The sequence below is a fragment of the Streptomyces sp. NPDC050534 genome, assembly GCF_044457745.1.
Taxonomy (GTDB): Bacteria; Actinomycetota; Actinomycetes; order Streptomycetales; family Streptomycetaceae; genus Streptomyces.
On sequence record NZ_JBITHF010000001.1, the window covers coordinates 1 to 56630 of the forward strand.

50 protein-coding genes, 1 rRNA gene, 2 pseudogenes and 1 riboswitch (1 of these 54 running past the window's edge) are annotated in these 56630 nt (G+C 70.4%); of the genes and pseudogenes, 34 read left to right on the forward strand and 19 right to left on the reverse strand.

Translation table 11 applies throughout. The annotated features are described in order from the left end of the window. The first annotated feature begins 124 nt into the window (after positions 1–124). The 11 genes and pseudogenes from rrf to ACIBN2_RS00055 all read left to right on the forward strand — a co-directional run bounded on the left by rrf (position 125) and on the right by ACIBN2_RS00055 (position 10594). A 5S ribosomal RNA gene (gene rrf, locus ACIBN2_RS00005) occupies positions 125–241 on the forward strand. Positions 242–350: 109 nt separating this feature from the next. Next, positions 351–983, forward strand: a complete 633-nt coding sequence (locus tag ACIBN2_RS00010) for a CDP-alcohol phosphatidyltransferase family protein (protein WP_399131705.1) — start codon at positions 351–353, stop codon at positions 981–983. Between the two features lie 91 nt (positions 984–1074). Then, positions 1075–3570 carry a sugar phosphate nucleotidyltransferase gene (locus ACIBN2_RS00015; RefSeq protein ID WP_399131706.1) on the forward strand — a complete coding sequence of 832 codons (2496 nt, stop codon included), beginning with the start codon at positions 1075–1077 and terminating at the stop codon, positions 3568–3570. A 97-nt stretch (positions 3571–3667) separates the two neighbouring features. Next, positions 3668–4582, forward strand: a complete 915-nt coding sequence (locus ACIBN2_RS00020; protein ID WP_399131707.1) for a DUF881 domain-containing protein — start codon at positions 3668–3670, stop codon at positions 4580–4582. Beyond that, positions 4579–4911 carry a small basic family protein gene (locus ACIBN2_RS00025; protein WP_003988855.1) on the forward strand — a complete coding sequence of 111 codons (333 nt, stop codon included), beginning with the start codon at positions 4579–4581 and terminating at the stop codon, positions 4909–4911. The genes ACIBN2_RS00020 and ACIBN2_RS00025 overlap by 4 nt, the downstream gene beginning before the upstream one ends. A gap of 5 nt (positions 4912–4916) precedes the next feature. Next, on the forward strand, positions 4917–5819 hold the full coding sequence (locus ACIBN2_RS00030) for a DUF881 domain-containing protein (protein ID WP_399131708.1): 903 nt from the start codon (positions 4917–4919) through the stop codon (positions 5817–5819). A gap of 64 nt (positions 5820–5883) precedes the next feature. After that, a complete protein-coding gene (locus ACIBN2_RS00035) occupies positions 5884–6789 on the forward strand; it encodes an FHA domain-containing protein (protein WP_399131709.1) in 906 nt (301 codons plus the stop codon). Between the two features lie 43 nt (positions 6790–6832). Then, entirely contained in the window at positions 6833–7567 is a 735-nt protein-coding gene (locus ACIBN2_RS00040) for a MerR family transcriptional regulator (protein ID WP_399131710.1), read from the forward strand. 84 nt (positions 7568–7651) lie between these two features. Further along, positions 7652–8125, forward strand: coding sequence for a bifunctional nuclease family protein (locus ACIBN2_RS00045; protein WP_004002801.1), 474 nt, complete (start codon positions 7652–7654; stop codon positions 8123–8125). Positions 8126–8397: 272 nt separating this feature from the next. Further along, a complete protein-coding gene (locus ACIBN2_RS00050) occupies positions 8398–9072 on the forward strand; it encodes a MerR family transcriptional regulator (RefSeq protein ID WP_399131711.1) in 675 nt (224 codons plus the stop codon). A gap of 79 nt (positions 9073–9151) precedes the next feature. Next, a pseudogene (locus tag ACIBN2_RS00055) lies at positions 9152–10594 on the forward strand (DNA polymerase IV). Here ACIBN2_RS00055 and ACIBN2_RS00060 read toward each other — a convergent pair. Continuing rightward, a pseudogene (locus ACIBN2_RS00060) lies at positions 10519–10887 on the reverse strand (PRC-barrel domain-containing protein); the annotation flags it as partial. The pseudogenes ACIBN2_RS00055 and ACIBN2_RS00060 sit on opposite strands and share 76 nt — an antisense overlap. Before the next feature lie 113 nt (positions 10888–11000). Then, positions 11001–11096: riboswitch (glycine riboswitch) on the forward strand. Between the two features lie 174 nt (positions 11097–11270). Between ACIBN2_RS00060 and gcvP the strand changes: the two are divergent. Beyond that, the gene (gcvP, locus tag ACIBN2_RS00065) at positions 11271–14156 is read left to right on the forward strand and encodes an aminomethyl-transferring glycine dehydrogenase (protein ID WP_399131712.1); all 2886 of its coding nucleotides are present in this window, start codon (positions 11271–11273) and stop codon (positions 14154–14156) included. A 60-nt stretch (positions 14157–14216) separates the two neighbouring features. Here the strand turns inward: gcvP and ACIBN2_RS00070 are convergent, their stop codons facing one another. The 5 genes from ACIBN2_RS00070 to ACIBN2_RS00090 all read right to left on the reverse strand — a co-directional run bounded on the left by ACIBN2_RS00070 (position 14217) and on the right by ACIBN2_RS00090 (position 18032). Then, positions 14217–14636 (reverse strand): molybdopterin-binding protein, encoded by a 420-nt coding sequence (locus ACIBN2_RS00070; RefSeq protein WP_399131713.1) that lies wholly within the window; start codon positions 14634–14636, stop codon positions 14217–14219. 28 nt (positions 14637–14664) lie between these two features. After that, complete coding sequence (locus ACIBN2_RS00075; RefSeq protein ID WP_399131715.1) at positions 14665–15747, reverse strand: ABC transporter ATP-binding protein; 1083 nt, start codon at positions 15745–15747, stop codon at positions 14665–14667. Next, positions 15744–16601 carry a molybdate ABC transporter permease subunit gene (gene modB / locus ACIBN2_RS00080; RefSeq protein ID WP_399131716.1) on the reverse strand — a complete coding sequence of 286 codons (858 nt, stop codon included), beginning with the start codon at positions 16599–16601 and terminating at the stop codon, positions 15744–15746. Before modB ends, ACIBN2_RS00075 begins: the two co-directional genes overlap by 4 nt. Beyond that, positions 16598–17434 (reverse strand): molybdate ABC transporter substrate-binding protein, encoded by an 837-nt coding sequence (gene modA, locus ACIBN2_RS00085; RefSeq protein ID WP_399131717.1) that lies wholly within the window; start codon positions 17432–17434, stop codon positions 16598–16600. Before modA ends, modB begins: the two co-directional genes overlap by 4 nt. 202 nt (positions 17435–17636) lie before the next feature. Continuing rightward, positions 17637–18032 carry a molybdopterin-binding protein gene (locus ACIBN2_RS00090; protein WP_399131718.1) on the reverse strand — a complete coding sequence of 132 codons (396 nt, stop codon included), beginning with the start codon at positions 18030–18032 and terminating at the stop codon, positions 17637–17639. A 79-nt stretch (positions 18033–18111) separates the two neighbouring features. Here ACIBN2_RS00090 and ACIBN2_RS00095 point away from each other — a divergent pair, with 79 nt between their 5' ends. Then, positions 18112–18726, forward strand: a complete 615-nt coding sequence (locus tag ACIBN2_RS00095) for a DUF1707 domain-containing protein (RefSeq protein ID WP_399131719.1) — start codon at positions 18112–18114, stop codon at positions 18724–18726. An 80-nt stretch (positions 18727–18806) separates the two neighbouring features. Here the strand turns inward: ACIBN2_RS00095 and ACIBN2_RS00100 are convergent, their stop codons facing one another. The 3 genes from ACIBN2_RS00100 to ACIBN2_RS00110 all read right to left on the reverse strand — a co-directional run bounded on the left by ACIBN2_RS00100 (position 18807) and on the right by ACIBN2_RS00110 (position 23447). Next, complete coding sequence (locus ACIBN2_RS00100) at positions 18807–19325, reverse strand: hypothetical protein (protein ID WP_399131720.1); 519 nt, start codon at positions 19323–19325, stop codon at positions 18807–18809. A gap of 111 nt (positions 19326–19436) precedes the next feature. Continuing rightward, entirely contained in the window at positions 19437–21389 is a 1953-nt protein-coding gene (locus tag ACIBN2_RS00105; RefSeq protein WP_399131721.1) for an amino acid transporter, read from the reverse strand. 483 nt (positions 21390–21872) lie between these two features. Then, the gene (locus tag ACIBN2_RS00110; protein ID WP_399131722.1) at positions 21873–23447 is read right to left on the reverse strand and encodes a Na+/H+ antiporter; all 1575 of its coding nucleotides are present in this window, start codon (positions 23445–23447) and stop codon (positions 21873–21875) included. A 543-nt stretch (positions 23448–23990) separates the two neighbouring features. Between ACIBN2_RS00110 and kdpF the strand changes: the two genes are divergently transcribed. The 6 genes from kdpF (at position 23991) to ACIBN2_RS00140 (ending at position 31875) form a co-directional block, all read left to right on the forward strand. Continuing rightward, entirely contained in the window at positions 23991–24080 is a 90-nt protein-coding gene (kdpF, locus tag ACIBN2_RS00115) for a K(+)-transporting ATPase subunit F (protein ID WP_067057375.1), read from the forward strand. 8 nt (positions 24081–24088) lie between these two features. After that, positions 24089–25753, forward strand: coding sequence for a potassium-transporting ATPase subunit KdpA (gene kdpA / locus ACIBN2_RS00120; protein WP_399131723.1), 1665 nt, complete (start codon positions 24089–24091; stop codon positions 25751–25753). Positions 25754–25782: 29 nt separating this feature from the next. Further along, a complete protein-coding gene (gene kdpB / locus ACIBN2_RS00125) occupies positions 25783–27882 on the forward strand; it encodes a potassium-transporting ATPase subunit KdpB (RefSeq protein ID WP_399131724.1) in 2100 nt (699 codons plus the stop codon). 5 nt (positions 27883–27887) lie between these two features. After that, positions 27888–28556 carry a potassium-transporting ATPase subunit C gene (locus ACIBN2_RS00130; RefSeq protein ID WP_399131725.1) on the forward strand — a complete coding sequence of 223 codons (669 nt, stop codon included), beginning with the start codon at positions 27888–27890 and terminating at the stop codon, positions 28554–28556. Positions 28557–28642: 86 nt separating this feature from the next. Then, positions 28643–29326, forward strand: coding sequence for a response regulator (locus tag ACIBN2_RS00135; protein WP_399131726.1), 684 nt, complete (start codon positions 28643–28645; stop codon positions 29324–29326). Positions 29327–29328: 2 nt separating this feature from the next. Next, a complete protein-coding gene (locus tag ACIBN2_RS00140) occupies positions 29329–31875 on the forward strand; it encodes a DUF4118 domain-containing protein (protein ID WP_399131727.1) in 2547 nt (848 codons plus the stop codon). Here the strand turns inward: ACIBN2_RS00140 and ACIBN2_RS00145 are convergent. Next, positions 31858–32421, reverse strand: a complete 564-nt coding sequence (locus tag ACIBN2_RS00145; protein WP_399131728.1) for a universal stress protein — start codon at positions 32419–32421, stop codon at positions 31858–31860. The genes ACIBN2_RS00140 and ACIBN2_RS00145 overlap by 18 nt on opposite strands. A 334-nt stretch (positions 32422–32755) precedes the next feature. Here ACIBN2_RS00145 and ACIBN2_RS00150 point away from each other — a divergent pair, with 334 nt between their 5' ends. The 6 genes from ACIBN2_RS00150 (at position 32756) to ACIBN2_RS00175 (ending at position 38959) form a co-directional block, all read left to right on the forward strand. After that, entirely contained in the window at positions 32756–33103 is a 348-nt protein-coding gene (locus ACIBN2_RS00150) for an SAV_915 family protein (protein WP_399131729.1), read from the forward strand. 14 nt (positions 33104–33117) lie between these two features. Next, positions 33118–34449, forward strand: a complete 1332-nt coding sequence (gene lysA, locus ACIBN2_RS00155) for a diaminopimelate decarboxylase (protein ID WP_399131730.1) — start codon at positions 33118–33120, stop codon at positions 34447–34449. Between the two features lie 286 nt (positions 34450–34735). Further along, a complete protein-coding gene (locus tag ACIBN2_RS00160) occupies positions 34736–36028 on the forward strand; it encodes an extracellular solute-binding protein (protein ID WP_399131731.1) in 1293 nt (430 codons plus the stop codon). Between the two features lie 9 nt (positions 36029–36037). Further along, a complete protein-coding gene (locus ACIBN2_RS00165) occupies positions 36038–37036 on the forward strand; it encodes a carbohydrate ABC transporter permease (protein ID WP_399131733.1) in 999 nt (332 codons plus the stop codon). Next, positions 37033–37854 carry a carbohydrate ABC transporter permease gene (locus tag ACIBN2_RS00170; protein ID WP_399131734.1) on the forward strand — a complete coding sequence of 274 codons (822 nt, stop codon included), beginning with the start codon at positions 37033–37035 and terminating at the stop codon, positions 37852–37854. Before ACIBN2_RS00165 ends, ACIBN2_RS00170 begins: the two co-directional genes overlap by 4 nt. 52 nt (positions 37855–37906) lie before the next feature. Then, complete coding sequence (locus ACIBN2_RS00175) at positions 37907–38959, forward strand: endo-1,4-beta-xylanase (RefSeq protein WP_399131735.1); 1053 nt, start codon at positions 37907–37909, stop codon at positions 38957–38959. 76 nt (positions 38960–39035) lie between these two features. Here ACIBN2_RS00175 and ACIBN2_RS00180 read toward each other — a convergent pair whose 3' ends face one another. The 3 genes from ACIBN2_RS00180 to ACIBN2_RS00190 all read right to left on the reverse strand — a co-directional run bounded on the left by ACIBN2_RS00180 (position 39036) and on the right by ACIBN2_RS00190 (position 41485). Continuing rightward, positions 39036–40091: a LacI family DNA-binding transcriptional regulator gene (locus tag ACIBN2_RS00180; RefSeq protein WP_399131736.1), complete on the reverse strand. Its 1056-nt coding sequence runs from the start codon at positions 40089–40091 to the stop codon at positions 39036–39038. 215 nt (positions 40092–40306) lie between these two features. Beyond that, the gene (locus ACIBN2_RS00185; RefSeq protein ID WP_399131737.1) at positions 40307–40513 is read right to left on the reverse strand and encodes a DUF5999 family protein; all 207 of its coding nucleotides are present in this window, start codon (positions 40511–40513) and stop codon (positions 40307–40309) included. A gap of 387 nt (positions 40514–40900) precedes the next feature. Next, complete coding sequence (locus tag ACIBN2_RS00190) at positions 40901–41485, reverse strand: hypothetical protein (RefSeq protein ID WP_399131738.1); 585 nt, start codon at positions 41483–41485, stop codon at positions 40901–40903. 553 nt (positions 41486–42038) lie between these two features. On the opposite strand from ACIBN2_RS00190, the gene ACIBN2_RS00195 reads away from it, so the two are divergent. Further along, a complete protein-coding gene (locus tag ACIBN2_RS00195) occupies positions 42039–43556 on the forward strand; it encodes a glutamate-cysteine ligase family protein (RefSeq protein ID WP_399131739.1) in 1518 nt (505 codons plus the stop codon). 30 nt (positions 43557–43586) lie between these two features. Here the strand turns inward: ACIBN2_RS00195 and ACIBN2_RS00200 are convergent, their stop codons facing one another. After that, positions 43587–45350, reverse strand: a complete 1764-nt coding sequence (locus tag ACIBN2_RS00200; protein ID WP_399131740.1) for a substrate-binding and VWA domain-containing protein — start codon at positions 45348–45350, stop codon at positions 43587–43589. Between the two features lie 186 nt (positions 45351–45536). Here ACIBN2_RS00200 and ACIBN2_RS00205 point away from each other — a divergent pair, with 186 nt between their 5' ends. Then, positions 45537–46337 carry a CPBP family intramembrane glutamic endopeptidase gene (locus ACIBN2_RS00205; protein ID WP_399131741.1) on the forward strand — a complete coding sequence of 267 codons (801 nt, stop codon included), beginning with the start codon at positions 45537–45539 and terminating at the stop codon, positions 46335–46337. A gap of 7 nt (positions 46338–46344) precedes the next feature. Here the strand turns inward: ACIBN2_RS00205 and ACIBN2_RS00210 are convergent, their stop codons facing one another. Next, positions 46345–47154, reverse strand: a complete 810-nt coding sequence (locus tag ACIBN2_RS00210; RefSeq protein ID WP_399131742.1) for a PhzF family phenazine biosynthesis protein — start codon at positions 47152–47154, stop codon at positions 46345–46347. A 153-nt stretch (positions 47155–47307) separates the two neighbouring features. On the opposite strand from ACIBN2_RS00210, the gene ACIBN2_RS00215 reads away from it, so the two are divergent. The 3 genes from ACIBN2_RS00215 to ACIBN2_RS00225 all read left to right on the forward strand — a co-directional run bounded on the left by ACIBN2_RS00215 (position 47308) and on the right by ACIBN2_RS00225 (position 50540). Continuing rightward, complete coding sequence (locus tag ACIBN2_RS00215; RefSeq protein ID WP_399131743.1) at positions 47308–48093, forward strand: cyclase family protein; 786 nt, start codon at positions 47308–47310, stop codon at positions 48091–48093. Beyond that, positions 48090–49745 (forward strand): thiamine pyrophosphate-binding protein, encoded by a 1656-nt coding sequence (locus tag ACIBN2_RS00220; RefSeq protein ID WP_399131744.1) that lies wholly within the window; start codon positions 48090–48092, stop codon positions 49743–49745. The genes ACIBN2_RS00215 and ACIBN2_RS00220 overlap by 4 nt, the downstream gene beginning before the upstream one ends. A 156-nt stretch (positions 49746–49901) precedes the next feature. Further along, entirely contained in the window at positions 49902–50540 is a 639-nt protein-coding gene (locus ACIBN2_RS00225; RefSeq protein WP_399131745.1) for a PadR family transcriptional regulator, read from the forward strand. 84 nt (positions 50541–50624) lie between these two features. Here the strand turns inward: ACIBN2_RS00225 and ACIBN2_RS00230 are convergent, their stop codons facing one another. Both ACIBN2_RS00230 and ACIBN2_RS00235 read right to left on the reverse strand, forming a co-directional pair. Next, entirely contained in the window at positions 50625–51053 is a 429-nt protein-coding gene (locus tag ACIBN2_RS00230) for an SRPBCC family protein (protein ID WP_399131747.1), read from the reverse strand. A 106-nt stretch (positions 51054–51159) separates the two neighbouring features. Next, positions 51160–51348, reverse strand: a complete 189-nt coding sequence (locus tag ACIBN2_RS00235) for a hypothetical protein (protein ID WP_399131749.1) — start codon at positions 51346–51348, stop codon at positions 51160–51162. A 199-nt stretch (positions 51349–51547) separates the two neighbouring features. Between ACIBN2_RS00235 and ACIBN2_RS00240 the strand changes: the two genes are divergently transcribed. The 3 genes from ACIBN2_RS00240 to ACIBN2_RS00250 all read left to right on the forward strand — a co-directional run bounded on the left by ACIBN2_RS00240 (position 51548) and on the right by ACIBN2_RS00250 (position 54262). Beyond that, positions 51548–52093: a Clp protease N-terminal domain-containing protein gene (locus tag ACIBN2_RS00240; RefSeq protein WP_399131750.1), complete on the forward strand. Its 546-nt coding sequence runs from the start codon at positions 51548–51550 to the stop codon at positions 52091–52093. Between the two features lie 46 nt (positions 52094–52139). After that, positions 52140–53141 (forward strand): EamA family transporter, encoded by a 1002-nt coding sequence (locus ACIBN2_RS00245; RefSeq protein WP_399131751.1) that lies wholly within the window; start codon positions 52140–52142, stop codon positions 53139–53141. Between the two features lie 176 nt (positions 53142–53317). Continuing rightward, positions 53318–54262 carry a DMT family transporter gene (locus tag ACIBN2_RS00250; RefSeq protein ID WP_399131752.1) on the forward strand — a complete coding sequence of 315 codons (945 nt, stop codon included), beginning with the start codon at positions 53318–53320 and terminating at the stop codon, positions 54260–54262. 75 nt (positions 54263–54337) lie between these two features. Here ACIBN2_RS00250 and ACIBN2_RS00255 read toward each other — a convergent pair whose 3' ends face one another. Then, a complete protein-coding gene (locus ACIBN2_RS00255; protein ID WP_399131753.1) occupies positions 54338–54985 on the reverse strand; it encodes an FMN-binding negative transcriptional regulator in 648 nt (215 codons plus the stop codon). Then, positions 54985–55668, reverse strand: coding sequence for a pyridoxamine 5'-phosphate oxidase family protein (locus ACIBN2_RS00260; RefSeq protein WP_399131755.1), 684 nt, complete (start codon positions 55666–55668; stop codon positions 54985–54987). The genes ACIBN2_RS00255 and ACIBN2_RS00260 overlap by 1 nt, the downstream gene beginning before the upstream one ends. A gap of 77 nt (positions 55669–55745) precedes the next feature. Here ACIBN2_RS00260 and ACIBN2_RS00265 point away from each other — a divergent pair, with 77 nt between their 5' ends. Continuing rightward, positions 55746–56630, forward strand: partial view of an aminotransferase class I/II-fold pyridoxal phosphate-dependent enzyme gene (locus ACIBN2_RS00265; RefSeq protein WP_399131756.1) — the 5' portion only. 447 nt of this gene lie beyond the right edge of the window; the window shows 885 of its 1332 coding nt (coding positions 1–885); its start codon is at positions 55746–55748; the stop codon falls past the right edge of the window.

A 56630-nucleotide genomic window follows, 5' to 3' on the forward strand; every position in this document is an offset into this window, starting at 1 on the left:
GGAAGCCAGGTAACTGGTGGAGGTGACCGGTACTAATAGGCCGAGGGCTTGTCCTCAGTTGCTCGCGTCCACTGTGTTAGTTCTGAGGCAACGACTGTGTTTTTCCGGTCGAACTTCATAGTGTTTCGGTGGTTATAGCGTGAGGGAAACGCCCGGTTACATTTCGAACCCGGAAGCTAAGCCTTACAGCGCCGATGGTACTGCAGGGGGGACCCTGTGGGAGAGTAGGACGCCGCCGAACTACCTTTAGAGCTCTGGCTCTTGGGCACACAGCCCAAGGGCCAGAGCTTTTTTGCGTTGAGGTAAGGTCAGGAGGCATCGTTGGCACGTTTCCCACAGGAGGCTCTCGGGTGGAGGTCCAAGAGACCCGCGTCCAGACAGACCGGGTACTCACCATCCCCAACATCCTCAGCATGGCGCGGCTCGTGGGCGTGCCGGTCTTCCTGTGGCTGATTTTGAGGCCTGAGTTCGGAGGGCCCAAGAGTGACGGGTGGGCGCTGCTGGTGCTGGCTCTGAGCGGAGTCAGCGACTATCTGGACGGCAAGCTGGCCCGGCGTTGGAACCAGATCAGCAGCCTCGGCCGGCTCCTCGATCCCGCGGCCGACCGGCTCTACATTCTCTCGACATTGGTCGGTCTCACTTGGCGTGAGATTCTGCCGCTCTGGTTGACCGCTGTACTTCTCTTGCGCGAGCTGGTCCTCCTGGTGATGGTGGGCATCCTCCGGCGTCACGGCTATCCGCCGCCGCAGGTGAACTTCCTGGGGAAGGCAGCTACGTTCAACCTGATGTACGCCTTCCCGTTGCTCCTGCTCAGTGACGGAAGTGGATGGCTCTCGTCACTCGCTGCTATTTTCGGATGGGCGTTCGCAGGATGGGGTACAACCCTCTACTGGTGGGCAGGAGTCCTCTACGTGATACAAGTCCGCCGTCTGGTCCGTGCGGACGCCACGGCCGATAGAACTCGCCCATTGCCGCAGCCGTAGCGGCTCGATGGCCCTTGGCTCAAAAGTGCGGGACAATCAGGACGGGTGAAGTCGGCCAGACCGTCGTCTCTTTGAGGAGGACGCTTCCGACATGAAGGCCGTCGTGATGGCCGGAGGCGAAGGCACGCGCCTTCGCCCCATGACCTCAAGCATGCCCAAGCCGCTCCTGCCCGTGGCGAACCGCCCGATCATGGAGCATGTGCTGCGGCTGCTGAAAAGGCATGGGCTGACCGAGACCGTTGTTACCGTCCAGTTCTTGGCCTCATTGGTCAAGAACTACTTCGGTGACGGCGAGGAGCTCGGAATGGAGCTCTCCTATGCCAACGAGGAGAAGCCGCTCGGTACTGCCGGAAGCGTCAAGAACGCCGAAGAGGCGTTGAAGGACGATGCCTTCCTGGTCATCTCCGGTGATGCCCTGACCGACTTCGACCTCACCGACCTGATCAACTTCCACAAGGAAAAAGGCGCGCTCGTCACCGTATGCCTGACGCGTGTGCCCAATCCGCTGGAATTCGGTATCACGATCGTCGACGAAGAAGGCAAGGTCGAGCGCTTCCTCGAGAAGCCGACCTGGGGCCAGGTGTTCTCCGACACCGTGAACACCGGCATTTACGTCATGGAGCCCGAGGTCTTCGATTACGTCGAGGCCGATGTGTCCGTCGACTGGTCCGGGGATGTCTTCCCGCAGTTGATGAAGGAAGGCAAGCCGATCTACGGCTATGTCGCGGAGGGATACTGGGAGGACGTCGGTACCCACGAGAGCTATGTGAAGGCACAGGCCGACGTTCTGGAGGGCAAGGTCGACGTCGAGCTCGACGGCTTCGAGATCTCCCCGGGGGTCTGGGTGGCCGAGGGTGCCGAGGTGCATCCCGATGCCGTGCTCCGTGGTCCGCTTTACATCGGTGACTACGCGAAGGTCGAATCAGGCGCCGAAATCCGCGAGCACACGGTCGTGGGTTCGAACGTCGTCGTGAAGAGCGGGGCCTTTCTGCACAAGGCTGTCGTCCATGACAACGTGTACGTGGGCCAGCACAGCAATCTGCGGGGCTGCGTGGTCGGCAAGAACACCGACATCATGCGGGCCGCGCGGATCGAGGACGGCGCGGTCATCGGCGACGAGTGCCTGATCGGTGAAGAATCGATCGTTCAGGGCAATGTGCGCGTCTACCCGTTCAAGACCATCGAGGCCGGCGCCTTCGTCAACACCTCGGTGATCTGGGAGTCGAGGGGCCAGGCGCACCTGTTCGGTGCTCGTGGGGTCTCCGGCATCCTGAACGTCGAGATCACGCCGGAGCTCGCGGTGCGGCTGGCCGGTGCCTATGCGACGACCCTGAAGAAGGGTTCGACCGTCACCACCGCGCGTGACCACTCCCGTGGTGCCCGAGCTCTCAAGCGGGCGGTCATCTCCGCGCTCCAGGCCAGCGCCATCGACGTACGCGACCTGGAGAACGTACCGCTGCCCGTCGCCCGGCAGCAGACCGCGCGGGGCAGTGCCGGCGGGATCATGATCCGGACCACGCCCGGCGTACCGGACTCCGTGGACATCATGTTCTTCGACGGGAACGGCGCGGACCTCTCGCAGGGCAGTCAGCGGAAGCTGGACCGGGTGTTCGCGCGGCAGGAGTACCGGCGGGCCTTCCCCGGCGAGATCGGGGACCTGTACTTCCCGTCCAGCGTCTTCGACTCGTACACCGGGTCGCTGCTGCGCAACGTCGACACGACCGGGGTCAGCGAGTCCGGACTGAAGGTCGTCGTCGACGCGTCGAACGGCAGCGCCGGCCTGGTGCTGCCCAGCCTGCTCGGCAAGCTCGGTGTGGACTCGCTGACCATCAACCCGGGACTCGACGAGTCGCGGCCCACCGAGACCGCCGACGTGCGGCGGTCGGGGCTGGTGCGACTCGGTGAGATCGTGGCGTCGTCACGGGCCGCCTTCGGTGTGCGGTTCGACCCCGTGGGCGAGCGGCTGTCGCTGGTCGACGAGAAGGGGCGGATCGTCGAGGACGACCGGGCCCTGCTGGTCATGCTCGACCTGGTGGCCGCGGAGCGGCGCAGCGGGCGGGTGGCGCTGCCGGTGACCACGACGAGGATCGCCGAGCAGGTGGCGGCGTACCACGGCACGCAGGTGGAGTGGACGACGACCTCGCCCGACGACCTGACGCGGGTCGGCGGCGACGACTCGGCCATCTTCGGCGGTGACGGCAAGGGCGGTTTCATCATCCCGGAGTTCAGCAGCGTCTTCGACGGTACGGCCGCCTTCGTACGGCTGATCGGGCTGGTGGCGCGGACGCAGCTCACGCTCAGCCAGATCGACGCCCGGATTCCGCGGGCGCACGTCCTCAAGCGGGATCTCGCGACTCCGTGGGCCGTCAAGGGGCTCGTGATGCGGCGTGTGGTCGAGGAGGCCGGAGATCGCTTCGTGGACACCACCGACGGTGTGCGGGTGGTGGAGACCGACGGCCGCTGGGTGATGGTGCTGCCCGACCCGGCCGAGGCGGTCACCCACCTGTGGGCGGAAGGTCCGGACGACTCGTCCGCGCAGGCCCTGCTCGACGAGTGGTCGGCGGTCGTGGACAGCGCCGGCCGCTGAAAGACGCAGTACGCGCGCGTGCCGGACAGGCGTCCCAACGGGGCCTGTCCGGCTTGCCGGTGGGGCCATTCGGAGGTAGCGCTCGCGACATGCGACGATGTGCGGCATGCCGCAGCCGCCCCCCGTTCGGAGCACACCCACGCGCCCCTCGCGCCCGGACGCCTCCATGTCGCTGCTCACCAACGTCATGGACCACAGCCTGGACGACGGCTATGCCGAGGCGGCCGCCCGGAAGAAGGCCGCGGGCGAGGGCGGCATGCCGAAGACGCTCCGGGCCAGGCTCGGTCTGGCGGCCGGACTGGTGCTCGCGGCTCTCGTCGTCACCGTAGGAGCGGCACAGGCGCGCGTGGCGGCGCCCACCGTCGCCAAGGAGCGTCAGGAGCTGGTCGACCGCATCGACCGGGAGACCGCGGCGGCGGACAAGCTGGAGGGCTCCGTCGACAAGCTGCGTGACGACGTCAGCGCGCGGCAGCGGACGGCGCTGAAGAAGAGCGGCGGCGGGGACAAGAGCGAGCTGGTGGGCATTCTGTCGGGGGCGGTCGAGGTGCACGGCCCCGGCGTGAAACTGGTCGTGAACGACGCCAAGGAAGCCACCAGCGGCGGCAACGGAAACCCGCGCGAGACCTCGGACTTCTCCGACACCGGGCGGGTGCGGGACCGTGACATGCAGCGCGTGGTCAACGGCCTGTGGGAGTCGGGTGCCGAGGCCATCTCGATCAACGGCCAGCGCCTGACGGCGCTCTCGGCGATCCGGGCCGCGGGGGACGCGATACTGGTCGACAACAAGCCGCTGGTCCCGCCCTACACGGTGCTGGCCGTGGGCAACGGCAAGCAGCTGAGCGCCAGGTTCCAGGACAGCGCCGACGGGCTGTATCTGCATGCCCTGCAAGAGAACTTCGGGATCCGGAACAGCATCTCCGTGGAGAGCGACCTCCGGCTGCCGGCCGCACCGAGTGTGATCGTACGTACCGCACAGCCGAACACCGAGAAATCTGGGAAGGGCACATCGTGATCGCCGTACTGGGCCTCGTCGTGGGAGTCGTGGCAGGACTGTTGGTCCGGCCTGAGGTTCCGGCGGTCGTCGAGCCTTACCTGCCGATCGCCGTCGTCGCGGCGCTCGACGCCGTCTTCGGTGGTCTGCGGGCCATGCTCGACGGGATCTTCGACGACAAGGTCTTCGTGGTGTCGTTCCTGTCCAACGTGGTCGTGGCGGCGCTGATCGTGTTCCTGGGCGACAAGTTGGGCGTGGGCGCGCAGCTGTCGACCGGTGTTGTCGTGGTGCTCGGCATCCGTATCTTCTCCAATGCCGCGGCGATCCGCCGGCACGTGTTCCGGGCGTGAGGCCGATGAGCGACAACGGCAAGGACGAGACGCCTGAGAACAGGCTGCGCAAGGAGCTTCCGGAGGAGGTGCCGGCCGGGGTTCCCGAGGGCGCGAAAGCTCCCGAGGAGGGCCCTGACGCCGCGGAGGCGTCTGTGGCGCCTGAGACTCCCGGAACTCCCGAGGTTCCCGAGAACAAGCAGGACGGGCTCACCGGGCGGCAGCGGCTGGGGAAGGGTCTCTGGCCGCCGCGTGTCACGCGTGCCCAACTCATCGTCGCGGTTCTGCTGTTCGGTCTCGGCTTCGGCCTCGCGATCCAGGTCGCGTCGAACAGCAACAGCGACAGTGCCCTGCGCGGCGCGCGCCAGGAAGATCTTGTTCGCATCCTGGATGAACTCGACGACCGTACGCAGCGTCTTGAGGACGAGAAGCAGGGACTGGAGAAGCAGCGCGACGAGCTGGAGAACAGCTCCAACCAGGCAGAGGAGGCCCGCAAGCAGACGGTCGAGAAGGAGAAGCAACTCGGCATTCTGGCGGGCACGGTGGCGGCTCAGGGGCCCGGCATCACGATGACCATCGAGGACACGAAGGGGGCGGTCCAGGCGGACATGCTGCTCGACGCGATCCAGGAACTGCGTGCTGCCGGTGCGGAGGCGATCCAGGTGAACGACGTGCGGGTCGTCGCCGGCACCTATCTCACCGACGAGGGCAAGAGCGTGAGTGTCGACGGGAACAAGATCAACGCCCCCTATCGTTTCAAGGTCATCGGCAAGCCGGAGGACCTCGAACCGGCGCTCAACATCCCTGGAGGCGTGGTGCAGACCCTGGAGAAGGAGCAGGCCACCGTCACCGTCGAGCGGTCGAGCAAGATCGTCGTGGACGCCTTGCGAGCGGCGAAGCGGCCTGACTACGCTCGGTCGTCCTCCTAGTGAACCGGCGGTGCATGGCGGGAGTCCGGCGAGGGCATGAGGTTGCGGGGGGTCGGCGCACCGAATGGGTGGTGCGTGGTGGAAACTGTCTGGTGGATACGGACGTTGTGAGGATGTCCGGGTCGGCCGGTGTATGCAATCAGGGTTCGTCCTGCCCCACGGGCGGGTCTGTTTCGGTCAAGGGGAATCGCCCGTGAAGTTGTTTGCGAAGTTGTTCGGCAAGAGCGCGCGAGAGGACAGCGCCAACGCGACCGCTCGTCATCGCGCACAGCCTGACGCGGAAGGCCAGCGACCGCTGTTCCGGGACCAGGTCCCCGGCCCGGGTGGTGACATTTCCGGTGGTCAGGGCGCGCCGTCTGTTGACCCTGCGCAGTCCGGCGGCATAGGTTTCGGGCAACCGTCAACCTCAAGTACGGGTGGAGGGTTTTCCCCTATGTCGGCCCTGGTGTGTACGAGGTGCGGTAACCGCAACGCGGAGAACAGCCGCTTCTGTTCCAACTGCGGCGCGCCGCTGCGGGCGGGCGCCGCCCCCGAGCGGCCTTCGGAGACGACGTCCACGATCTCCATCTCCGGAATCGAGGCCTACGACGCCGAGACCACGGGCCAGACGCAGATGCCGGCGCTCTCTCCCGAGGCCCAGGCGGCCGTGGACGCGCTGCCGATCGGCTCCGCGCTCCTGGTCGTGCGCCGTGGACCGAACTCGGGCAGCCGCTTCCTGCTGGACGGCGACCTGACGACGGCCGGGCGTCATCCGCAGAGCGACATCTTCCTGGACGACGTGACGGTCTCCCGCCGGCACGTGGAGTTCCGCCGCAGCGCGGACGGCTCGTTCACGGTGGCCGACGTGGGCAGTCTGAACGGCACGTACGTCAACCGCGAGCGGATCGACCAGGTCGGTCTGAACAACGGTGACGAGGTGCAGATCGGAAAGTACCGGCTGGTTTTCTACGCGAGCCAGCAGGGCTACTGACCAGGCCCCCGGACTCGGTCCTGGGGCCCAACAGGGAATGGCCATGCTGCGAACACCGAGCGGCGGTGCCGGCCACGGTACCGCCGCCACGGACAGTCTGATGAGCATCGGCACGGTGCTGAACGTGCTGCGCGACGAGTTCCCCGAAGTCACCATCTCCAAGATCAGATTCCTGGAGTCGGAGGGGCTCATCGAGCCCCAGCGCACCCCCTCGGGATACCGCAAGTTCAGTGCGGACGACGTCGAGCGCCTCGCTTACGTCCTGAGGATGCAGCGTGACCACTATCTCCCCCTCAAGGTGATCCGCGAGCACCTGGACGCGATGGGGCGCGGTGAGGCGGTACCCCTTCCCGCCGTGGGGCGCCAGCGGGACGGCGAGCCCCTTCTGGAGGCGTCCGAGGGGCCCACGGTGGCCCGGATCGGGCGGGCCGAGCTGATCGCGGCCGCCGGGATCGGTGAACAGCAGCTCGAGGAATGGGAGTCGTACGGACTCGTCGCCCCGATGCCGGACGGCACGTACGACGCTGAGGCGGCCACCGTTGCGTCGCTCGTCGTGGAACTCGGGCGTTTCGGGATCGAGCCGCGGCACCTGAGAGCCATGAAAGGTGCAGCCGAGCGGGAGGCGGGGCTCGTGGACCAGGTGGTGGCCCCGTTGAAACGTCACCGCAATCCGCAGACCAGGGCACATGCCGAGGCGCGCACGAAGGAACTGGCGGCGCTCACGGTGAAGCTGCACGCCGCGCTCGTGCAGACCGCGCTCGGTGTGCGACTGCCCTGATCCGGCCCGCGGGCACAGGCCGGATCGTCCCCCCGTTGTCTGCCCGACTACCCAAACGTCCCGGGCACGTCCTAGGGTTACTGTGTGAACGAGCTCGATGTCGTAGGTGTCCGGGTCGAAATGCCCTCCAACCAGCCGATCGTGCTCCTGCGTGAAGTGGGAGGCGATCGCTACCTCCCCATCTGGATCGGTCCGGGGGAGGCGACCGCGATCGCCTTCGCCCAGCAGGGCATGGCTCCCGCGCGACCGCTGACCCACGACCTGTTCAAGGACGTGCTGGAGGCCGTCGGCCAGGAGCTCACCGAGGTCCGTATCACCGACCTGCGGGAAGGCGTCTTCTACGCGGAGCTGGTGTTCGCCAGCGGAGTCGAGGTCAGCGCCCGTCCGTCCGACGCCATAGCGCTGGCCCTGCGCACCGGCACGCCGATCTACGGCAGCGACGGCGTGCTCGACGACGCGGGCATCGCGATCCCGGACGAGCAGGAGGACGAGGTGGAGAAGTTCCGCGAGTTCCTCGACCAGATCTCGCCGGAGGACTTCGGGACCAGCAGCCAGTGAGACGTGCGCGGCTCGGCCGACCCATGGCCGGCGGCGGGGCCGGACGGTGGCCGGAGACGGCACAAATGCCGACATCTGCCAGTCAAGTGCCGGTGGCGGGAGGGAGCGTCCTACGGCCCTCCCCGAAGCCATTCGGCTAGCCTTTCCCCGCGGTTGGGTGCGGGAAACCACTCGCAGGGTGATTATCACTCGGCGTGCCGAGTGTGGCGGTCGTTGACGCACCCCGGGTGGCTGCCTACCGTCGAGGGGGCAGGTCAAGGACGGAGGTCGGCGTGAGCAGCAGCGGCGACGGTACGGCTGGGGGAGCCCCTGGACGCAGTCCGGGGGAGAGCGGTCCGTACCCTCCCCCTGGTTCTCGGCTCCGCCCGGGCGGGGGGTATCCCCAGCACGGAGGCGCGGCCGATCACGCTCCGCAGCGACCGGCGGCCGTGCCGACCGGTGAAGGGGCGGCGTCCGAGGAGATCGGCTACCGCGGGCCGACGGCCTGCGCGGCGGCCGGCATCACCTACCGGCAACTGGACTACTGGGCCCGCACCGGGCTCGTCGAGCCGAGCGTGCGGCCCGCCTACGGGTCGGGGACGCAGCGCCTGTACAGCTTCCGGGACGTCGTCGTCCTGAAGATCGTCAAGCGGTTCCTGGACACGGGTGTGTCGCTGCAGAACATCCGCACAGCGGTGCAGCATCTGCGTGAGCGGGGCTTCCGGGACCTGGAGCGGATGACGCTCATGAGTGACGGCGCCACGGTCTACGAGTGCACGTCCCCCGACGAGGTGCACGCGCTGCTCCAGGGCGGCCAGGGGATCTTCGGGATCGCCGTCGGCGTGGTGTGGCGGGATGTGGAGAGCGCGCTCTCGCAACTGCACGGCGAGCGGATCGACACCGGCGAGACCCTGGTCGGGCACAATCCGGCGGACGAGCTGGCGAGGCGGCGCAACCGGGCCGTGTGACGGCCTTCCCCGTGGCATCGCAGGCGTCCGGGCGGTCGTAACGGCGGCATTGTCAGTGGCGTAGGGCAGCATCGGACATGTGAGAAACGCGGCCACGATCCTGCATCTCGACATGGATGCCTTCTACGCCTCGGTGGAGCAGGCATCCAAGCCGAGTCTGCGCGGGAAGGCCGTGGTCGTGGGCGGGCTGGGGCCGCGCGGGGTGGTCGCGACGGCCTCGTACGAGGCGCGGGTCTTCGGGGTGCGGTCCGCGATGCCGATGGCGCAGGCGCGGCGGCTCGCGCCGAACGCCGCCTATCTGGTCCCGCGCTTCGGCATCTACAAGGCGATCAGCGAGCAGGTCATGGCGTTGCTGCACTCGCTGTCGCCGTTGGTGGAGCCGCTCAGTCTGGACGAGGCCTTCGTGGATCTGGAGGCCGGGGAGGCGGCCTGGGACGACGCGTCGGCGCGGCTGGTGGGGGAGAAGCTGCGGGCGGACATACGGACCGGGACGGGGCTCACCGGATCCGTGGGGCTGGCCGCTTCGAAGATGGTCGCGAAGATCGCCTCCGAGGAGGCCAAGCCGGACGGTCTGGTGCTGATCGAGCCGGGGACCGAGCGGGCGCTGCTCGGGCCGATGTCGGTGCGGACGTTGCCGGGGGTGGGTCCGGCGACGGGGGACCACCTGAGACGGGCCGGGATCAGCACGGTCGACGAGATCGCCGAGGCGGGCGAGGACGAGCTCGTACGGCTGCTGGGCAAGGCCCATGGGCACGCGTTGTACGCCATGGCGCTGGCGCACGACGACCGGCCCGTGGTCGCCGCGCGGGAGACCAAGTCGGTGTCGGTGGAGGACACCTACGACGTGGACATCCACGACCGGCTCCGGGTCGGCCTCGAGGTGCAGCGGCTGGCCGAGCGGTGTGTGCGGCGGCTGCGTGACGCCCGGCTCTCGGGGCGGACGATCGTGCTCAAGGTGCGGCGCTACGACTTCTCGACGCTGACCCGCTCCGAGACGCTGCGGGGGCCCACGGACGATCCGGCCGTGGTGCGGGAGGCGGCGGCCCGCCTGCTGGACACGGTGGACACCACGGGCGGCGTACGGCTGCTCGGGGTCGGCGTCAGTGGGCTCGCGGACTACACGCAGGAGGACCTGTTCGCGCAGGCTGCGGGGGAGAGGGCGGCCGCGCCGGTGGAGGAGCCGGCGGCCGAACCCGCGGAGGCGGAGCCGACGCCCGCCGAGCGGCGCTGGCCCTCGGGGCACGACGTGCGGCACGGCGAGTTCGGGCACGGGTGGGTGCAGGGCAGCGGGCTCGGGCGGGTCACCGTGCGGTTCGAGACGCCCGATTCGGAGCCCGGGCGGGTGCGGACGTTCCGGACCGACGACCCCGAGCTCGAGCGGGCGGATCCGTTGCCGTTGGTGGCGCAGGGACCGGGCACCACCTTTGCCGAGGTGTCCTAGGCGTCGGTGTCCCCCGTGCCCGCGAGCTTGCCGAAGGAGCGGTCCGGGGCGGAGGGAGGCGAGGCGGTGTCCAGACCGTAGTGATGGTAGAGCTGGAGCTCCTGTTCGGGGGAGAGGTGACGGCCGACGCCGAAGTCCGGGGCGTCCTTGATCAGGGTCCGGTCGAAGGGGACCAGCAGGGTGCCCTCGACCAGTTCGCTGGGTGCCAGCGGGACGAAGGCGTCACGGGAGAAGAGGCCGGTGCGTATGGCCGCCCACTCCGGCACCCCGGTCGCGTCGTCGAGGTAGACCTCGTCGATGGTGCCGAGCTTGGTGCCGTTGCGGTCGAACGCCTTGCGGCCGATCAGGTTGCGCGGATCGATCTCGGTCTGCACGGTCCCTCCACTTGGTCGCAACTCATCCGTAAGCACTACAAAAGAGCACAACGGCCGAGGTGGCCACTCGGAGGACCGGTCTTTGTGCGCGCTGGTAGGCTGACAGCGGCTGCTGACCCCGTGCGGGAGAGTCCTCCAGACATCATCGGAGGCGCCGAAGGAGCAAATCCTCCCCGGAATCTCTCAGGCACACGTACCGCGCGGACGAGGTCACTCTGGAAAGCAGGGCGGGTGTCGACGGCTTCCGCTCTCACCGACGGTGAAAACCGGACGCTTTCGGGCGCCCGGTGAAGCTCTCAGGTTGAGATGACAGAGGGGGAGGCCGTCCGGGTACCCGTGCCGTGGTGCCCCTCGAAGGTCGTGTCGACCAGGAGGCCTCCGCAATGACCCCGCATCGCATTCCGCTCACCGAGCTGGAGAAGGGCATTCCCTTCGAACAGCGTCACATCGGCCCCGATCACGAGGCCCGGGCCAAGATGCTCGCGCAGGTCGGCTACGGCTCGCTGGACGAGCTCACGGCCGCCGCGGTCCCGGATGTGATCAAGAACGCCGACGCCCTGGAGCTGCCGGGCGCGCGCACCGAGGCCGAGGTGCTGGCCGAGCTGCGCTCGCTCGCCGACCGGAACCAGGTGCTCGACTCCATGATCGGGCTCGGGTACTACGGCACCTTCACCCCGCCGGTCATCCTGCGCAACGTCATGGAGAACCCGGCCTGGTACACGGCCTACACGCCGTACCAGCCGGAGATCTCGCAGGGCCGGCTCGAAGCGCTGCTGAACTTCCAGACCATGGTCGCCGACCTCACCGGGCTGCCCACCTCCGGCGCCTCGCTGCTCGACGAGGGCACGGCCGCCGCCGAGGCCGTGGCGCTGTCCCGTCGTATGGGCAGGAACAAGAAGGGCCTGTTCCTGGTCGACGCGGACGTGCTGCCGCAGACCATCGCCGTGATCGAGACCCGTGCCGAGCCGGCCGGTGTGGAGGTCGTGGTCGCCGACCTCGCCGACGGCATCCCCGCCGAGGTCGCCGAGCGGGAGATCAACGGCGTGCTGGTGCAGTACCCGGGCGCCTCCGGTGTCGTTCGCGACATCAAGCCGCTGATCGACCAGGCGCACGACCTGGGCGCGCTCGTCACCGTCGCCGCCGACCTGCTCGCGCTGACGCTGCTGAAGTCGCCGGGCGAGCTCGGTGCGGACATCGCCGTCGGCACGACGCAGCGCTTCGGTGTGCCGATGGGCTTCGGCGGGCCGCACGCCGGTTACATGGCCGTGCACGAGAAGTTCGCGCGCAGCCTGCCCGGGCGGCTCGTGGGCGTGTCCGTGGACGCCGACGGGCACAAGGCCTACCGGCTCGCGCTGCAGACCCGTGAGCAGCACATCCGGCGCGAGAAGGCCACCAGCAACATCTGCACCGCGCAGGTGCTGCTCGCCGTCATGGCCGGCATGTACGCCGTCTACCACGGGCCCGAGGGCCTGCGGGCCATCGCGCAGCGCACCCACCGCTACGCCACGATCCTCGCCGATGGACTGCGGGCCGGCGGCGTCGAGGTCGTGCACGGCTCCTACTTCGACACGCTCACCGTGCGTGTGCCGGGACGCGCCGCCGAGGTCGTGGGCGCCGCGCGGGAGAACGGCGTGAACCTGCGCCTCGTCGATGCCGACCAGGTGTCGATCGCCTGCGACGAGACGACCAAGCGCGCCCAGGTGGCGGCCGTGTGGACCGCGTTCGGGATCGAGGGCGACATCGAGGCGCTGGACGCGGCCGCCGAGGAGGCAGTCCCGCAGGGCCTGCTGCGCAGCGACGCCGTCCTGACCCACCCCGTCTTCCACCAGCACCGCTCCGAGACCGCGATGCTGCGCTACCTGCGCCGGCTGGCCGACCGCGACTACGCGCTCGACCGCGGCATGATCCCGCTGGGCTCCTGCACCATGAAGCTCAACGCGACCACGGAGATGGAACCGGTCACCTGGCCCGAGTTCGGGCAGCTGCACCCCTTCGCACCCGCCGAGCAGGCCGGCGGCTACCTCACGCTCATCCGTGAGCTGGAGGACCGTCTCGCCGAGGTCACCGGATACGACAAGGTGTCGCTCCAGCCCAACGCCGGGTCTCAGGGTGAGCTGGCGGGGCTGCTCGCGGTGCGCGGCTACCACCGCGCCAACGGTGACGAGCAGCGGACCGTGTGCCTCATCCCCTCCTCGGCGCACGGCACCAACGCCGCCAGCGCCGTCATGGCCGGCATGAAGGTCGTCGTCGTGAAGACCGCCGAGGACGGCGAGATCGACGTCGACGACCTGCGGGCGAAGATCGAGCAGCACCGCGACGAGCTGGCCGTGCTGATGATCACGTACCCGTCGACGCACGGTGTGTTCGAGGAGCACGTCGCCGACATCTGCGCGCAGGTGCACGAGGCCGGCGGTCAGGTCTACGTCGACGGCGCCAACCTCAACGCCCTGGTGGGGCTCGCCAAGCCGGGCCACTTCGGCGGCGACGTCTCGCACCTCAACCTGCACAAGACCTTCTGCATCCCGCACGGCGGCGGCGGTCCGGGCGTCGGCCCGGTCGGCGTCCGGGCGCACCTGGCGCCGTATCTGCCGAACCACCCGATGCAGCCCGCGGCCGGTCCGGAGACGGGTGTCGGGCCGATCTCGGCCGCCCCTTGGGGCAGCGCCGGCATCCTGCCGATCTCGTGGGCGTACGTCCGGCTCATGGGCGGCGAGGGGCTGAAGCGGGCCACGCAGGTCGCCGTGCTGTCGGCCAACTACGTGGCCAAGCGGCTCGAGCCGCACTTCCCCGTGCTCTACACCGGCCCCGGCGGGCTGGTCGCGCACGAGTGCATCATCGACCTGCGACCGCTGACCAAGGCGACCGGGGTGAGCGTCGACGACGTCGCCAAGCGGCTGATCGACTACGGGTTCCACGCGCCGACGATGTCGTTCCCGGTGGCCGGCACGCTGATGATCGAGCCGACCGAGTCCGAGGACCTCATCGAGCTGGACCGGTTCTGCGAGGCGATGATCGCCATCCGGTCGGAGATCGAGAAGGTCGGGGCGGGCGAGTGGCCGGCCGACGACAACCCGCTGCGGAACGCCCCGCACACCGCTGCCGCGCTCGGTGCGGAGTGGGAGCACGCGTATACCCGCGAGGAGGCCGTCTTCCCGGCCGGGGTGTCCGCCGCCGACAAGTACTGGCCGCCGGTGCGCCGGATCGACCAGGCCTTCGGCGACCGGAACCTGGTCTGCTCCTGCCCGCCGCTGGACGCGTACGAGGACTGAGGCCCGTCGTCACGACGAGCCACGACGTGAAGGGCCCCGCTTCGGCGGGGCCCTTCCGCGTCACGCGGTCGCCAGCGAGACCTCGGTCGACTTGATCACTGCGACGACCGTGGAGCCGGTGGTGAGACCGATGTCCGTGGCGGCGTCCGTGGTGATGGCGGCGGTCAGTTCGCCTCCCTCGACGGAGACCTTCACGGAGGTCATGGCCTGTCCGGAGGTGAGGGCCGTGACCGTGCCGGGCAGCTGGTTGCGGATGGAGAGGCCCTCGACCGGCGAGGTGGAGAGGGCGATCTCGGTGGACTTCACCAGGGCGCGCACGGCGGAACCCTCGGTGAGGCCGAGGTCGTTTACGGCTTCCCGGGTGATCGCCGCCGTGATCTCCTGCCCGCCGTCGAGACGGACCTTCACGGTGGCCATGGCCTCGCCCGGGGTGATGGCGGTGACCGTGCCGGGGAGCTGGTTGCGGATGCTCAGGGTCATGGCCCCTCACCGTAGTGCGCGAGACGGGTCAGGCCGGGTAGGCGTGCGTCTGCGTCGCCTTGACCGTCGCCCAGACCGGTGCGCCCTGGTGCAGGTCGAGCTCGGCCGCGGCGACCGTGGTGAGGTCGGCGGCGAGGGGGAGCTCGCCGGTGAGGGCGGCGCGGATCTGGTCGCCGTGGGTCTCCAGGCCGGCGACCTCGCAGCGCCAGTGGTTGCGGGCGCTGGAGCCGGTGGGCGGGTCCCGGAAGAGGGTGACGGCGCTCGGTGGGAACGCGACGAAGACCTCGCCCGCGAGGTCTTCGGTGGTGGTGATGGACGGGCCGGAATCGAGGCGGACGGTGTGGCCGTCGGCCCGCCCCTTGTAGAGGTTGAGGCCGACCAGCCGGGCGATGTAGTCGGTACGGGGATGACGGGCGATGTCGGACGGGGTGCCCTCCTGGACGACACGGCCGTGCTCGACGACCACGAGGCGGTCCGCCAGCACCATCGCGTCCAGCGGGTCGTGCGTGACCAGGACCGCGACCGCCTCGAACTCGGCCAGGTGACGGCGGAGTTGGGCCCGTACGTCGAGACGGGTACGGGCGTCCAGAGCGGCGAGGGGCTCGTCGAGGAGCAGCAGCCTGGGGTGGGTGGCGAGGGCGCGGGCCAGAGCGACGCGTTGCGCCTGGCCGCCGGAGAGGCGGCGGGGCTTGGCGGTGGCGTGTTCCGTGAGGCCCATGCGCTTCAGCCACTCGGCCGCCTGGACGCGGGACTCCGCCTTCGTCGCGCCCTGGCAGCGGGGGCCGAAGGCGACGTTGTCGAGGGCGGTGAGGTGGGGGAAGAGGAGGTAGTCCTGGAAGACGACGCCCACGGGGCGGTTTTCGGGAGGCGTGCGGTTCAGCTCCGCGCCGTCCAGGTGGAAGTGGCCGGCGGTCAGCGGGACCAGGCCCGCGAGGGCTCGTAGAGCTGTGGTTTTGCCTGCGCCGTTGGGGCCGAGCAGTGCGACTACGTCGCCGGGGGCTGCCGTCAGGGTGATGTCGAGGCGGAAGGTCTTGCGGTCGACGACCAGGTGGGCGTCCAGGCCGTCGGAAGGCCCGGCGCCATCGGCGGCTGCGCGTGGGGTGTGGGTCATGACGCGGTCATCCAACGGTCCCGCAGGCCCGCCAGGACCGCGATCGACACCGCCAGCAGGACCAGGCTGAGGGCGATGGCGGCCTCCGGGTCGTTCTGGAGGGCGAGGTAGACCGCGAGGGGCATGGTCTGGGTCCTGCCGGGGAAGTTGCCCGCGAAGGTGATCGTCGCGCCGAACTCGCCCAGGGCGCGCGCCCAGGCGAGGACGGCGCCCGCCGCGACGCCCGGTGCGATCAGCGGCAGGGTGACCCTGCGGAACGCGGTGAAGCGGGAGGCACCCAGGGTGGTGGCCGCCTCCTCGTAGCGCTGGTCGGCCGCGCGCAGCGTTCCCTCGACGCTGATGACCAGGAAGGGCATCGCGACGAAGCTCTCCGCGACGACGACGCCGGTCGTGGTGAAGGGGAGCGTGATGCCGAACCACGAGTCCAGCAATTGGCCGATCACGCCGTTGCGGCCCAGCGCGAACAGCAGGGCCACACCGCCGACCACGGGCGGCAGCACGAGCGGCAGGGTCACCAGGGCGCGGACGAAGCCGCGGCCGGGGAATTCGGTGCGGGCCAGCAGCCAGGCCAGCGGGACGCCGAGGACCAGGCTCACCGCGGTCGCCGAGGTGGCGCACACCAGCGACAGTCTGAGCGCCTGCCACACCTCGGTGCTGGTCAGCTGCTCGGGCAGGGTGCTCCACGGGGCCCGTACGAGAAGCGAGAGCAGCGGCAGGAGCAGGAACGCCAGGCCGATCAGCGCGGGCAGCAGGAGAGGCAGCGGGACCCCGCGGCGGGCAGACCGCACACGTCCGCGCCGCGGACCGCCCGCGAGGGTGTCGGCCGCGGCGTCGGACTTGGCGGTCGTGGTCACGGCTTGAGGAACCCTGCCTCGGTCAGCACCTTCTGGCCCTCGGCGGACTGCACGAGCGCCATGAACGCCTTGGCGGTCTCGGCGTTCTTGGAGTTCTTCAGCAGGGCGATCGGGTAGTTGTTGATGGCCTTGGCCGACTCGGGGAAGTCCACGCCCTCCACCTTGCTGCCGGCGGCCTTGACGTCCGTCTTGTAGACGACGGCGGCGTCGGCCTCCTTCAGCACCACCTTGTTCAGCGCCGACTTGACGTCCTCCTCGTAGGAGACGGGGGTCAGCTTCAGGTTGCTGGCGTCCAGGGCCTTCTGGGCGGCGGCGCCGCACGGCACGGTCTTGTCGCACAGGACGACCTTGAGGCCGGACTTGGTGAGGTCCTTGAGGGAGGCGACCTTGTCGGGGTTGCCCGGCAGGGTGGCGATCTCCAGCTGGTTGCGGACGAAGGTGGCCGGGGCGGTGGCGTTGTCCTTCTTGTCCGTCACGATCTTCATCGTCTTCGGGCTGGCGGAGGCGAAGACGTCGGCCGGGGCGCCGCCGGTGATGCCCGCGGCGAGGCTGTCGCTGCCGCCGAAGCTGAAGGTGACGTGCGTGCCCGGGTGCTGCTTCTCGAACTGCTTGCCGAGGGTCGTGAAGCTCTCCTGGAGGGAGGCCGCGGCGAAGACGGTCACGTCGCCGGAGAGCTTCGGCGAGGAGGACGACGAGGAGCTGGACTTCGCTGAGCCGGAGTCCGAGCCGGAGCCGGAGTCGGACGAGGAGCAGGCGGTCAGGGCCAGCAGCGCGGCGGCTCCTGCGCCGGCCACCTGCAGGGTCCGGCGGGTCCGGCGCAGGGAACAGGTCATCACGGGTCCACTCCTCCGACTTTCTACGGGGGGAGAGGCCGACGTCTCCGCCGGACTCTTCCGATGCGTCGATCATACTGACGCAAATGCGAGGTGTAAGTCTCCTGTCGCATCGCATGAGCTGGGCTGAGGAGGGAGAGGGGTCGCATGTGCGTTCGTACGGGAGCGGTCGTGCGGGGCAGGTGCGTCAGGTGTCAGCGGGTCATGTCCTGTCGATGTGTACGTTTGTCGACTTCACGCGGGCCGTGGCTTCCATGCCGACCTCCAGGCCGAGCTCCTCGACGGCTTCCCGGGTCAGCAGGGACACCAGGCGGTGCGGGCCGGCCTGGATCTCCACCTGGGCCGCGACATCGCCGAGCTTGATGGCGGTGACGATGCCGGGGAAGGCGTTGCGGACGGACGTGTAGGACGCCTCCTCCTCGCCGCCGCCGGCCTTGGCGAGTTCGACGGAGAACGCGGCCAGGTCCCGGCCTTCGATGAGCCGTCGTCCGCCCTCGTCGCGGTGGGTCGCCACCCGGCCGGCGTCCGCCCAGCGGCGTGCGGTGTCCGGACTCACGCCGAGCAGTCGTGCTGCCTGGCCGATCGTGTAGCTCTGCATGCCGTCACGATAGGCCGACAATGGGCCCTGGTGGACGTGGGGTTGAGCGTTGGGTATGACGCGATATAGCGTCAGTCCTGTGACGGCGATTCGGGGTGTGGCCATGTCCGGTGAGATGTCGCGCAGTGGCGGGAAGTCGCCCGGCCTGAGGGCCTCGCACGAGGACCGGGACCGGGTGGTCGACGTGCTCCGTATCGCCGCCGGGGACGGCCGGCTGACCGCGGAGGAGCTCGACGAGCGGGTGGAGGCCGCGCTCACCGCCCCCACGATGGGGGAGCTGGGGGCGCTGACGACCGACCTGCCGGCCGAGACCGCCGGCGCCGCGCCCGACGTGAAGGACGTCGTCCGCATCGAGCAGAAGGGCGGTTCGTCCCGGCGGGCCGAAGCATGGACCGTGCCGCGCCGACTGGAGATCGACTCCGAATGGGGCGACGTGACCCTCGACTTCACCGGCGCGGTCATCACGCACGACACCCTGCACATCGACCTCGACATGCGCGGGGGAGCGCTGCGGCTGCTGACGCCGCCGGGTGTCGTGGTGGACACCGATTCACTGGTGACGCACTACGCCAAGATCAAGGCGCGTCCGAGGCGGGGTCCGGACGTGCCGGTGGTGCTGCGGGTGGTGGTCGACGGGCGCCTGAGTCTCGGACGGGTGGTCGTACGGCGGCTGCGGCGGGGGCGGGGCAGGTAGGGGCCGGCGCGTTTCCGCGTGCGGGGCGGGGAGGGGGTTGGCGCGTTTCCGCGTGCGGGGCGGGTTCTCTCACGACCCGGTCAGGAAAGTCCTGACGCCCTGAGTACGGCCTCGGCCGTCTCGTCGTCGATCCGGTGACCCAGTCGGCCCAGGACGTCCGCGCCCTGGCGCAGGGTGCCGTGTTCGAGGGAGCGGCGGACGCCGGTGTCGAGTTCGTGCCACAGGAGCGGGTTGGCGGTGAGGACGCGCGGGTCGAGTTCCACGAAGTGGCCGTGGATGTCCCGCAGGACCAGGTGCGAGGAGGCGCCGTCGTACTGCCGTACGGAGGTCAGGGCGTCCGTGTGGACGACGCGTCGGCGCAGTGGGCCCCGTACCGTCAGCCAGCCGGGACCCGCGGTGACGCGGGGCGGGAGCAGGACCGTGAAGACCGCGGCCGACAGGGCGAGCCAGAGCAGGGCGCGGGCCGGGGTCAGGGTTGAGGCGTCCCAGTCGACCAGGGTCGTCATGACGCCGAAGGCGAGGGCGCAGCCGGTGGCGAGTCGGGCGCTGCCGTGCCAGTGGCGGTCGCCGACCGGGCTCGACGGTGTGCTCCGGTCCATGAGGTGACGGTAGGCGCCGTGAGGAGTCCGTGTGGCCGTCGCTGACGGGGTTATGACGGCGAAGTGCCGAGTCTTGACGCGTTTCTGACGCCGGCGCCCGGAGCCCGTGGCTCAGCCGGTGTGGACCCGCGGCCGGCGGGTCGGGTCCGGCTCCGCCTCGCGCAGCACCTCGCGGGTGACCGGGGCGACCTCGCCCTGGCCGAAGAGGAAGAAGCGCAGGAAGTTGGCGAAGGGGCTGCCCTCGGTCCACTCGAAGTAGATGTGCGGAGTGCAGCCCGTGGCGTCGCGCACGTGCAGGAGCAGTGCGGCGAGGGCGTTCGGGATGGACGAGGACTCGAGGGTCAGGACCCGGTAGCGGTTGTGCAGGACCTCGCCGCGGACGGTCAGGCCCGCCTCGAACTCCGACGGGTCGAGGACCGTGACCTCGACGAAGACGAAGTCCTCGCCGGGCATGTCGTTGTCGACCTGGATCTGCTCGATCTTGTCGCGGTACTCGGCCTTGTCGCGCTGATCGGGCTCGTTGGCGATGAACCGGATCTTCCGGCTGGACATGTCCCTGATGAAACGTTCCGCCATCGGGTCCAGCGTCACGCTGGTCACGCGCAGTTCGAAGGCTCGGGCCAGCCGGGACAGCAGCGAGACCAGGATGATGCCGGCGATGAAGCAGGCACCGATCTTGACGCCGTCGGGGCGCTCGATGACGTTCACGACCGTCGTGTAGAGGAACACCGCCGAGATCACCGCGAACCCGATGGTCCACTTGCGCTGACCTGCCTTGTGGGCGGCGATGGTCACCGCGATCGCGGCGGAGCTGATCAGCACCAGCACACCGGTGGCGTAGGCACCGCCCTGGGCGTCCACGTTCGCGTCGAAGATCCAGGTGACCAGGAAGGCGATCAGGATGAAGACGATGACCATGGGCCGCACGGCCCGTGCCCAGTGCGGGGCCATGCCGTAGCGCGGGAGGTAGCGCGGCATGAGGTTGAGCAGACCGGCCATCGCGGAGGCGCCGGCGAACCACAGGATGGCGATCGTCGAGATGTCGTAGACCGTGCCGAAGCCGCTGCCCAGGTACTGGTGCGCCAGGTAGGCGAGCGCACGACCGTTGGCCTGCCCGCCCGCCTTGAACTCCTTCTCCGGGATCAGCAGCGTGGTGATGAAGCTGGTCGTGATGAGGAAGGCGCTCATGATGATGGCGGCCGTGGTGAGCAGCGTCTTCGTGTCCTGGATCCGGCCCGTGGGCGTCTCCTCGGTGTCGGCCGGGTCGCCCTTGACGTGCGGCATGACCGCCACGCCGGTCTCGAAGCCGGAGAGGCCGAGCGCGAGCTTGGGGAAGACGAGCAAGGCGACGCCGATCATCGCGAAGACGCTGCCGTGCTGGGCGGTCAGGGCGCTCGACCAGTCGGTGATCACGTGCCCGGCGGTGGCGACGTGCCACAGGCCGACGATCACCACGACGACGTTCAGGCTGAGGTAGATGCCCACCAGGGCGAAGGCGACGCCGATGGCCTCCAGGAAGCCCTTGAGGAAGACCGCGCCGAGCAGTGCCACGAGGATCAGCGTGATCAGCATCTGCTTGTCGTGCAGGGCGCTGTTCAGGTGCGGGTTCTCGACGAGGTGGGTCGAGGCGTCCGCGGCGGAGAGGGTGATGGTGATCAGGAAGTCCGTGGCGGCGAAGCCGAGCAGCGTCAGGACGAAGAGCTTGCCCTTCCAGAACGTCAGCAGCCGCTCCAGCATCGCGATCGAGCCCTGCCCGTGCGGGCTCTCCTCGGCCACGCGCCGGTACACCGGCAGGGCGCCCGCGAGGGTGACGATCACCAGCACGATGGTCGCTACGGGTGACAGCAGTCCCGCCGCGAGGGCCGCGATGCCCGGCTGGTAGCCCAGGGTCGAGAAGTAGTCGACGCCGGTGAGGCACATGACCCGGTACCAGGGCTGCCCCTTGTGCTCCGGACCGGACTCGCTCGGCGGTGCCTGCTGAGCATGGTTCTTGCCCATGTCGGACAGGCCTTCCAGCATCCAGGCGCGCAATCGGCTGGGTGGCGCATGTTCTGTCGTGGCCATCGGCGTGCTCCTGAGGTGCGGCTCAGCGTGGTGTGGGGCCATCACGCGGACGGCGGCACCAGCGTAAGCGGAGCGTGACGCCTGGGCCCACGGATCATGGGGCCCTGGGCGCTAAGCTTCCGTTAAGACTGGCGTTGCCTGCGTAGTCCGCACATCAGGGAGTGGGCGTTGCGGCACTTCCGGCGGCGACTGGCCTGTATGTGGGCTGTATGGGCGACAGCGTGTTGGGGCGCCCGGGGTGGACACCCAGCGTCATGGCGTACGGCGGCCCGGCTCGTTCCGCTGTCGCAGGGCGTCCTGACAGTCGGCCTGCCGCTGCTCGGCCTGCTCGGCGGTCTGCAGTGTCCGGCGAACCGCGGCCCCGGCCCGAGTCCCGTGGGCACGGCGGCCAACACCAACAACCCGCAGATCGCATGCAGTTCGAAGCCGAGGGTCCGAACGGCCGGTCCGTACGGACGTGTGTTCCGCTGAGGCGCGTCGGACTCATGCGTCCGCGAGTCGAGCCTCCTCCAGGTCCAGCGACCGCTGGAGCCGGCGGCGGGTCGTGTCGCTGATGGCGTGCGCGTCGTACAGACGCTGCAGCTCCACCGCCTCCACCGCTATCAGGTCGCGGCGCAGCTGCCGGTAGACCAGGTCGGCGGACTCGGTCGGCGTGCCGTGGCCGTTGCTGTCGTCGAGGCGGTCGCGGGCGTCTTCGAGACGGGCGTTCAGGCCGCGGCGCAGGCGGTCCACGACCACGTCCGGCACGGCCTCCAACTCCGAGAGCTCATCGAGCCGTTTGATGCCCGCACCCGCCAGGCTGCACCGCGCGGTGGCCTCCTCGCGCTCGGTGTGGTCGGGCTCCAGGGCGATGCCGGAGCGGCGGACGACGGGCGCGAGGGTGAAGCCCTGGACGACGAGGGTGACGACCACGACCGAGGTGGTCAGGACCAGGACGAGGGGCCGTTCCGACAGGGTGGTGCCGTTCTCCGTGGTCACCGGGATGGACAGCGCGGCCGCCAGTGGTACGACACCGCGGGTGCCCGCCCAGGTCAGCACCACGGGCAGCCGCCAGTTCATCCGCTGGATGCCGCCCTTGCGCTGCACCACCGCCGACAGCGGCGCGAGCCAGAGCAGTCGTACGGCGATCAGGGTGGCGGCGACCGCCAGTGCGTACAGGGGCCATGTCTGATCGCCGTCGGACAGTGCGCGTACCTGCGCCGGCAGCGCCAGACCGATCAGCGAGAACACCACCGACTCCAGGAGGAACACCACCGTGCCGTAGACGGCGTGCAGTTGGAGCCTTATGCGCGCGTTGGTGAGCTTCTCGCCCCGGCCGCCCAGGACCACTCCGGCGACCACGACCGACGTGACGCCGGAGGTGTGGGCCGCCTCCGCGAGGACGTAGGCCGTGTAGGGCGTGACCAGTGAGATCACCGTCTCCAGCACGGGGTCCTCCGTGCGGCGCCGGATCAGCGCGACCACGCCCGCCACCGCGGCCCCGATGAGCGTGCCGCCGCCCCCGAGCAGCAGGAACTCGCCGCCCGCCGCGCCCCAGTCCGCCGCCGCGCTCGCCACGGCGACGCTCACCGCGACGCGGAAGAGGACGAGCGAGGTCGCGTCGTTGAACAGGCTCTCCGCCTGGACCAGGACCTGCACCCTGGGCGGCAGGGCGAGCCGTCTGCCGAGCGCGGTGACCGCCACCGGGTCGGTGCTGGCCAGCACCGCGCCCAGCACCAGCGCCATCTGCCAGGACAGGGGCGTCACCAGCGACGCGACGAAGCCGACGGCCGCGGCCGACGCCAGCACCAGGCCGATGGAGAGGATGCCGACCGGTTTCCACACCGCCCGCAGTTCGCGCCAGGACAGTTCCTCGGCGCTCGCGTACAGCAGCGGCGGCAGGACGACGAGGCCGATGATGTCGGGGCTGATCTCGATCTGCGGGGTGCCGGGCAGGAGCGCCACGGTGAGGCCGGCGACCACGAGCAGGGAAGGGGCGGGCATCCGCCACCTGCGTGCGAACGTCGCCACGACGGTGGCCAGCACGACGAGTGCGAGAACCGTTCCGACGCCGCGCATGCCGTCCCCCTGGGATTCGAGAGGGCCGCCTTGGCTCCCCGCCGACCAGACTTCCCGGCACACCGCGTTCACCCTATCCCGGCCGCGGGCTGTCAAAACAGTGTCAACGTCCCCATGACCGGCGCCAGAGAGGCGTCAGGACGCCTGCCCAAGGGGCCGGCCCTCGCCGGCGGATACCGGAGACCGAGCCGAGCGGCTGTGGCAGGGGTTGCCGCAGAACCAGCGGGGCGCCGTCGTCGCGCACGCCGTGCGCAAGGAGACCGACGCCGTGATCTGCCGGTTGAGGTTCCGCTTGTCCTGACGCCGACCCGCTTTTGACCTGCGGCGATCGTCGCGCCGTAAGAGTTCCGTCAAAGGCGCGCGGTGCGCCGTATGGGACCCGTCAACGGAGCTCGATTCCGGCCACGAAGGCTGTTTCCTCTAACCGTCCCCGTCCAACCGAACCTCACTCCAGGAGTTCACGATGGCCGATCTGGCCTTCGTCGTCACCACGATCGTGTGTTTCGTTCTGGTGGCCCTCGTCGCCAAGGGGGTGACCAAGCTGTGACCGTCGAGAACATCGTCGGCCTCGTCGTGGCCGTCGCCCTGCTGGGTTATCTCGTCCTCGCCCTGATCTTCCCGGAGAGGTTCTGAGACACCCCATGGGTCCCGTACTCGCAGGCGTCCTCCAGCTGCTCGCCCTCATAGGCGCGCTGGCCCTCGCCTACATTCCGCTCGGCAACTACATGGCCAGGGTCTACTCCTCCGACAGGCACTGGCGTGTCGAGAAGTGGATCTACAAGGGCATCGGTGCCAACCCCGACGCCGAGATGCGCTGGCCCGCGTACCTGCGCGGCGTCCTCGCCTTCTCGGCCGTCAGCGTCCTCTTCCTCTACCTGCTGCAGCGCGTCCAGGGCGTCCTGCCGCTGTCGCTCGGCTTCAAGGCCATCGACCCGGACCAGGCGTTCAACACCGCCGCCTCCTTCGTGACCAACACCAACTGGCAGTCGTACTACGGCGAGCAGGCCATGGGCCACGTCGTGCAGACCGCCGGCCTGGCCGTCCAGAACTTCGTCTCCGCGGCTGTCGGCATCGCCGTCGCGGTGGCTCTCGTACGGGGCTTCGCGCGATCGCGCACCGGTGAGCTGGGCAACTTCTGGTCCGACCTGGTGCGCGGCGTCGTCCGCATCCTGGTACCGGGCGCCGTGATCGCCGCGGTGGTCCTCGTCGCCTGTGGGGCCATCCAGAACTTCTCCGGCATCCACGAGGTCGGCCAGTTCATGGGCGGACAACAGCAGTGGAACGGCGGCGCCGTCGCCTCCCAGGAGGCCATCAAGGAGCTGGGCACCAACGGCGGCGGCTACTTCAACGCCAACAGTGCCCACCCGTTCGAGAACCCCACTCCCTTCTCGAACCTCTTCGAGATCTTCCTGCTGCTGGTCATCCCGTTCTCCCTGACCCGCACCTTCGGCGTCATGGTGGGCTCGGTCAAGCAGGGCTACGCGATCCTCGCGACCATGGCGACCATCTGGCTCGGCTTCGTCTCCCTGATGATGTGGACCGAGTTCGCCCACCACGGCCCGGCCTTCGAGCTCGCCCGTGGCGCGATGGAGGGCAAGGAGGTCCGCTTCGGCGTCGGCTCCTCGTCGATCTTCGCGGTGTCGACCACACTCACCTCCACCGGTGCGGTGGACTCCTTCCACTCCTCGTTCACCGGCCTCGGCGGCGGCATCACCATGCTCGGCATGATGCTGGGCGAGATCGCGCCCGGTGGCACCGGCTCCGGCCTCTACGGCATGCTGATCATGGCGGTCATCGCGGTGTTCATCGCCGGTCTGATGGTCGGCCGTACGCCCGAGTACCTGGGCAAGAAGATCGGCTCCCGCGAGATCAAGCTGGCGGCCTGCTACATCCTGATCACGCCCGCGCTGGTGCTGGTCTTCACGGCCTTCGCCATGGCCCTGCCGACTCCGGCGAACTCGATGACGAACTCCGGGGCGCACGGCTTCTCCGAGATCCTCTACGCCTACACGTCCGGAGCCAACAACAACGGCTCGGCCTTCGCCGGCCTGAACGCGGACACGCAGTGGTTCAACAGCACGATCGGTCTGGCGATGATCCTCGGCCGCTTCCTGCCGATGGTGTTCGTGCTGGCGCTGGCCGGCTCGCTCGCCGGGCAGAAGCCGGTCCCCGCCACCGCGGGCACCCTGCGCACCGAGAAGCCGCTGTTCACCGGTCTGCTGGTGGGCGCGATCCTGATCATCACCGGTCTGACGTACTTCCCGGCGCTGGCGCTGGGCCCGCTGGCCGAGGGGCTGGCGTCGTGACCACTCGTACAGAGAACCAAGAGGACTCGATGGCCACTGTCACTCCGACCCGGGCGCCGCACAGCGACGTACCCACCGGGCACAAGCCCGCCGAAGGACGTGTCGGCGCGGGCCTCTTCGACCCCAAGCAGCTGCTCAGGTCGCTGCCGGACGCCTTCCGCAAGCTCGACCCGCGGGTGATGGTCAAGTCACCCGTGATGTTCGTGGTGTGGATCGGCTCGGTGCTGACCACCGTCTTCTCCTTCAAGGCCCCGGGGGACTGGTTCGGCTGGGCGATCAGCGTGTGGCTGTGGCTGACCGTGATCTTCGCCAACCTGGCGGAGGCCGTCGCCGAGGGCCGCGGCAAGGCGCAGGCCGACACCTTGCGCAAGGCCAAGACCGACACGGTCGCCCGGCGGCTCGTGGGCGAGCGTGAGGAGGAGGTGCCCGGCACCGAACTGAAGATCGGCGACCTGGTCGTCTGCGAGGCCGGCGACATCATCCCCGGTGACGGCGACGTCATCGAGGGTGTCGCCTCGGTCGACGAGTCGGCCATCACCGGCGAGTCGGCCCCGGTCATCCGGGAGTCCGGCGGCGACCGCTCCGCCGTCACCGGCGGCACGAAGGTGCTGTCCGACCGCATCGTCATCAAGATCACGACGAAGCCCGGCGAGACCTTCATCGACCGGATGATCAACCTGGTCGAGGGCGCGGCCCGGCAGAAGACGCCGAACGAGATCGCCCTGAACATCCTCCTGGCGTCGCTGACGATCGTCTTCCTGCTGGCCGTCGCCACGCTGCCGCCGTTCGCCGCCTACGCGGGCTCCCACCTGACGTTGGTCGTCCTGGTGGCACTGCTGGTCTGTCTGATCCCGACCACGATCGGCGCGCTGCTCTCCGCGATCGGCATCGCGGGCATGGACCGTCTCGTCCAGCGCAACGTCCTCGCCATGTCCGGCAGGGCGGTCGAGGCCGCCGGTGACGTCTCCACGCTGCTGCTCGACAAGACCGGCACCATCACGCTCGGCAACCGCCAGGCATCCGAGTTCGTGCCCGTGAGCGGCACCATCGAGGCCGAGGTCGCGGACGCCGCCCAGCTCTCCTCGCTGGCCGACGAGACGCCCGAGGGCCGTTCCATCGTCGTCCTGGCGAAGGAGAAGTACGGGCTGCGCGAGCGCCACCAGGGCGAACTCGCGGGTGCCGAGTGGATCGCCTTCACGGCCCAGACCCGTATGTCGGGCGTGGACGTCGACGGGCGCAGGATCCGCAAGGGCGCGGCCGGTTCGGTCGTCGCCTGGGTCCAGGAGGAGGGCGGCACGGTCGCCGAGGATGCGGACGGCATCGCCAACCGCATCTCCGAGGCGGGCGGTACGCCGCTGCTGGTCGCCGTCAAGGACGACCGGGGCGCCCGCGTGCTGGGTGTCATCCACCTCAAGGACGTCGTCAAGGAGGGCATGCGCGGGCGGTTCGACGAACTGCGCCGAATGGGCATCAAGACCGTGATGATCACGGGTGACAACCCCCTGACGGCCAAGGCGATCGCCGAGGAGGCGGGCGTCGACGACTTCCTCGCGGAGGCGACTCCCGAGGACAAGATGGCGCTCATCAAGCGGGAGCAGGCGGGCGGCAAGCTGGTCGCGATGACCGGCGACGGCACCAACGACGCCCCGGCCCTCGCGCAGGCGGACGTCGGCGTGGCGATGAACACCGGTACGTCGGCCGCCAAGGAGGCCGGCAACATGGTCGACCTCGACTCCAACCCGACCAAGCTCATCGAGATCGTCGAGATCGGCAAGCAACTCCTGATCACCCGGGGCGCGTTGACGACCTTCTCCATCGCCAACGACGTGGCGAAGTACTTCGCGATCATCCCGGCGCTGTTCGCGGCCGTCTACCCGGGCCTGAAGACGCTCAACGTCATGGGCCTGTCCTCGCCGGACTCCGCGATCCTGTCCGCGGTCATCTTCAACGCGCTGATCATCATCGCGCTGGTGCCGCTCTCCCTGAAGGGCGTGCAGTACAGGCCGGTGAGCGCCGACAAGTTGCTGCGGCGCAACCTCACGATCTATGGCATCGGCGGGCTGGTCGCGCCGTTCATCGGCATCAAGATCATCGACCTGCTCATCTCTCTCATTCCCGGAATCGGCTGATCGCCATGAACAACTCCGTAACCAACACCGCCCGGTTGCTCGGGGCGGGCCTGCGCGCCCTCCTCGTGCTGACCCTGGTGACGGGCGTCATCTACCCCCTGGTCGTCACCGGCATCGCTCAGGGGCTGTTCAACAACAAGGCGAACGGCTCCGAGATCAAGGCGAACGGCAAGGTCGTCGGCTCCTCGCTGATCGGCCAGGCGTACAACCTGCCGCTGAAGAAGGGCCAGGAGACCCCGGCGCCCGACCTGAAGTGGTTCCAGGGCCGGCCGCAGAACGGCCTCGGCACCAACAGCGTCAACACCCGGTACAAGCTGATCCTGTCCGGTGCCACCAACCGTTCCGGTGACAACGCCGACCTGATCAAGTGGGTCAAGGACGCCAAGGCCGCCGTCGTCAAGGACAACTCGGTGCCCGGCTACACGGTCAAGGCGTCCGCGGTGCCCGCCGACGCGGTCACGTCCTCCGGCTCCGGACTGGACCCGAACATCTCCCCGCAGTACGCGGAGATCCAGGTCCACCGGGTCGCTGCGAAGAACGGTCTGTCGGTCGCCCAGGTCGAGAGGCTGGTCAAGGAGCACAACGAAGGCCGCCGGCTCGGCTTCATGGGCGACCCCCGTGTGAACGTCCTCGAACTCAACATCGCGCTCAAGGCACTTGTGGCCAAGGGCTGATGGCTTCACATGAACCCGGCGTGAGCCGGCCGCCGGATCCGTCCGGTTCGGCCGGCTCACGCCGCCGTGCGGAAGGGCGTACACCCATGACCAGGGTGCTCGTGGTGGAGGACGACCCGCAGCTGGTGCGGGCCCTCGTGATCAACATGCAGGTGCGCCGGTACGAGGTGGAGGCCGCCTCCGACGGCGCCACGGCCCTCCGGCTCGCCGCCGCACGCCGGCCGGACGTGGTGATACTCGACCTCGGCCTGCCCGACATGGACGGCGTAGATGTCATCACGGCCCTGCGCGGCTGGAGCCGGGTCCCGGTGCTGGTGCTGTCCGCGCGCCAGGGCTCCGACGAGAAGGTGGCCGCACTCGACGCGGGCGCCGACGACTACATCACCAAGCCCTTCAGCATGGACGAGCTGATGGCCCGGTTGCGCGCCGCCGTCCGCCGGGTCGAGGAGACGCCGCTCGCTCCCGAGACGACGGTCGTCGAGACAGACGAGTTCACCGTCGACCTGCTCGCCAAGAAGGTGGTCCGCGGCCGCCACGACGTACGGCTCACCCCGACGGAATGGCATCTGCTGGAGATCCTGATCACCAACCCCGGCCGGCTCGTCACCCAGAAGTACCTGCTCCAGGAGATCTGGGGGGTCTCCCAGAGCAACAAGACCAACTACCTGCGGGTCTACATGGCCCAGCTCCGCCGCAAGTTGGAGGCGGACCCCTCGCACCCCCGTTACCTCATCACCGAACCCGGCATGGGTTACCGCTTCGAAGGGTGAACATGGCACGCGGCAAGCTTCGGATCTACCTCGGTGCCGCCCCCGGCGTCGGCAAGACGTACGCGATGCTCTCCGAGGCGCACCGGCGCGTCGAACGCGGCACGGACTGCGTGGTCGCGTTCGTGGAGCACCACGGCCGGCCGCGCACCGAGGTGATGCTGCACGGCCTGGAGGAGATCCCGCGCAAGCAACTCGTCTACCGGGGCGCCACGTTCACCGAGATGGACATCGACGCCGTCCTGGCCCGGCGTCCTCAGGTGGCCATGGTCGACGAGCTGCCGCACACCAACATCCCGGGTTCACGCAACACCAAGCGCTGGCAGGACGTCGAGGAGCTGCTCGCCGCCGGCATCGACGTCGTCTCCACCGTCAACATCCAGCACCTCGAATCGCTCGGCGACATCGTGGAGTCCATCACGGGCGTACGGCAGCAGGAGACCGTCCCCGACGAAGTGGTGCGCCGCGCGGACCAGATCGAGCTGGTCGACATGTCGCCCGAGGCGCTGCGGCGGCGCATGGCGCACGGCAACATCTACCGGCCGGACAAGGTCGACGCGGCCCTGTCCAACTACTTCCGGCCCGGAAACCTCACCGCCCTGCGGGAGTTGGCCCTGCTGTGGGTGGCCGACCGGGTCGACGAGTATCTCCAGCAGTACCGCAGCGAACACCGGGTGTCGAAGATCTGGGGCTCGCGGGAGCGGATCGTGGTCGGCCTGACCGGCGGCCCGGAGGGCCGGACGCTGATCCGGCGGGCCGCCCGGCTCGCGGAGAAGGGCGCCGGCGGCGAGGTGCTGGCCGTCTACATCACCCGCAGCGACGGCCTGACCTCCGTCTCCGCGAAGGAACTGGCCGTGCAGCGCACCCTCGTGGAGGATCTGGGCGGCACCTTCCACCAGGTCGTCGGCGACGACGTGCCGGTGGCCCTGCTGGACTTCTCCCGCGGGGTGAACGCCACGCAGATCGTGCTGGGCGTCTCCCGGCGCAAGAGCTGGCAGTACGTCTTCGGGCCCGGCGTCGGCGCCACGGTGGCCCGCGACTCGGGACCCGACCTCGACGTCCACCTCATCACCCACGACGAGGCGGGCAAGGGCCGCGGGCTGCCCGCCGGCCGGGGCACGCAGCTCGGCCTCGCCCGGATCGTCTGGGGCTGGCTCGTCGGCGTGCTCGGTCCCGTCCTGCTCACCCTGCTGCTGACCGGCGTCGCGCCCGACGTCGGCCTCGCCAACGACATGCTGCTGTTCCTGACCCTGACGGTCGCCGCGGCGCTGCTGGGCGGGCTGCTGCCGGCGCTGGCCTCGGCGGCCGTGGGCTCCGTGCTGCTCAACTGGTACTTCACCCCGCCCGTCCACACCTTCACCATCTCCGACCCCGAGAACATCGTCGCGATCGTGATCTTCGTGGGCGTCGCCGTGTCCGTGGCGTCCGTCGTCGACCTGGCGGCCCGGCGCACCCAGCAGGCGGCCCGGCTGCGCGCCGAGTCGGAGATCCTCTCCTACCTCGCGGGCAACGTGCTGCGCGGCGAGACCGGCCTCGAGGACCTGCTGGAGCGGGTCCGCGAGACCTTCGGGATGGAGTCCGTGGCGCTGCTGGAGCGGGTGAGCGAGGTGGAGCCGTGGACCTGTGCGGGCAGCGTGGGGCCGCGGCCCTGCCAGGACCCCGACGACGCGGACGCGGACATGCCCGTCGGGGACAACATGGCGCTGGCGCTCACCGGCCGGGTCCTGCCCGCCGCCGACCGGCGGGTGCTGGCCGCGTTCGCCGCCCAGGCGGCCATCGTCCTCGACCGCCGGCGCCTGCAGAACGAGGCGGAACAGGCCAGGGAACTGGCCGAGGGCAACCGCATCCGCACCGCGCTGCTGGCCGCCGTCAGCCACGACCTGCGCACCCCGCTCGCGGGCATCAAGGCCTCGGTGTCCTCGCTGCGTTCGGACGACGTCGAGTGGTCCGAGCGGGACCGGGCGGACCTCCTGGAGGCGATAGAGGAGGGTGCCGACCGCCTCGACCACCTGGTGGGCAACCTCCTCGACATGTCCCGGCTGCAGACCGGCACGGTCACCCCGATCATCCGCGGCATCGACCTCGACGAGGTGGTGCCCATGGCGCTGGGCGGAGTGCCCGAGCACAGCGTCGAGCTGGACATTCCCGAGACTCTGCCGATGGTCGAGGTCGACAAGGGGCTGCTGGAGCGGGCAGTCGCCAACGTCGTGGAGAACGCCGTCAAGTACAGCCCTGCCGACGCACCCGTCCTCGTCTCGGCGAGCGCCATCGCCGACCGCGTGGAGATCCGGGTCGTGGACCGGGGTCCGGGTGTGCCGGACGAGGCCAAGAACCGCATCTTCGAGCCCTTCCAGCGCTACGGCGACGCCCCACGCGGTGCCGGTGTCGGCCTCGGTCTCGCGGTGGCGCGCGGCTTCACCGAGGCCATGGGCGGCACGATCGACGCGGAGGACACCCCCGGCGGCGGTCTGACGATGGTGCTGAGCCTGCGCAGAGCGATCGCCGCGGTCGGTGAGGAAGCGGGCGCCGGACGCTCACACCTCCGGTCGTAGCGGCTCCGTCTCGTCGAGCACGTCCCCGGCGTCCAGCCGCAGTCGCCAGATGTTCCGGCGGTGCACGGCCGTCAGCTGGGACTCCAGCGGGGACGGCGGCACCGCGAGGACCGGGCAGGTGGCGTGCGCCAGGCAGTACCGGCTCACCGAAGGGGCGAGGGCGCGGTGCAGCGGGCTGCGCCGGCCGGCGCCGACGATCAGCACGTCGGTCTCGCGGTCGGCGGTCTCGACGAGAGCGCGGCCGGGCGCGCCCCGGACGACGAGCGCGCTCATCGGGACACCGGGACCGGAGTCGCCGAACACGTCGTCGAGCGCGGCCAGCAACCGCTCCCGGGCCAGGTGCTGCCACTCGCCGGCCATCAGCGCCGAGGCGGGCGACCGGCGCGCGGCGAGTTCCCCGCCCGGCGGCTCCCAGGTCAGTACGGGCCACAGCGACGCATCCCTGCGCCGGGCCTCGTCCGCGGCTCGGCACAGTGCGGTGAGGCTGCCCAGGGAACCGCTCACACCCACCACGACCCGGGCGGGCACGGGGGCGACATCCGACATGGTTCCACCGTTCTGAGTGAGTTCTTCGCCGGCGCCGGCAGGTGACTGTCCGGAGGCGCCGCTCTCCATCCCACTCCCGGTCACCGGCCTTCAGCCACCCCCTACGCCGTTTCTTGGCGCCCTTCTGACGGGCCGATTCCGCCTCGGCCGGCCGCCGCGTCAGCATCCCGTCAGCGTCCGCCCGATCGCCGTCAGCGTCGCGTCATGGGAGGGCCGAAACCCCCGGTGGACGGGCATAGCGTCGGTGTCGAGAGCCCCCGGCCCGCCTCCCCGCGGCCGGGGCGCTCAACACCCGCCCACGCACGCTCTTGAGCAAGAACCAGGAGCCATACCCATGACCGACATCCTGTGCGGCGAAGACCCCGAGCCTGCCGAACGAACCCCGGCCGGACCGCTGTTCGTTCCGGTCCGGCCGGGACCCTCCGGCTGCACGGCCCGGTTCTTCCGCACGCCGCTCGGTGAGCGCACGGCCGTCGCCTTCACCTCCGTACGCCATCTCACCGCGATCCTCGGCCCCGGCCAGGCGTGGATCAGGCTCGCCGAACCCGCGCTGCGTGCGCTGACCGAGCCGCTCGGCGTCACCCGGCTCACGCTGGACCCCCGGTTCTCGGCACCGGCAACGTCACCCGGACCGCCGCCGGTTCCACCCGTGGCACCCGCGCTCGCACTGCGGATCGGTTGAGGGGAGAGGACACGATGACCACCGTCCACGAACCCGCCGTCACCACCGCCGCCGACGCCCTGTCGGTGTGGCCCGCCTCGACCACCGAGCCCCACGCGGGCGACCTGGCCGTGGGCGGTGTGCCGCTCACCGAGATCGCCGACCGCTTCGGCACACCGGTCTACGTCCTCGACGAGGACGAGGTCCGCGAACGCTGCCGCATCTACCGGAAGGCTTTCCCCGAGGCCGAAGTCCTCTACGCGGCCAAGGCGTTCCTGTGCCGGGCCATGGTCCACTGGATGGACGAGGAGGGCCTCGGCCTGGACGTCTGCTCGGCCGGCGAACTCGACCTCGCGGTCACCACCGGATTCCCGCCGGAGCGCATCGTCCTGCACGGCAACGCCAAGTCCCCGCGCGACCTGGAGACCGCGCTGCGGCTCGGCGTGGGCCGGGTCGTCATCGACAGCCCGTCCGAGATCACGCGCCTGGCGGCCGCGGTCGGCGCCGGCGGACACCAGAAGGTCATGGTCCGGGTGGTGCCCGGCATCAGCGCCGGCGGCCACGAGAAGATCCGCACCGGCTCCGAGGACCAGAAGTTCGGCCTCTCCATCTCCGACGGCTACGCCCAGCACGCCATCGCCCGCATACTGGACCAGCCCCAGCTCGAACTCACCGGCCTGCACTGCCACCTGGGCTCGCAGATCACCACCGTCAAGCCCTATCTCGCCGCCGTACGGCGCCTGGTGGGCCTGATGGCCCGGTTGCACGGGCAGCACGGACTGGTGCTGCCCGAACTCGACCTCGGCGGCGGCCACGGCATCGCCTACCGCCCCGGCGACGAGGCCCTGGACCCGACCACCCTGTCCCGCAGGGTCCGCTCCGAGCTCACCGATGCCTGCGCCTCGGCCGGGCTGCCCGTGCCGCGCCTGATCATCGAACCCGGGCGGGCCGTCGTGGGACCGGCCGGCGTCGCCGTCTACCACGTCCTCGCCGTCAAGCGCACCGGGGAGCGCACCTTCGTGGCCGTCGACGGCGGCATGAGCGACAACCCGCGGCCCGCGCTCTACGGAGTGCGCTACGCGCCCCGGCTGATCGGCCGGTCCGGCACGGCACCCCTGACGGCGGCGACCGTGGTGGGCCGGCACTGCGAGGCCGGCGACGTCCTGGCCGAGAGCGAGCTGCCCGCCGACGTCCGTCCCGGGGACCTGATCGCCCTCCCCGTCGCCGGCGCCTACCACCTGTCCATGGCCTCGACCTACAACCTCGTCGGCCGCCCGCCGGTCGCCGCCGTGCACGCGGGCCGGGCCCGGCTCCTGGTGCGGCGTGAGTCCCTGGAGGACCTCCGCAGCCGCGATGTGGGCATCTAGCCCGGAGCTTGCGCAGCGGCACCGAAACATTCGAATTGGGCGGCGAACATTACGGAAGGCGGTCCCTGAGGACTGTCGTCGGAGGTTTCCACCCCGACTCGGCTTCTGTCGAGTCGGGGTGGTCTGCTGTCCGGCCCGCTCCAGATTTACCGTGCACAAGGGGTTGCCACCGTTTGGGAGCTGTCTCTAGGGTGCGGCAACAACGCATCTTTAGGGACTTTCTCCGAAACTTTCGGTTTCATCGGGGCGGTCGTGGACGCGCCGTCCCTACCCCAAGGAGCACACGATGGGCGACCGGGCACTGTCTCGCCGCGGCTTTCTGGCGGCCTCCGCCGCGGCCGGCCTGGGCATGACGGCACTGAGCGGCTGCGGCGGCGACTCGGACGGAGGTTCGTCGAGCGGGACGACCACGGTCGAGTGGTGGAACATCTCCACCACCGAACCCACGAAGACCGTCTGGGCCGGCCTCGCCAAGAAGTTCGAGGCGCAGAATCCCAAGGTGAAGCTGAAGATCACCCAGCTGGAGAACGACGCCTACAAGTCGAAGATGACGGCGCTGACCGCCTCCGGGAAACTGCCGGACATCTTCCACACCTGGGGCGGCGGTGTGCTCCAGCAGCAGGTGGAGGCCGGGCTCGTCGAAGACCTCACCGACAGGACCAAGCCGTGGGCCGACGGCATGCTGTCGGTCGCGAAGCAGCCGTACCTCATCGACAAGAAGACGTACGGGATCCCGTTCGACATCGGCATGATCGGGTTCTGGTACAACAAGGCGCTCTTCGAGCAGGCCGGCATCAGCGAACCGCCCACCACCTGGAGCGGCTTCCTCGACGCGGTGCGGAAGCTCAAGGCGAAGAACATCGCGCCCATCGCCCTGGCCGGCAAGGAGAAGTGGCCCGGCATGTACTACTGGGCCTACCTCGCCATGCGCACCGCCGGCATCCAGGCCCTGCAGAAGGCCAACGACGACAAGGACTTCACCGCCCCCGGTCTGGTCCAGGCCGGTGCGCACCTCGACGAGCTGGTCAAACTCCAGCCGTTCCAGAAGGGGTTCCTCGGCGCCGCCTACTCCACGCCCAACGGACAGGCGGCGACCATGGGCAACGGCAAGGCGGCCATGGAACTCATGGGCCAGTGGGCGCCGGTCGTCGAGGCCGACTCGGGCAAGGGCCTCGGCTCGGACCTCGGCTTCTTCCCCTTCCCGGCCGTCGAGGGCGGAAAGGGCGCGATCACCGAGGTGTTCGGCGGTGGCGGCGGCCACGCCCTGCGCAAGGGCGCACCGCAGGCGGCCGTCGACTTCCTGAAGTTCTTCGCCTCCGAGACCACCGACCTCGAACTCGTCAAGAAGACCAACACCCTCCCGGTCGTCCCCGGCGCCGAGAAGGGTCTCTCCGACCCCAACACCAAGGCCGTACAGGCCCAGTTGAAGGGCGCCACCGGCTTCCAGCTCTACCTCGACCAGGCGTACGACCCCGCGGTCGGCCAGGAGGTCAACGACAGCGTCGCCGCGCTCATCGCCGGGTCCAAGTCCCCCGAGCAGGTCACGCAGTCGATCACCAAGACCGCGAAGGAAGCGTAGTCACCGGCGATGACCTCGACCTTCCTTCCGGACAAGCGGACGGGCCCCGAGGCCGCCGTCCCGTCCCCGGCCGCCAAGTCGGCCCGGGGACGGGCACGTCGGCGCCTCGTGAACTGGCTCACCGCGGTCGGGTTCCAGGTGCCCGCACTGGTGCTGTTCATCGGGCTGGTACTGCTGCCGATGCTGTTCGCGCTGTACGCCGCCTTCTTCCGCTGGGGCGGCTTCGGCATGCCCTCCGACTACGTCGGCGGCGACAACTTCACCCGCCTCTTCCAGGACGACGTCTTCCTCGGCGACCTGTGGCGCTGCCTGCTGCTGGTGCTGCTCTCGCTCGCACTGCAACTGCCGTTCGCGCTCGCCATGGCCGTCGCGCTCAACCAGCGGCTGCGCGGCCGGGCCGTGTACCGGATGCTGTTCTTCGCGCCGTACGTCCTGTCCGAGGCCATCACCGGCGTGCTGTTCAGCATGATCTTCGCCCCGGACGACGGACTGGCCGACCACGTCCTCGGCGCCATCGGCCTCGACGGGCTCGGCGGCGAGTGGTTCGCCGACCCCTCCTGGGTCATGGCGACCCTCTTCCTCGTCATGACCTGGAAGTACTTCGGCTTCCACATGATGCTCTACCTGGCCGGACTCCAGTCCATACCCGCCGAGTTGACGGAGGCGGCGCTGATCGACGGCGCGGGCCCCTGGCAGCGTTTCCGCAACGTCACCCTGCCGCTGCTCGCGCCCACCGTGCGCATCAGCGTCTTCCTCTCCGTCATCGGTGCGATCCAGCTCTTCGACCTCGTGTGGGTGATCACCCAGGGCGGGCCCGACCACCACTCCGAGACGATGGCCGTGACCATGTTCCAGTACGGCTTCAAGCGCTACCAGGTCGGCTACGCCAGCGCGATCAGCGTGGTGATGTTCGGCATCTGCCTCGTCTTCGCCCTCGCCTACCAGCGGTTCGCGCTCCGCCGCGACCTCGAAGGGGCCACCACGAACATGAGGGGAGACGGCAAGTGAACACCCTGCGCAAACTGCCGCTGCACGTCGTCCTCGTCGTCGTCGGCTCGGTGATCGTCGTACCCCTGCTGTACGCCGCGCTGTCCGGCTTCAAGTCCACCGACGAGCTCTCCCGCAACCCCTTCGGGCTGCCCGAGCACTGGCTGACCGGCAACTACACCGACATCCTCGGCTCGGGCGACTTCTGGCGGCTGCTGGGCAACAGCACGGTGGTGGCGGTGGCGACGACCCTGCTCGTGGTCGCCGTCTCCGCCCTCGCGGCCTTCTCGTTCGCCCGATTCGCCTTCCGCGGGCGGGAGTTGATGTTCACCTTCTTCACGATGGGGCTGATGTTCCCTCCCGCGGTGGCCGCCCTGCCCCTCTTCCTCCTGCTGCGCTCCCTGGGACTGCTGGACAACCCGCTCGGAGTGATCCTCCCGCAGGCCGCCTTCGGGCTGCCGATGACGATCATCATCCTGCGCGGATTCTTCCGGCAGATCCCCGGCGAGCTGGAGGAGGCGGCCACGCTCGACGGCTGCAGCGCCTTCGGCTTCTTCTGGCGGGTGCTGCTGCCGATGGCCCGGCCCGCGCTCGGCACGGTCTCCGTACTCGCCGTCGTCACCAGCTGGAACAACTACATGCTGCCGCTGCTGGTGTTCACCGACTCCAAGTGGTGGACGCTGCCCCTCGGCGTCGCGCAGTTCCAGGGCCAGTACTCGGCCGAGTACGCCCGTGTCTTCGCCTATCTCGTCCTGGCGATGGTCCCCGCCCTCGCCTTCTACTCCGTCGCCGAGCGACAGCTCGTCGGCGGCCTCACCGCCGGTGCGACCAAGGGATGAGGCCCGCCGGCGAACGTACGGCCCCGCACCACACACCGTGAGGAGTCGCTCCATGCGCAAGACCACCCGTCTCAGACTCGCCGGCGCGTTCGCCGCCGCCCTGGTGGCGGCCGGTGTCGCCACCGGCCCCGCGGCGCAGGCGAGTCCGAAGCAGCCGACGCTCGCGGAACTGGCCCAGCGCCACGGCCGCTACTTCGGCAGCGCCACCGACAACCCCGAACTCACCGACACCGCCTACACCTCCCTGCTCGGCCGCGAGTTCGACATGATCACGCCCGGCAACGGCATGAAGTGGTACGCCACCGAGCCCCAGCAGGGCGTCTTCGACTGGACCAACGGCGACCAGATCGTGAACCTCGCCCGCAAGAACCACCAGCGGGTGCGCGCCCACACCCTCGTCTGGCACAGCCAGTTGCCGAGCTGGCTCACGAGCCGCGAGTGGACCGCCGGCGAGCTGCGGGCCGTCCTGAAGAACCACATCCAGCAGGAGGTACGGCACTACCGCGGCAAGGTCTACTCCTGGGACGTCGTCAACGAGGCGTTCAACGAGGACGGCACCTACCGCGAGACCCTCTGGTACAAGACGCTCGGTCCCGGCTACATCGCCGACGCCCTGCGCTGGGCCCACCAGGCGGACCCGCACGCCAGGTTGTACCTCAACGACTACAACATCGAGGCCCTCGGCCCGAAGTCCGACGCCTACTACCAGCTGGCCAGGGACCTCAAGGCGCGGCACGTCCCGCTCGACGGCATCGGCCTCCAGGCCCATCTCGCCCTGCAGTACGGCTATCCGGCCACCCTGGAGGACAACCTCCGCCGCTTCTCCGGGCTGGGCCTCGACACCGCGCTCACCGAGGTCGACATGCGCATGCTCCTGCCCGCGGACGCGGCGAAGCTGGCCACGCAGGCCCAGTGGTACGGGGACCTGACCAAAGCCTGTCTCGCGGTACGGCGCTGCGTCGGCGTCACGGTGTGGGACTACACCGACAAGTACTCGTGGATCCCGGGGTTCTTCCCCGGAGAGGGCGCTGCCCTGCCGTGGGACGAGCAACTCCGGCCCAAACCGGCATACTTCGCGATCCGTCAGGCACTCGGAGGTAAGTGAGCAGCAGATCACGCAGGTGATCCCGGAACGCCCCGGCGGTGCAGTGGGGAGCGCCGCCGGGGTCCGGCACCCCCGGTCAGGGCGCCGGGGGTGCTGTGCTCGACCGCACCACCAGCTCCGTGCCCAGCTCCACGCGCAGGGAGTCCGGCTGTTCACCCCGCGCCAGGCGGAGCACAGTACGGACCGCCAACGTGCCCATGTCCGCCAGTGGCTGGCGGACGGTGGTGAGCGGGGGAGCCGACCAGCGAACCTCCGGAAGGTCGTCGAAGCCGACCACGCTCATGTCCTGCGGCACCCTGAGGCCCCGCCGGCGCAGGGCCTCGATCGCGCCGAGGGCCATCTGGTCGCCGGCCGCGAAGACGGCGGTCGGCGGTTCGGGCAGGCCCAGGAGGGCGTTGCAGCCGGTGAAGCCGGACTCGGGGTGGAAGTCGCCGGGGACGACGAGGGCTTCGTCGGGTGCGACACCGGCGCCCTCCAGGGCCGCGCGGTAGCCGTCGAGGCGTGCGCGGGAACACAGCAGCCGGGGCGGCCCCGCGATCAGGCCGATCCTGCGGTGCCCCAGCGAGAGCAGATGTTCGGTGGCGGCCAGGCCGCCCGACCAGTTGGCGGCGCCGATCGCCGGGATGCCGAGGACGGGGGAGCCGGCCGGGTCGACGACGACCAGCGGGACGCCCAGCGCCCGCAACTCCTCGTGCAGGAGCGGCTCCAGCGCGGAGGTCACGAGGACCACGCCGTCCGAGGCGCGGGCCCTGAGGTTGCGCATCCATTCGCGGGCGTCGCCCGAGCGGCCGTGGATCGCCGACACCACCGTGCCGGCCCCGGCCGCGTGCGCCGCCTCCTCGACACCCCGGATGATCTCGACCGCCCAGGGGCTGTCGAGGCCGTCGAAGACGAGGTCGAGCAGGGCGGCGCGGGTGCCCGGGGCGGCGGCGCGTCTGCGGTAGCCGTGCCGCAGCAGCAGGTCCTCGACCCGGGCGCGGGTGCTCGGCGAGACGTCGGCACGGCCGTTGACCACCCGGGACACGGTCGGCGCCGACACCCCCGCCTGCCGGGCGATCTCCGTGATCGTGACCTTGCCGCGGGTCCCGGACGCCCCTGCGTCGCCGGCCCGGTCTGCTGCCACTGCCCCCACCTCCGTCGCCGCGGCTGCGCAACGCCGAGAAGTCTTGCGGGAAGCGGCCGTTCATGGGAAGGGAGATCACGCCCGGGGAGCGTCGATGACCGTGGCACACCCGGGGAACTACACGCAGTGATCGCCTCCGGACATGCGTCGGGGCCGGCTCGCAGCATGTCTCTGCGACCGGCCCCTCAGATCTCCGGGCGGCGAGGCGCACCGCCCGCCCGCACTCAGGCGGCCGTCATCACCTGGCTGGCGCCCGGCGGGCGGTGCGGGGCGATGATCTGGCCGTCGGGCAGGAGCTCACCAGTGTCCTCGAAGAGGAGAACGCCGTTGCACAGCAGACTCCAGCCCTGTTCCGGGTGGTGCGCCATAAGCCGGGCGGATTCCCGGTCGGCTGAGTCGGCTGTCGGACACGGTGGCTGGTGCTGGCACATTGATGGGATCTTTCGCTCTGTCGTGATGTGTGAGATGGCTGTCTTGTCTGTTCCGCGGCTTGAAGCTCCGTTCATGGCCGCCCCCCGTAGTGATAATTCGGTCCAGTCCCAGTGTTGCCCCACGAGCGTCGTTCCGCAGGGATTTGGCCGCAGCACTTCTCACAGGTTGATGACGCATCGCCCGCGCGAACGGTTCAGTCCAACTGCACTGTCACTTCGGGTGGTTCTCGCTGGCCGGATGGGGCTAGTCCGTACTGGTCAGAGAGCCTTTTCGGCTCGTACGAGCATCCGAAGGCTCGTACGAGCGCAAATGCCGAACGGGAAAAGGCGTACCCCGCCCCCGATATTCCGGGGCGGGGTACGAAAAAGGTGTCCGGGCGGGTGCGATCAGGCCGGGGAGCCCAGCAGCGGGACGGGAGTCACCCGATGGGTCAGCACCGGGAGCAGTTCGGCGACGCGGTGCGGGCGGTGGGCCGCGATGCCGGGCGGGGCCGGCGCCAGCGGGACGAGCAGGTCCGTGGCGGCGGGGTGGCCGGTGGCGCCGTCCGCGGTGCAGTCCCCGTGCAGCCACAGCGTGAGCATGTAGAGGCCGGGCACCGAGAGCAGGCGGGGCTGGTAGGGCTGCTGCATCGACTCGGCCTGGCGCAGGGCGCGTTCGGTGGAGGTGATGTAGGGGCCCTCGAAGAAGCGCGAGAACGCCCAGCCGTCGGGCGTCAGCATGGTGTCCGCCGCGGCCACCGCGCGCTCGTCGCAGCGGATCAGGAAGCGCCACCCGGCCAGCCGGGTGGTGGACGCGCCCGCGGGCGTCAGCCGGTCCAGTACGTGTACGGGCAGCGGCAGTTCGGGCGTGACAGGGGCCTGGGCGTGGAGCAGGGAGGGAGTTCGGGCCTCGCGTACCGCGGTGGGGGAACCGAGCGCGGTGAGAACGGTGCGTAGGGCAGGGGCGGGAGCCGGGGGGACATGCAGCGGCATGGTGGGTCGCCTCTCATTCGACAGGCACGGTGGCGCGAGGGCGGGGCGGGGGCGGACGGCGCTGTCTGCTCACGGGGCCAGAGGGCCGGGTGGCCGGGCGTGGGAACGGGCAACGTGGGTGTGGCCTGCCGTACGTACTCCACGGCAGGTCCATGACCGTTGGCGCCCGACACTCTGTCTTGTTCGCGGAGTTTATACGACCTGTGTTCACACAATGTTTCGGCTAGTCGTTTCCGGTGCACCCGGCAAGGCTGTATACGGTCGGCGATTCGCGGGGATTCTCCCGATTCTGATCCGACCGTGCGGCGATGACCTCGGAAAACGGCCTGGAAGGGGTCGGCCAATTCTCGTCGGCGTTTTTCACGAGTTCGCGGTGGCCCAGCAACTGCGGCATGTCCATGCCCGGTGAATGTGCCCCCGGTCACGTCCATCAGAGTAGCGCTCACCGGGCGGGCGCGGGGACGTTATCGATCGCCGAGGCGGGGCATCATTGCACGTGACCCCGACACCGGCGGCCGCGATCTTGGGCCGCACATCCGAGGAGGACGCTTCGATGGGCGAGAAGGTCGTGGCAGGGCGGTTCGACCTGTCCGATCGGCAGGCATACCGCGACAAGCTCCGCAGGTGCCTGACGGGACTGGAGCGGCTCCTGGCCCAGAAGCGGTTCGACCGTCCGCAGAACCTCATGGGGTTGGAGATCGAACTGAATCTGACCGGCGGCGACGGCATGCCGAAAATGCTCAATTCCCAGGTCCTCGAACGGATCGCCAGCCGTGATTTCCAAACAGAACTCGCCATGTTCAATCTGGAAGTCAACATAGCCCCCCATCGATTGGGCGGCAGGGTATTCGACCGGCTCGCGGAGGAACTGCGGACGTCGCTGGCATATGCCGATCGAAAAGCGGGCGAGCTCGACGCGGGAATCGTGATGATCGGTATTCTGCCGACCCTCGACCGGGACGATCTGATCTCGTCCAATCTCTCCGACGTCGACCGCTACGCCCTGCTCAACGAGCAGATCGTGGCGGCCCGCGGCGAGGACTTCGTCCTCGACATCGACGGGGTGGAACGCCTCAACTGCACCTCGAAGTCCATCGCGCCGGAAGCCGCGTGCACCTCCGTGCAGCTGCACCTCCAGGTCACTCCGGACCGCTTCGCCGACGTCTGGAACGCCGCGCAGGCCGTGGCCGCCGCGCAGATCGCCGTCGGCGCCAACTCGCCCTTCCTGTTCGGGCGTGAGCTGTGGCGCGAGTCCAGGCCGCCGCTGTTCCAGCAGTCCACCGACACCCGTCCGCCGGAGCTCCAGGCCCAAGGAGTGCGCCCGCGCACCTGGTTCGGCGAGCGGTGGATCACCTCGGCCCACGACCTCTTCGAGGAGAACCTGCGCTTCTTCCCCGCCCTGCTGCCGATCTGCGACGAGGAGGACCCGCTGGAGGTCCTGGACGCGGGCGGCGTCCCCAAGCTCGCCGAACTCGTCCTGCACAACGGCACGGTGTACCGCTGGAACCGCCCGGTCTACGGCATCGCCGACGGCGTCCCGCACCTGCGCGTGGAGAACCGCGTCCTGCCCGCCGGGCCCACCATCACCGACGTCATTGCCAACGCGGCCTTCTACTACGGTCTCGTGCGCGCCCTCGCCGAGGAGTCCCGGCCCGTGTGGACGCGGCTGCCCTTCGAGGCGGCGGCGGCCAACTTCGACGCCGCGTGCAAGGACGGCATCGACGCCCGCCTCGAGTGGCCGCGGCGCGGCCGGTACGGCGGCCTCACCCAGGTCGACGCGGTGAGCCTCGTACGCGACGAACTCCTGCCGCTCGCCGAGACGGGCCTGGACGCGTGGGGCGTCGAGCCCGCCGACCGGGATCTGTATCTCGGTGTGATCGAGGAGCGCTGCCGGCGCCGGGCCAACGGCGCGTCCTGGCAGGCGGCGACCTTCCACCGGGCCCTGGAGTCGGGGCTGTCGCGAGATGCCGCGCTGGCCGCGACGACGCGCAGGTACAGCCAGTTGATGCACGTGGGGGACCCGGTGCACACCTGGCCGGTGGGGCTGCCGGAGCCGGTGCCGACGGCGTGAGCGGCGGCCGGCCCGAGGGGCGGTACCGCGTCAGCCGTCGCCCTGCGAGCCCGCCGCCACGATCGCCTTCAGGATCACCGACTGGATCTGCGAGGGGTTGCTGACCGACTGGCCCGAACCGCCCGTCGGCCCGGCGATCGCCTGAGCCTCCGCCCGGTCGGCGTCGGGGCCCACGGCGATCATGATGAGCGGCACCGGGCGCTCGGGGTCGGTGAGCTTCTGGAGCCTGGCGACGAGTTCGGCCCGGGAGATGCTGCCCGGGTCCTGGTTGACGCCGTCGGTCAGCACGACCAGTGCGTTGAACTTCCCCCCGGCGTAGGACGAGGTCGCCGCCCGGTACGCCGCGAGCGTGGTGTCGTAGAGCCCGGTGGCCCCGTCAGGCACGGGCTTGAGGCTGCCGAACGCCGCCGAGAGCCGGTCGCGCTGGGTGCCGTCGCCCTTGTGGTCGCCGAGCCGCTCGGTGGGCACGAGGACGCGGTAGTCCTTGTCGCCGTCCAGCTTCCTGGAGAACTCCCACAGTCCGATCTCGTCCTCGGGCGTGAACGTGGTGAGGGCCTGCAGGAGGGCGCCCTTGGTGACGTCCATGCGCGACCGGCCGGTCCCCGGCACCGGTTCCGACATGGACGAGGAGGCGTCCACGACCGTGGTGATCCGGGCGCTCTGCACGGTGATCGTCCACATGCCGAGGGCCTCCTGGAGCGCGACCGCCGGGGCCGGCTTCGGCGGGTCGTCCCCGTACGGCTGCGGGCTGCTGCCCCCGGCCTTGGCGACCACCGCCTTCGGTGTCTCGTCGTCCGAGGCGCGGAAGCCGTGCTTCCGCAGGAGCTGGAGCTGCGCGGGCTGCCGCAGGAAGTTCATGAACCGCAGCGCGGCCCGGCTCTGGTCGGTGGTGAGCTCGCCGACCATCGTGTACGGGTAATCGAGCCGGGGCGAGCCGTCCTTCGGATAGAACATGTCGAGGCCGGTGCCGCCGTCGGCCGAGGAGTTGTGGGCGTACGCCGCCTGCTCGGACAGCACCAGCGCCTGGTTGCGCTTCGGATTGCCCAGCTCGGTGCCCGAGGAGTCCCGGGGGAGCGTGTCCACGACCTGGCCGTCGGTGTCCGACGTGCGTTGCGACAGGGCCTTCATCATGGCCACGGCCTGGGTGTCGCCGCCCTTGGTCCCGGCGGCGGCCGCGCTGAGCTGGGTGAGGGCGAGCAGTCCGGTGGCGCTGCGCGCGGGGTCGGCCGCGCCGAGCTTGAGCGAGTCGCCCTGCATGGCGGCGCCGGCCAGCTCGGTCCAGGTGTACGTCTTCTGCGGCCAGCCCAGCGACTTCGCGGCCTGCGGCACCATGGCGACACCGATCGGCGTCGAGGCGATCGTCCCCGCGGCAGTGGCGTCGACCGCGCTGTTGTCGGCGGTGATCCGGTCGACCCATAGATCCGAGTCCGGTACCCACAGCTGCACATCGGTCCTTCGGCCCCTGGCCAGCGTGTCCGCGACCTTGTACGAGTCGCGGGCCGTGACGGCGACCGCGAGGCAGCGGCCGTCGGAGGTGATGTTGTCGGCGCGGGCCCGCCGTGCCGCCGCCGTGAGGGCCGGGGCGATGTCCGGCGAGGCGGCGAGCGCCAGGCGCAGCGGGTCGTCCTGGCACGAGGGGCCGAACGACAGCAGCCCGCTTCTGGCGGCGGCCGCCGTGCCGCCGGCGACGGTGAGGACGAGTGCCGCGGTGACGGCCACCGTGCGGAGGCGTGCACGTGGGCGGGGGTCGCTGCGGCCCGCCCCATACTGATCGGGCAAGCTGTGACGTCCCATGGCGGTGGTGCACCTCCCTGTTGAACCGCGCGGCGGATTTCAGCCGTAAGGCAGATAAAGGGGAGGTACGCCCCGTACGGCGCCCGTCCCCCCGACGGCCTGTCGCGCACGATCCTCGTAACTTCTTTCGAGACCCTAGCGGGGCGGCGATGGGCATGAGGCTGGATTACTCAACTGGAGGCAGGTGTGCAGGCAGAGGCGGAGCCGGTGGCCGATTCCGTTCCGCCGGAACGGCCCTCGCGGCGAATTCTCCGTGACGAGACGCTGCTCGTTCTGGGGCTTTCGCTCGGTGCGAGCGGTGTGTCCGCCCTGATCAGCTTTGTCGGGTCGGTCACGAAACCGGGAGGCCTGAAGGACCAGGCGGCGACCCTCAACGCGTCGGCGGCGCCGGGCCGTCCATGGCTCGATCTAGCGTGGCAGCTGTTCGGGATCGCGACGGCGCTGGTGCCCGTCGCCCTCGTCGCCCATCTGCTGATGCGCGAGGGCCGGAGCATGCGCACGATCGGGTTCGACCGCACCCGGCCCTGGCCGGACCTCGGCCGCGGAGCCGGCGTCGCGGCGGTGATCGGCAGCACCGGGATCGCCTTCTACCTGGCCGCTCGCGGGCTGGGCTTCAACCTCACCGTCGTGCCCGAGGCGCTGCCGGACGTGTGGTGGAAGTATCCGGTGCTGGTGCTGTCGGCGATGCAGAACGCGATCCTCGAAGAGGTCGTCGTCGTCGGGTATCTGCTGCGTCGGCTGGGGCAGTTGGGCTGGACGCCCGGCTCCGCCCTGATGGCCAGTTCCGTACTGCGCGGCAGCTACCACCTCTACCAGGGCGTCGGCGGCTTCATCGGCAACATGGTGATGGGCGTGGTGTTCGTGTTCCTGTACCGCCGGTGGGGGCGGGTGGGCCCCCTGGTGGTGGCGCATTCCCTGCTCGACATCGGGGCGTTCGTCGGATACGCGCTGCTGGCCGGCAAGGTGGGCTGGCTGCCGACGGCCTGACGTACGGCTACGCCAGCAGCTCGCCCTCGATCGTGGTGACCGCGCGGCCGCTCAGCAGGGTGCGGTCGCCGCGCAGCTCGGTGCGGACGCGGCCGGAGCGGGGCGAGGCCTGCAGGCCGGTGAGGACGGCGCTGCCGAGGCGCGGGGACCAGAAGGGGGCGAGGGCCGTGTGGGCGCTGCCGGTGACCGGGTCCTCGTCGATGCCGACGTTCGGGAAGAAGCAGCGGGAGACGAAGTCGTAGCCCCTGGACGGGTCCTCGGCGCGGGCGGTGGCGATGATGCCGCGCTCGGAGAAGGCGCCGAGCGCCTTGTGGTCGGGGGCGAGCGCGTGGATCGTCTTCTCGTCGGCCAGCTCCACGATCAGGTCGCCGACGTTCGGCCCGGTGTCGAAGGCGCGGTGCGGCTCGGCGCCCAGCGCCTCGGCGACCCCGGCCGGGACGTCGACCTCGGTAAGCGGCGCGGTGGGGAAGTCCAGGGTGAGCGAGCCGTCCTCCCCGGGCGTCGCGACGAGCACTCCGCTACGGGTGGCGAACCGCACCACGCCCTCGTGCGCGCCGGTGCTCCGCAGGACGTGCGCCGTCGCCAGCGTGGCATGGCCGCACATCCGCACCTCGGCCACCGGCGTGAACCACCGCAGCGCCCAGTCGGCCTCCCCGCCCTCCGGCAGCGGATGCGCGAACGCCGTCTCGGCGTGATTGACCTCGAGAGCGACCCGCTGCATCCACGCGTCCTCGGGAAAGGACTCGAGCAGCACCACACCGGCGGGGTTCCCGCCGAACGGACGGTCGGTGAAGGCGTCGACGATTCGGATTCGCATACGTCGACGCTAGGGCGAGGTGGCACGGCCCACCAAGGCCAATTCCCGGTCGCTGGACTGATTTCCCCGGCAGCGGCCTCGGCGCGGTGCCCACCGGCCTGACAGGCTGTACAGAAAGGCGTTGACAGTTCAGCCCCGTCCCAGGAGGCCGTCATGTCCCAGCCGTCCGTGCTCGCCGCTCTGCTGTCCGGCTTGCGTGGTGGGTCGATCGAAGTCGTCGACCTGACGTCGCCGCTGTCGTCGACGACACCGGTGATCCAGCTGCCGCCCCAGTTCGGGCAGACGCAGACCTTCGAGCTGGAGGAGATCAGCCGGTACGACGACCGGGGACCTGCCTGGTACTGGAACAACTTCCGCAGCGGTGAGCACACCGGGACCCACTTCGACGCGCCGGTGCACTGGGTCACCGGCAAGGACCTCGGCGACGTGGCGTCGGTGCCGGCGGGCAAGCTCATCGCGCCGGCGGCCGTGCTGGACTTCTCCGCGGCGGCCGCGAAGGACCCCGACTTCCTGGTCGAGGTGGACCACATCAAGGCATGGGAGGCCGACAACGGGCCGCTGCCCGAAGGCGGCTGGCTGCTGCTGCGCACCGGCTGGGACGCCCGCTCCGAGTCGCAGGAGGAGTTCCTGAACGCCGACGAGAACGGCCCGCACACCCCCGGCCTGTCGCCGGAGTGCGCCCGCTGGGTCGCCGAGGAGGCACCCGTGATCGGGCTCGGCGTGGAGACGGTCGGCACGGACGCGGGGCGGGCCCACTCCTTCGAACCGGCCTTCCCCTGCCACTCCTACCTCCTCGGCAGCGCCAAGTACGGCCTCACCCAGCTGCAGAACCTGGGGGCCCTGCCCGCCACCGGCGCCCTCGTCGTCGCGGGACCGCTGCCCATCGTCTCCGGATCCGGCGCCCCCGCCCGCGTACTCGCCCTGGTGGAGCGGTCGTGAAAGTCGCCGAAGCCGTCGGGCGGGCCCTGACCGGGTCCGGGATCGACCACGTCTTCGGCGTGGTCGGCTCGGGCAACTTCCATCTGACCAACGCCATGGTGGCCGCGGGCGCGCGGTTCGTGGCCGCACGCCACGAAGGCGGCGCGGCGACCATGGCGGACGCCTACGCGCGCACGAGCGGGGCACCGGCCGCGCTCAGCGTCCACCAGGGCCCCGGTCTGACCAACGCCCTCACCGGCATCACCGAGGCGGCCAAGAGCCGTACGCCCCTGCTCGTGCTGGCCGCCGAGGCGACGCAGCAGCGCTCCAACTTCCGTATCGACCAGGCCCTGGCCGCGCACGCCGTAGGAGCCGTCACCGCGCGCGTGACGACCGCGCACGACGCGGTCGACCAGGCCCTCGCCGCGCTGCGCCGGGCCCGGCACGAACGCTGCACCGTCCTGCTCAACCTCCCGCTGGAGGTGCAGGCCCTCGACGTGCCCGACGGCGTGTCCGTCGCCGGCGTGCGGATTCCCGCACCGCAGCCGGCCGAGCCGTCCCACAAGGCGGTGGCGGAGCTGGCGCAGGCGCTCGAAGCCGCCCGGCGTCCCGTCTTCGTGGCGGGCCGCGGCGCCCGCACCCCCGGCAGCCGCGACGCCCTCGCCGCACTCGCCGACCGGCACGGCGCCCTGCTCGCCACCTCGGCCGTCGCCCGCGGCCTCTTCCACGGCGACCCCTTCTCGCTCGACGTGTCCGGCGGCTTCGCCCCGCCGCTGGTGGCCGAACTCGTCCAGGGCGCCGACCTGATCGTCGGCTGGGGCTGCGCGCTGAACATGTGGACCATGCGCCACGGCCGTCTCATCGGCCCCGGGGCGACCGTCGTCCAGGTCGACGACGACCCGGAGGCACTCGGCGCGCACCGGGAGATCGGCCTCGGCGTCACCGGCGACGTGGAACTCACGGCGCGGCGGGTCCTGGAGACGGCGGGGGAGAAGACGGCGGGGGAGTCCCGCGAGGGGTACCGGACCCCGGAGATCGCCACCGCCCTCGCCGCTCGCGGCCGGTGGCGCGACGTCCCGTACGAGGACGAGGGCACCCGGGAGCGCATCGACCCGCGGACGCTCAGCATCGGGCTCGACGACATCCTGCCCGCCGAGCGGGTGGTGGGCGTCGACTCGGGCAACTTCATGGGCTACCCGAGCGCGTACCTCTCGGTGCCGGACCACAAGGGGTTCTGCTTCACGCAGGCGTTCCAGTCGATCGGCCTGGGCCTCGCGACCACGATCGGCGCCGCCCTCGCGCAGCCGGACCGCCTGCCCGTGGCCGCCCTCGGCGACGGCGGCGCGCTGATGAGCGCCGTGGAGCTCGACACCGTACGCAGGCTCGGCCTGCCCATGGTGGTCGTGGTCTACAACGACGAGGCATACGGGGCGGAGGTCCACCACTTCGGCCCCGACGGGTTCCCGCTCGGCACGGTCACCTTCCCGGAGGCGGACATCGCCGCCGTGGCCCGCGGCTACGGCTTCGAGGCGGTGACCGTCCGCACTCCGGCCGACCTCAAGGCCGTGGGGGACTGGGTCGCCGGCCCGCGTTCGGCGCCGCTGCTGATCGACGCCAAGGTGACCCGCGACCACGGCTCCTGGTGGCTGGAGGAGGCGTTCCGCGGCCACTGACCCCGCACTGAAACCACTGGGGCTCAACGGGCCCGGCCCTGACCTGGGGCCGGGCCCTTCAGCTGTCGTTTTTCCGCCAGTCCTTGCCCAGGCGAACTGTTCCGATATATCGTTGACGCATCGCGACAGATCAACGATGGAATGGAAGTGATTGCGATGCGTTCCCATGGATTCGAACGTGGACACGGTGGACCCGGCTCTCGCGGCCGGGGTGGTTTCGAGAGCCGGCGCGGCGCCTTCGGCCCCTTCGGGCCGGGCGGCCCGGGCGGCGGTCCCGGCCCCGGTTTCGGTTTCGGCGGTCCCGGCTTCGGCCCGGGCCCCTGGGGCCCACGAGGACGGGGCGGACCCCGCGGCAGGGCACGGCGAGGCGACGTAAGGGCGTCGATCCTGGCCCTGCTGAAGGACCGGCCCATGCACGGTTACGAGATGATCCAGGAGATCGCCGAGCGCAGTGGCGGGGCGTGGAAGCCCAGCCCCGGTTCGGTGTACCCCACCCTCCAGCTGCTGGAGGACGAGGGCCTGATCACCAGCGCGAGCGAGGGCGGCAAGAGGCTGTTCTCCCTCACCGAGACGGGCCGCGCGGCGGCCGACGAGGGCCCGGACGCGCCCTGGGAGGAAGCCTCCCGAGGCATCGACTTCGAGGCGCTCGGTGAGATCCGGCAGGCCGGCTTCGGACTGATGGAGGCCTTCGGCCAGGTCTGGAAGACCGGCAGCAAGGAGCAGCGCGAGAAGGCGCTGACCGTCATCAACGAAGCCCGCAAGAAGCTGTACCTGATCCTCGCCGACGAGGACTGACCGGGCTCGTCGAGGTCCGACGGCCTCCCCGCCGTGCGGCAGGCGCCCCGTGGAACCGTCCACGGGGCGCCTTCGTGTACCCGCTCAGGCGACCAGCCCGGCCAGTTTCCGCAGCGACTCGTTGAGCGCCGCCGTCGCCGAGTCCTTGAGCTTGCCCGCCATCAGGGACACCGCCGCGCCCGTGAACTCGCTGTCGATGCGGACCGTCGTGGCGTCGCCGTCGGGGATCAGTGTGTAGCGGTTGACCAGGCTCACCGCCATCGGGCCCTTGCCCCGGGTGGCGAGGACCCGCGCCGGCTCCAGCTCGTCGACGGTCCACTCCACCTCGGCCGGGAAGCCCATCAGCTTCATGTTCTCCTGGTAGGTCCCGCCCACTTCGAGGGTCTCGGGACCGCCCTTGGGGAAGCTGGTGTGGGTCGCGTTCCACTCGCCGTACGCGGACCAGTCCGTGAGCTGCGCCCACACCTTCTCGGCGGGTGCCTCGATACGGGCCTCCGCGCTGACTTCGGCCATGCGACCACCTCTTCTGTCGGGCTCCGGTGTCGCGGAAAGTAGCCGCACGGCCTGGAACATTCAATACTGATGAACCGTCAGAAAATGTGAGTGTGCCGGGCGGCGCTCAGCACACGTGCCGTATCACCGCAGAGTCGAAGAGGTCCCAGGCCCGCGGGAAGGCGCTCTCGTCGTGACAGTGCCAGGCGTCCCAGAACAGGTCGGCGGGCAGTGCGTCCTCCGGGGCGTAGACCCGGTACACGTACTGCTTTCCGTCGACGGCCGGCAGTGACACCAGCCAGTACCTGCGCTCCATGCACCTGCTGGGACGTGCGACGGAGTGCCGCGGTTGCGCGCCTGGCGCACGGCAAGGCGGCGCGCGCCCCTGCGGGGAAAACGGCCTGATCTCATCCGTAAGGAGGAGATTCCGGCCCGCCGGGTCCACTCTGTGTGGGACGTCAAGATGCTTCCCCTCGGGGATGACCGAAGACGAAGAGACTGATGGGGTAGGGGATGTGCAACCCCGTATCCCCCGGCAGTCGGTCGACGAGCAGGTCGTGGCGCCTCGCGCGGACAACGATGCCAGGCTCACCGCCGAGCTGGCAGCGGTGGTCTCCGGTGCCCGCCGCCGGGCGGTGCGCGACGGGGACCGGCAGATCGACTCGGCCCATCTGCTGCACTCGCTCCTGGAGCACGACCCGCAGGTGCGGGCCGTCTTCGGCGAAGGACCCGGCATCGCCCGGCTGCTCGGCTACCTCGTACAGCGCAGCATCGGCTACGGCCTGCGCTGGCAGGGCTCCGTGGAGGACTCCGGCGCCGTGCCCGTCGTGGCGGAGTCCGACGGTTTCTCGCCGCTGGCCGCGGGTGCGATGGAGCACGCCTGTGAACGCGCCGCCGCCCGAGGTGGCGAACCGGCCCGCGGTATCGACCTCCTGGCGGCGATCGTCGCCGACCCCGAGGCGCGCGCGGTCGAGGTGCTCCACCGGGCCGGCATCGAGCCCGGGGGGCTGGCGAAGGGCATCGAGGACCAGCCGGCGCCGCCGCGGTGGTCCAACCGTTGAGACAGGTGTCAACGAGGGTGACGCTCCTGTCGTTGCCTGTCATCATGTGCCGGTGCATACGTCTGAGAGCCGTCACGGCAGCGGCAAGCGGATGGGGCTCGGGCTCGCCCTCGGGTCCGCGGTCGCCTTCGGTGGGTCCGGGGTCGCGGCGAAGCCGCTGATCGAGGCGGGACTGGACCCGCTGCACGTGGTGTGGCTGCGGGTGGCGGGCGCGGCCCTGGTGATGCTGCCGGTCGCCGTGCGCCACCGCACCCTGCCGCTGCGCCGCCCGGCTCTGCTCGCCGGGTTCGGGCTGCTGGCCGTGGCCGGTGTGCAGGCCTGCTACTTCGCCGCGATCTCCCGCATCCCCGTCGGGGTCGCCCTGCTCGTCGAGTACCTCGCGCCGGCTCTCGTTCTGGGCTGGGTCCGGTTCGTGCAGCGGCGGCCGGTGACGCGCGCCGCGGCGCTCGGCGTGGTCCTCGCGGCCGGCGGACTCGCCTGCGTCGTCGAGGTCTGGTCGGGGCTGAGTTTCGACGCTCTCGGCCTGCTGCTGGCGCTCGGCGCCGCCTGCTGCCAGGTCGGCTACTTCGTCCTGGCCGACCAGGGCAGCGACGCCGGTGACGAGGCACCCGACCCGCTCGGCGTCATCGCGTACGGCCTGCTGATCGGCGCCGTCGTCCTGACCGTGGTGGCCCGCCCCTGGACCATGGACTTCTCCCTGCTGACGGGCACCGCGCGGATGAACGGCACGCCCGTCGCCGCCGTGTACCTGCTGGCCTGGATCGTGCTCGTCGCCACCGTCCTCGCCTACGTCGCCGGTGTGGTGTCGGTGCGCCGGCTGTCGCCGCAGGTCGCGGGTGTCGTGGCCTGCCTGGAGGCGGTCGTCGCGACGGTCCTCGCCTGGGTGCTGCTCGGCGAGCACCTGTCGGCGCCGCAGATCATCGGCGGTGCCGTCGTCCTGGCCGGCGCGTTCATCGCCCAGTCGTCGGCGCCCGCCAAGGGCTCCCCGGAGCCGGTGGCGGGCGGCGGCGCGGAAACGAGTTTGTCCGCCCGGGAAACAGCCGCATAAGGTGTCGATCATGCATTCGGACGCACTCGTTCTTCCGCCCCCGGCCGCCTGAGGCGGGCCCTCCGGAATCCACGCCCGGCGCTGTCGGGCTGAACGGCGCTGCCCGCAGAAGAAGTCCACGGGACCCGGCCCCGACCGGTCCCCTTCCGACCTTCTGCACTCTGCGGAGACCATCCATGTCGAATGCTGCTCTCGGCCTGCCCATCGGGCGAGGCCTGTTCTTCCTCATCGTCGCCGGTGTCGCCTGGGGCACCGCGGGCGCCGCCGCCTCCCTGGTCTACCAGGCCAGTGACATGGGCTATGCCGCCCTCTCCTTCTGGCGTTGCGCGGCCGGCCTCGTCCTGCTGCTCGCCGCCCGCCTCCTGCGCCCGCGCGCCCGGATCGCCGTGCGTGAACCGCTGCGCCGCCGGGTGCTGAGGGCCGCTGCCACCGGCGTAGGACTCGCCGTGTTCCAGACGGCCTACTTCGCCGCCGTGTCCGCCACCGGACTCGCGGTCGGCACTGTCGTCACACTGGGCGCCGGACCCGTGCTCATCGCGCTGGGCGCCCGGCTCACCATGGGGGAGCGGCTGGGCCGTGGCGGCGCGGCCGCCGTCGCCGGGGCGCTCGCGGGGCTGACGGTCCTCGTGCTCGGCGGTGGCGGCGCGACCGTACGCCCGTCAGGGGTGCTGTTCGCCCTGCTGGCCGCGGCCGGATACTGCGCGATGACCCTGCTCACCCGCTGGTGGGGCCGGTACGGCGAGGCCGACGCGTCCAGCACGTCGGTGGGGGCGTTCGCGGTCGCCGGCCTCTGCCTGCTGCCGCTCGCCCTGGCCGAGGGGATCGTCCCGCACACCGACCACCCCGCCCGCACCCTGTGGCTGCTGGTCTACATCGCCGCGGTCCCCACGGCCCTCGCCTACGGCCTCTACTTCGCGGGAGCGGCCGTCGTCCGCTCGGCGACCGTGTCCGTGATCATGCTCCTCGAGCCGGTGGCCGCCGCGGTGCTCGCGGTCGTCCTGCTCGGCGAGCACCTCTCCACCGCCACCCTGGTGGGCACGGTGCTGATGCTGGCTTCGGTCGGGGGCCTGGCACTCGCCGAGGCACGCGGCACGGCGGGGCGGGAAACGGTGCCGGCGTAGGACCGCGGGGGTGCGGGAGCCCGGCCACCGGCTCCCGCGCCACCGGCTCCCGCGCCCCCGCTCCCCCGGCACAGCTCAACGTCCGGCCGGCCACACTCCCCTGCGCCGCACCTGGTGCTCCCGCGCCGCTGCGTCCCGTTCGCCGCCCCGCGCCGAGAGGCCCGCCGCCACGCGGTCCTGCACCTCCCGCGGCTTGTGGCTCGCGTACTTGAACTTGGCCCGTACGCCGACCACTTCGAGCCGCAGCCCGCGAATGCCCGCCAGGAACCTGTCGAACGGCGCCTCGCCCACCGCCGCCGGGGCGGAGCCGCCCTCGGGCTGGAAGTGGCCGACCTGGCGGTTGAGCAGGTCGGCCTTCTCGGCCGGATCGTCCACGACGTGGGCCGTGCAGCGGAGTTGGACCGCTGCGTAGAAGCTCGTCGGAACGCCGTGCTCGGGCGGCACCTCGGGCGGCGCCTGCCACGGACCGGGGACGTACACGTAGTCGTCGACCACGCTCAGCAGCACGTCCGGGTCGGCCTCCAGCGCCGGCCACAGCGGGTTGGGCCGCGCGAGGTGCGTGACGGCCTCGGCGCGCCCGGCGTCGTAGGCGAAGTGGAGCGGCTGGACGTAAGGCGGTTCGCCGGGCAGGCCGTTGACGGCGAGCTGCCCGAAATCGTGTGTGCCGAGCCACTGCTGCCACTCGGCGTCGTCGCGGGGCGCGTCCCAGGGATGGATCAGCATCAGCGCGCGGCCAGATAGTCGGGAAGCTCGATTCCGGGCGTCAAGTCGGCGTCCGGAAGGGGGAGTTCGTAACCCTTGCGCAGCGGGACGACGCCGGCCCAGTGCGGCAGGTCCAGGTCCTCGGGCTCGTCGTTCACACCGCCCGTGCGGAGCTTGGCGGAGACCTCGTCCAGGTCGAGACGGATCACGGCGGTGGCGGCCAGCTCCTTCTTGTTCGCGGGACGGGAGTCGGCCGCCCGGCCCGCCACGACGTGGTCGACCAGCGCGTCCAGGGCCGCCCGCTTCTCCTCGGGGTCCCGTACGTCGTGAGCGGTGCCGTGGACCACCACGGAGCGATAGTTGATCGAGTGGTGGAAGGCCGAGCGGGCCAGGATCAGCGCGTCGACGTGCGTGACCGTCAGGCACACCGGGAGCCCCGCGTCCTGCGTGCCGGTCATCCGCAGGGGACGCGAGCCCGTCGAGCCGTGCACGTACAGCCGCTCGCCTACCCGGGCGAACAGCGTGGGCAGCACCACGGGGCGCCCGTCACGGACGAAGCCGAGGTGGCAGACGTAGGCCTCGTCGAGTATCGCGTGCACCAGCTCCTTGTCGTACGACGCCCGCTCCGCGGAACGGGTGGGGACGGTGCGGTCGGTCGGCGTGTAGGCGGTGGGCTGCGACGTCGGCTGGGCGGTCCCCTGCATGTCACTCTCCAAGGCTGTTCGTCCGGCACTGGCTGCTCGCCTTGCGCCAGGTATTGCACTAGTGCATAATCTGCTTTGTGCTAGGAGAATACCGGATCGAAGGGCGACGCGCAGCGGACATCGCGGCGAGCGTCGAGCGTGCGGTGGGGTCCGGCGAGCTGGAGCCGGGTCAACTTCTGCCGCCCATGCGGGAGTTGGCGGTCGAGCTGGGGGTGAACCCGAACACGGTCGCGTCTGCGTACCGGATCCTGCGCGAGCGCGGGGTCATCGAGACGTCCGGACGCCGGGGCAGCCGCGTGCGCTCCAAGCCGGCCACCACCGGGCGCGAGTACGCCCGCATGGACGTGCCGGAAGGCGCGCGCGACGTGGCGAACGGCAACCCCGACCCGGCGCTGCTGCCGTCCCTGGCGAGGGCGTTCGCGGCTGCGGCCGAACGGAACGACCGCGAGCCCGTGCTCTACGGCGACGCCCTGGTGGAACCTGACCTCGCGCGGATCGCGCGTGCGGCACTGGACGCCGACGGGGTGCCGGACGGCCCGCTGACCGTCGCCTCCGGCTCACTGGACGCCATCGAGCGCGTGCTCGCCGCCCACCTGAAGCCGGGGGACACCGTCGCCGTGGAGGACCCAGGCTGGGGCAGCCTGCTCGACCTCGTCCCGGCGCTCGGGCTGCGCACGGTCCCGGTGGGCCTGGACGACGACGGGCCGCGCCCGGACGACGTACGGCGGGCCCTCGAGTCCGGCGCCCGCGCCCTGATCGTCACCGACCGCGCCCAGAACCCGACCGGCGCCGCCGTCACCGCCACGCGCGCGCGTGCCCTGCGCGCCGTGCTGCGCGAGCACCCCGAGACCCTGCTGATCGAGGACGACCACGGCCACGGCATCGTCGGCCTCCCCGTGCACCCCCTGGCCGGCATCACCCGCCACTGGGCTTTCGTGCGCTCGGTCGCCAAGGCGTACGGC

Bases quoted from the DNA above. Each gene is read 5' to 3' on its own strand.
- ACIBN2_RS00015 (WP_399131706.1), top strand. From the start codon at position 1,075: ATGAAGGCCGTCGTGATGGCCGGAGGCGAAGGCACGCGCCTTCGCCCC.
- ACIBN2_RS00020 (WP_399131707.1), top strand. From the start codon at position 3,668: ATGTGCGGCATGCCGCAGCCGCCCCCCGTTCGGAGCACACCCACGCGC.
- ACIBN2_RS00030 (WP_399131708.1), top strand. From the start codon at position 4,917: ATGAGCGACAACGGCAAGGACGAGACGCCTGAGAACAGGCTGCGCAAG.
- ACIBN2_RS00035 (WP_399131709.1), top strand. From the start codon at position 5,884: ATGGGTGGTGCGTGGTGGAAACTGTCTGGTGGATACGGACGTTGTGAG.
- ACIBN2_RS00040 (WP_399131710.1), top strand. From the start codon at position 6,833: ATGCTGCGAACACCGAGCGGCGGTGCCGGCCACGGTACCGCCGCCACG.
- gcvP (WP_399131712.1), top strand. From the start codon at position 11,271: ATGACCCCGCATCGCATTCCGCTCACCGAGCTGGAGAAGGGCATTCCC.
- ACIBN2_RS00070 (WP_399131713.1), bottom strand. From the start codon at position 14,636: ATGACCCTGAGCATCCGCAACCAGCTCCCCGGCACGGTCACCGCCATC.
- ACIBN2_RS00075 (WP_399131715.1), bottom strand. From the start codon at position 15,747: ATGACCCACACCCCACGCGCAGCCGCCGATGGCGCCGGGCCTTCCGAC.
- modA (WP_399131717.1), bottom strand. From the start codon at position 17,434: ATGACCTGTTCCCTGCGCCGGACCCGCCGGACCCTGCAGGTGGCCGGC.
- ACIBN2_RS00090 (WP_399131718.1), bottom strand. From the start codon at position 18,032: ATGCAGAGCTACACGATCGGCCAGGCAGCACGACTGCTCGGCGTGAGT.
- ACIBN2_RS00100 (WP_399131720.1), bottom strand. From the start codon at position 19,325: ATGGACCGGAGCACACCGTCGAGCCCGGTCGGCGACCGCCACTGGCAC.
- ACIBN2_RS00105 (WP_399131721.1), bottom strand. From the start codon at position 21,389: ATGGCCACGACAGAACATGCGCCACCCAGCCGATTGCGCGCCTGGATG.
- ACIBN2_RS00110 (WP_399131722.1), bottom strand. From the start codon at position 23,447: ATGCGCGGCGTCGGAACGGTTCTCGCACTCGTCGTGCTGGCCACCGTC.
- kdpA (WP_399131723.1), top strand. From the start codon at position 24,089: ATGGGTCCCGTACTCGCAGGCGTCCTCCAGCTGCTCGCCCTCATAGGC.
- kdpB (WP_399131724.1), top strand. From the start codon at position 25,783: ATGGCCACTGTCACTCCGACCCGGGCGCCGCACAGCGACGTACCCACC.
- ACIBN2_RS00130 (WP_399131725.1), top strand. From the start codon at position 27,888: ATGAACAACTCCGTAACCAACACCGCCCGGTTGCTCGGGGCGGGCCTG.
- ACIBN2_RS00135 (WP_399131726.1), top strand. From the start codon at position 28,643: ATGACCAGGGTGCTCGTGGTGGAGGACGACCCGCAGCTGGTGCGGGCC.
- ACIBN2_RS00140 (WP_399131727.1), top strand. From the start codon at position 29,329: ATGGCACGCGGCAAGCTTCGGATCTACCTCGGTGCCGCCCCCGGCGTC.
- ACIBN2_RS00145 (WP_399131728.1), bottom strand. From the start codon at position 32,421: ATGTCGGATGTCGCCCCCGTGCCCGCCCGGGTCGTGGTGGGTGTGAGC.
- ACIBN2_RS00150 (WP_399131729.1), top strand. From the start codon at position 32,756: ATGACCGACATCCTGTGCGGCGAAGACCCCGAGCCTGCCGAACGAACC.
- lysA (WP_399131730.1), top strand. From the start codon at position 33,118: ATGACCACCGTCCACGAACCCGCCGTCACCACCGCCGCCGACGCCCTG.
- ACIBN2_RS00160 (WP_399131731.1), top strand. From the start codon at position 34,736: ATGGGCGACCGGGCACTGTCTCGCCGCGGCTTTCTGGCGGCCTCCGCC.
- ACIBN2_RS00165 (WP_399131733.1), top strand. From the start codon at position 36,038: ATGACCTCGACCTTCCTTCCGGACAAGCGGACGGGCCCCGAGGCCGCC.
- ACIBN2_RS00175 (WP_399131735.1), top strand. From the start codon at position 37,907: ATGCGCAAGACCACCCGTCTCAGACTCGCCGGCGCGTTCGCCGCCGCC.
- ACIBN2_RS00185 (WP_399131737.1), bottom strand. From the start codon at position 40,513: ATGTGCCAGCACCAGCCACCGTGTCCGACAGCCGACTCAGCCGACCGG.
- ACIBN2_RS00190 (WP_399131738.1), bottom strand. From the start codon at position 41,485: ATGCCGCTGCATGTCCCCCCGGCTCCCGCCCCTGCCCTACGCACCGTT.
- ACIBN2_RS00195 (WP_399131739.1), top strand. From the start codon at position 42,039: ATGGGCGAGAAGGTCGTGGCAGGGCGGTTCGACCTGTCCGATCGGCAG.
- ACIBN2_RS00200 (WP_399131740.1), bottom strand. From the start codon at position 45,350: ATGGGACGTCACAGCTTGCCCGATCAGTATGGGGCGGGCCGCAGCGAC.
- ACIBN2_RS00210 (WP_399131742.1), bottom strand. From the start codon at position 47,154: ATGCGAATCCGAATCGTCGACGCCTTCACCGACCGTCCGTTCGGCGGG.
- ACIBN2_RS00215 (WP_399131743.1), top strand. From the start codon at position 47,308: ATGTCCCAGCCGTCCGTGCTCGCCGCTCTGCTGTCCGGCTTGCGTGGT.
- ACIBN2_RS00225 (WP_399131745.1), top strand. From the start codon at position 49,902: ATGCGTTCCCATGGATTCGAACGTGGACACGGTGGACCCGGCTCTCGC.
- ACIBN2_RS00230 (WP_399131747.1), bottom strand. From the start codon at position 51,053: ATGGCCGAAGTCAGCGCGGAGGCCCGTATCGAGGCACCCGCCGAGAAG.
- ACIBN2_RS00235 (WP_399131749.1), bottom strand. From the start codon at position 51,348: ATGGAGCGCAGGTACTGGCTGGTGTCACTGCCGGCCGTCGACGGAAAG.
- ACIBN2_RS00250 (WP_399131752.1), top strand. From the start codon at position 53,318: ATGTCGAATGCTGCTCTCGGCCTGCCCATCGGGCGAGGCCTGTTCTTC.
- ACIBN2_RS00255 (WP_399131753.1), bottom strand. From the start codon at position 54,985: ATGCTGATCCATCCCTGGGACGCGCCCCGCGACGACGCCGAGTGGCAG.
- ACIBN2_RS00260 (WP_399131755.1), bottom strand. From the start codon at position 55,668: ATGCAGGGGACCGCCCAGCCGACGTCGCAGCCCACCGCCTACACGCCG.